Origin of the sequence: Stutzerimonas stutzeri, from assembly GCF_024448695.1 — a bacterium.
In the GTDB taxonomy this organism is placed as follows: Bacteria; Pseudomonadota; Gammaproteobacteria; order Pseudomonadales; family Pseudomonadaceae; genus Stutzerimonas; species Stutzerimonas stutzeri_T.
This window is the reverse complement of the sequence record NZ_JAMOHY010000004.1, coordinates 1-56721: the sequence shown is the minus strand read 5'-3', so window position 1 is coordinate 56721 and position 56721 is coordinate 1. Positions and strand designations below refer to the sequence as shown.

Here is a 56721-nt window from a genome sequence, read left to right as displayed (position 1 = left end):
TACACCATGCATGCCGAAGGTTCGGTGCTAGTGGAGTTTGGTGACACCCGGGTGATCTGCACCGCCAGTATCGAAGCCGGCGTACCACGCTTTCTCAAAGGGCAGGGCCAGGGCTGGCTGACCGCCGAGTACGGCATGCTGCCGCGCGCCACCGGCTCGCGTAACCAGCGCGAGGCCAGTCGCGGCAAGCAGGGTGGTCGTACCCTGGAAATCCAGCGGCTGATCGGGCGCTCGCTGCGTGCCGCGCTGGACATGAGCAAGCTGGGCGAGAACACCATCTACATCGATTGCGACGTGATACAGGCTGATGGCGGTACCCGCACTGCCTCTATCACGGGCGCCATGGTGGCGCTGGTGGATGCGCTGGCTGTATTGAAGAAGCGTGGCGCGCTCAAGGGTGGCAATCCGCTTAAACAAATGGTTGCAGCCGTGTCAGTAGGCATGTACCAGGGCGAACCGGTGCTTGATCTGGATTATCTGGAAGATTCGGCCGCCGAAACCGACCTCAACGTAGTGATGACCGACTCGGGTGGTTTCATCGAAGTGCAGGGTACTGCCGAAGGCGCGCCATTTCAGCCGGAAGAGCTCAATGCCATGCTCGCTCTGGCGCAGGCGGGTATGAAGGAACTGTTCACCTTGCAGCAGGCCGCACTGGCCGACTGAAGGGAGACGACATGACTGATCAGCTGCCGATTCCACAACCTTCGCCCCGTGCGCGACGCTGGGCAATGCTCTGCCATTACTCGGCGTTTTTCTGGTTTCTGGCGCCGATGATCGGCAACGTGCTTGGGCCGCTGATTGTCTGGCAGCTGAAGAAGGACATGGACCCCTTCGTCGATGAGCAGGGCAGGGAAGCGCTCAATTTCCAGCTCACCTTCAGCATCCTGCTGATGGTCTGTGGTGTGCTCGCCTGGATTCTCATCGGCTTTCCGCTGATGGTGCTGGTCAGCGTGGTGGCGCTGGTGTTGGTGGTGATCGCCGGCATTCGCGCCAACGAGGGCAAGCCCTATCGCTATCCGTTCTGCTGGCGGATCGTCAGATAGCGGTAAGCTGTCAGGGCCGTGGTGGACGTGAAAAGCGACGTCCACCCTACGCTGCCGGCACGCTTTCGTAGGGTGGATCACGCGTGTATCGATCCAGGGGGTGGCCATCCACCGAGCGGGGGTGTGGTGGATGTAAAGCGGCGTCTACTCTGCGTTTAGAGGCTCAGCGTCCAGTCATAGTCCACGATCAGTGCCGCATGCTGGGAGAAGCGGGGCTGGCGCGGCAGGCGGGCGTTGCGCACGAAGCGACGCATGCCCGAGGTGAGAATCTGGTAGTCGAAGCGCCAGCCGAGGTTGAGCAACTGCGCCTGTTCAGTGTCGGGCCACCAGCTGTACAGATCGCCCTCACGACTGACTTCACGCAGCGCATCGATATAGCCCATGTTGCCGAAAATCTCGTCGAGCCAGGCACGCTCCGCCGCCAGGAAGCCTACATCCTGCTGGCACTCTCGCCAGTTTTTTACATCCAGCTTCTGATGCGCCACATGCAGCGAGCCGCAGTACAGGTACTCGCGGCGTTTGCGGCGCTGCTTGTCGAGATAGTGGGCGAAATCGTCCATGAACTTGAATTTCTGGTTCAGCTCCTCGTCACCGCCGCGACCGGAAGGCAGCAGCAGGCTGGCAATACTGACCTTGTCGAAATCGGCCTGTAGATAACGGCCATAACGGTCGGCTGTTTCGAAGCCAAGGCCCATGATGATGGCTTTGGGCTGCAGTCGGGAATACAGCGCAACACCACCCTGCTCGGGAATTTCGGCATCGCAGGCATAGAGAAAGTAGCCGTCGAGCTGATAGGCAGGGTCGTCGAGTTCTACTACGGAGGCGCGGGTATCCTGCAGGCAGATGACATCGGCATTCTGTGCTTGCAACCAGCTGAGCAGACCCCGCTGTGCCGCCGCCTGAATGCCATTCACGTTGACGCTGATAATCCGCATAAATGGCCCCTGAAAACACGTGTGTGTATGATAACCCAAGCTCTTCGCAATTAGCGAAATCAGTGTCTTCCGGGAATATTTTCATGCAGGCGTATCAGCGCGAGTTCATTCGCTTCGCCATCGAGCGCGGAGTTTTGCGCTTTGGTGAATTCACTTTGAAGTCCGGGCGTACCAGCCCCTATTTTTTCAATGCCGGTCTGTTCAACAGTGGCTCGGCCCTGGCGCAGTTGGGCCGTTTCTATGCGGCGGCTATCGTTGACAGTGGCATCGACTTCGAGGTGATTTTCGGGCCGGCCTACAAGGGCATTCCGCTGGCGGCGGCCACAGCGATTTCGCTGGCCGAGCATCATCAGCGTGACCTGCCCTGGTGCTTCAACCGCAAGGAAGCCAAGGATCATGGCGAGGGCGGCACCCTGGTGGGGTCGCCGCTGACCGGGCGCGTTTTGATCGTCGATGACGTGATCACTGCCGGCACCGCGATTCGTGAAGTGATGCAGATCATCCAGGCTCAGAGCGCCGAGGCCGCCGGCGTGCTGATTGCACTCGACCGGCAGGAGCGAGGGCAGGGTGAGCTGTCGGCCATTCAGGAAGTGGAACGTGATTATCGAATGCCGGTGATCAGTATTGTGTCCCTGGCGCAAGTGCTGGAATATCTGGCGGATGACGCTCAGCTGAAGCAGCACTTGCCCGCAGTGCAGGCCTACCGCGAGCGATACGGGATCTGACCCTGGAGTTTCGGCATGCGCAAACCGCCAGTCATTCGCTCGTTATTGATGCTGGGCCTGCTGTTGCCTGTTTTGGCGACTGCCGCTGAACTCTATCGTTATGTGGATGATCGTGGCGTGGTCGTGCTCGACCGGCATGGTGTTCCACCGCAGCATATTGGTCGCGGCTATCAGGTGCTCAACGAGCAGGGGCGCGTTATCCGGGAGGTTCCCCCGGCGCCTACGGCTGAGGAGTTTCAGCGGTTGCAGGCCGACAGGGCGCGTGCCAGCGCAGATGCGCAGCTGTTGCGGCTGTATGCCAGTGTCGAGGATGTGGAGCGGGCCGAGGCGCGCCGGCTTGCCGAGCTGGACAGTATCATCGGCCTGACCCAGGGCAATCTGCAGGCGCTGCGCAGCCAGCAACGCAATCTGCAGAAGCAGGCAGCCGATCATGAGCGGGCTGGGCGTGGCGTCCCGGAAAATCTGCTGGCACAGATCGCCAACATGGAGCAGGAGCAGGCCAGTCTGCAACGGGATCTGAAGCGATACGAGACGGTCCGTGCCGAGGCGCAGATCAGTTTTGCCGGTGATCGCCAGCGGATTGCCGAGCTGCTGGGGAAAACCCCGTAAAGGCTAGGTTCTCTGCCTGTTCCCGCAGCGAAATCACGTCGGATCTTTCTTTCTGCAGTAAAAAAGCAAAGCGCGCAAAGCGTTGCTTGTGCAAATGCATAGCTTGCTTGCTATCACATCGACCGCTCTAGCTCAATTGTTTCAAGGTCGAGGTGAGTTGCCTTGAATCAGCCTGTACCGTTGCAGCCTTTTTTTGGTATGGCTGATCATCATGAATGATAGGAACCTAAGCAGTTACCAGGAGCTCCACAAGCCAAAGGAAAATTTTGCCACTCGCTCGGAATATCTCGAGCATGAGCTGGAGATCATGGCACCGAAACGGTGGGGGATTAACCTGCCGTTTCGCGATTACCGTTTCGAGTACGAGGACTGGGTCCCGGCGATGGCGGCAACCATCGGCAAGATCGTCATGGTCGCGGCGATTGTCGCGGCCTTTGCCGGTCCCTTGGGGCTGTCCAACGACTTCGTTATCGAAAACGTCCGTTTCGAGATGCTGATCGCCGCACTCCTGTTCGTGGTGGTGTTCTCCGGTTTTCTTAACCCGACGTCCAACCTGGCGGGTACCCACGGTCCTTTGATTCCCTTGATTCCGCTGATCGTCGCGTCGGGCGGACACCCGATGGCGCTGGGGATCATGGTCGGCGTGCTGGGCTTCACCCTCGGCGTGTTCAAAGGCGGCAGCCTGCTGGCGCGCCTGACCAGTGACGGGGTCTGTGGCGGCTTGCTGCTGTATCTGGGCTTTATCGGCATGACGTCGCAGATCAAGGTGCTGTTCAACTGGGCCAATGGCTTTGACATGGGTTACATCGCCTTCGTCGTGGTGTTCGCGACCATCGTGATGTATGCCTATCTGGAGCACATCCGCCTGCGCTGGCTGGCAATTCCCCTTGGCTGCACCCTGGCGGCGGTGATTGCATTGGCGCTGGGTGCGCCGTTTGAATTTCAGACCGAGCCGGGCATTCCCACGCTCAACCCTGCCTACTGGTGGGGCGAGGATACCGGCTGGCAGTTAGGTCTGCCGGAGCTGCACCACTTTGTCGCGGTATTTCCCTTTGCCGTGCTGGCTGTTGCCATGTGGTCACCGGACTTCCTTGGCCATCGGATATTTCAACAGCTCAACTACCCGCCGAAGGCGCAGAAAGTGCTGATGAACATCGATGACACCATGTGTGTAGCTGCCGCGCGGCAGGTGGTCGGGACTGCGCTCGGTGGCGGCAATCTGGCGTCTTCCTGGGGCACCTTTCTGGTGCCGGCAGCCATCGCCAAGCGACCGATCCCGGCGGGTGCGCTGCTGACGGGGCTGCTGTGTGTGGTTGCCGCGCTCTGGGGCTATCCGATGGACCTGGCGGTCTGGCCGCCGGTGCTCAGTGTGGCGCTGCTGGTAGGGGTGTTCCTGCCGCTGCTGGAGGCGGGCATGCAGATGACCCGTGAAGGCAAGACTTCGCAGTCGGCTGCCATTGTCGTGTTCTCATCGGCGCTGGTGAACCCGGTGTTCGGCTGGTCACTGACCGTGCTGCTGGACAACATGGGGCTGATTGGTGACAAGGAGCACAGTCAGTCGCTGAGCCGTCTGCACCGCTGGATCATTCCGCTGGTGGTATTCGTCGTGCTCTGCGGTGTGATGCTTGGGATCGGCATGTTTCCTGGTATTCCGGCGCTGTTCGAGTCGTTCCGTCTCGATCTGTGACATGCTGATTCGGCAATAAAGCTGCCAGGTCCTGTCAAGGTGTGAGCCTTGCAGGACCCGCCACAGGAGGCGTCCGCCTCGACAAGGCCCGGCAGTTCGCCTGCCTTGTGGATTCATTCTTACCGCGCTATCTGAACCTGGTTACGGCCATTGTGCTTGGCGACATAGAGCGCCTGGTCGGCGCGTTCGAGCAGGATTCCGGGTTGGGTCTCGTCGCTGGTTTCGCTGATGCCAGCGCTGAGCGAGACACTAAAGGTGCGCGGGCCGGCATGAAAGCTGAGTGCTGCAAAGCGCTGGCGAATTTCGTCGAAAATGACCTTGGCCTGCTTGGCGCTGCATTCAGGCAGTACGGCAACGAACTCTTCGCCACCATAACGGCCCAGGCTGTCGATACGTCGCAGGCGCTGGCGTAGCAGATTGGCCAGGGAACGGATGACGTTGTCGCCCGCCGCGTGGCCATACTGGTCGTTGACCTGTTTGAAGTGATCAAGGTCGAGCATCACCACGCTGGTCGGCTTGCCGCTGCGTTGCGCGCGCTGCGCTTCGAGAATCACCTGCTCCTTGATATCGGCATGCTTGAGCAGGCCGGTAAGGCTGTCGCGCGACAGCGCGGTGCTCAACGAGCGGGCGCGCTGGGCATGGGAAAATACTGCGGCGATCAGCGCGTTGTCGCTGATCGGCTTGGTGATGAAGTCGTCGCCGGCCTTGAGCAGTGCGGCCATCTGTCGGTTGATGTCGGTTTCGGCGGACAGATAGATGATGGTCAGGCGTAGCCATTCATCATTCAGACGGATCATCTGCGCCAGCTCGGGGCCGGAACAAAGCGGCATGTTGACATCCAGCAGCAGCACTTCGGGATTGAATGCATGCAGGGTGTCGAACAGCTGGCTGGGATCGGTAAGCGTCTGCACCAGCATCTGCGAATTGCGCAGCACCAGGCTGTAGCGCGCCGCGAGGTCGGCATCGTCATCGACGATAAGGATGCGGTAGGGCTCGCTCTGTTGCAGGTTCAGGCACTGCTCCAGGCTGTTTTCCAGCTGCGTGATATCCACGGGCCGGGTGAAATAGCCCTGCGCTCCGGCGCGCACCGCGGCCAGCTGGCTGTCAAAGTCGCTGCGCTGGCTGATCACCAGCAGTGGCAGCGGGGTATCCAGGCTTTGCTGCAGGTCGCTGATGGCGGCCAGTTCGTTATCGTGCTGGCTGACGATCAGGGCGTCGGGCAGTTGTCCCTGGATGGCGGTCTGCACCTGTTCCGGCTGGGTAAAGCGCAACACGTCGTAGCCGAAGTTTCCCAGCGTCTGGCACATTTCATGGCCGGCATCAGGGTCGCTTTCGAGCAGGAAGATACGGCAGCCGGCCTGGAGCTGTTCGTGGCTTTCGGGGAGCGTGTCGGGCAGGTTTTCGGGTGGGCGGGTCTGGGTTTCGGCAGTCCACAGGCGGATTGCTCGGACAAAGGCGGTAAGGGCCTGGCCGCTGGGTTTGGTGGCTTCCAGCCAGCGGTCGGCGCGCTGCTCAAGCAGGCGCGCCTGCTGGCCGAGGGTGGTGAAACCGAAAGTGCCGGCGGTGCCCGCGAGCCGGTGCAGGCGTTCGTGGATGACCAGCATCAGTTGTCGGCGCTGCTCGCCCTCACGGGTCTGCTGCAGGGCTTCGGCAAGCTGATCGAGCTCCGGCAGTTCCTGCTGCAGGCGCTCGGCAAACCTGTCGGTCAGTGCTTGCAGCTGGCTGTGCAGCGCTTCGGCGTTACTCATGTTCGGCTTCCCATATTGCGTTGAGCTGTGACGCCAGTTGCAGTGGATCGAAGGGTTTGAGCAGCAATTGGCGAACCCCTAGATGGCGCAGTTCGGCCAGCTCGGCAGGTTGCTTTTGCCCGGTGAGGAGCACCACTGGCGTGCGTTGCAGGTCGACCAGTTGCGAAAGTTGATGCAGCAGTTCAATACCGTCCATCTGCGGCAGTTCGACATCCAGCAGAATCATGTCCGGATCGAACTGGCGGACCTGCGCCAGTGCTTGGGCGGCACTGGCACAGCTGAGGATCTGGAAGCCACCGAGCTTCTCCAGGGCGATACGGGTCACTACCTGGATCGAGGGTACGTCTTCGACGTGCAGGATGCGCTGCAGAGGCTTCATGACGGCTGCTCACTGGCGGTCTGACAGGGCAGTTCGATCCAGAAGCAGGCGCCCGCACCGGGCGTGGAGTCGAACCCTATCTGTCCATCCATGTGTTCAGTCAGCTCCTTGCTGATGGCCAGGCCGAGGCCGGTTCCGCCCTGCTGGCGTGTATCGGATGAGTCCGCTTGGGCAAACTTGCTGAAGATCCGTTCGCGGAAATTGTCGGCGATGCCCGGTCCCCGGTCGCGGACGCTGATACGCACCCGGTCTATGGCAATGCTTTCAGCAAACAGGTCGATACGCTCTCCCGCCGGTGAGAACTTGGCCGCGTTGGATAGCAGATTGCTCAATATCTGTACCAGCCGCATCGTATCCACCCTGACCTGCACCGACGGGCATTCGCCAAGCCTGATGCTCACAGTGTAGCTACTGGCGTAGCCCTGGTTGTTGCGCATGGCTTGTTCCAGCAGGGGGCGCAGCGGCTGCCGCTCGAACCTGAAGCGCATCTTGCCGGCGTTCAGCTTGTCGATGTCCAGCAGGTCGTCGATCAGGGCACTCAGGTGTTTGCTGTTCTGGTGGGCGATATTGAGCAGTTCCTGCAGATGTTCGGGCACTTCGCCCATCACCTGGCCACAGATCAGTCCCAGCGAGGCGGTGATGGAGGTCAGTGGCGTACGCAGTTCGTGACTGACCATGGACACGAATTCGCGTTGCAGTTTCTCAATGTGCTTGCGTTCGGTGATGTCGTGCAGGACCACCACCGCGCCGTTTCGCTGACCGTTGCAGGCGTACATCGGGTCGGCATTGGCCAGCACGTGGCGTGCGTTGCCCTGGAGCACGATGGTCATCTCGACGTTGCGGATATGCTCGCCTCGCAAGGCGCGCATCAACGGTACTTCATCAGGGCTTAGCGGTGTCACACCATCGGCCTGGTAGAGATGGTAGTACTCGGACCATTTCTGCGGCGGTAGGTGCTGTGCCTCATTGAGGCCATGCCAGCGGCGTGCGGTGTTGTTGAACAGTGTCAGCCTGCCATCGCCATCGCAGGCAATTACGGCTTCGGAGAGCGCTTCGAGCAGGCGTCGATTCATTTCCTGCTGTTTATCCAGCTCCTGCTGCTCGGCCTTGCGCTCGGTGATGTCGGTCACCAAGCCATGCCAGAGTATCGAGCCGTCGGCCTGGCGCAGCGGTGTGGCGCGCGCTTCGACCCAGATCAGGCCCTTGCGCGGATGGTCGATGCGGTGCTCGAAATGCCAGGGGGTGAGGGTGCTGGCTGCCAGACGGATGCTGGTCAGCAGCCGTGCGCGGTCAGCGGGATGCACCATCGCGTAGATCGGTCCGATACTCGACTCCATCTCGGTGGCGCCCAGGCCGTAGATCGCCTCGACGCCTTCGCTGATGTAGGGAAACGAACTCCTGCCATCGGGACGCCAGCAGAACTGGAACAGCATGCCCGGCACCTGTGCCGCAATCTGCTGCAGACGCAACTGCAGATTTTCCTGATGAGCCAGGTCATAGGCGCTGACGATATAGCCGCGCAGCAATTCGCGTTCGTCATGGATTGCCGAGACGCTGACCAGCACTGGCACGGCTGTACCGTTGCGATGGCGCAGTTGCCATTCATGCATTTCACGCTGACCTTCGAGCAGCGGTGCAGTAAGGACGGCAAAATCCGGGGTGATGGTTTCACCCAGCGCCTCACTGAGCATGGTGGCACGGCGTGCCAGTGTCGCCTGGGGAAACAGAGCCGAAGTCAGGGGATGATCGATCAGCATTGATTCGGTGTAACCGAACAGGCGCTCGGCGGTCGGGTTGACACTCGAAATATATCCCTCGGGGGTGGTCACCAGCATGGCGCTGGCGGCGTTGTTGAGCAGCGCCTGCTGCAGCGCGGCCTGTTCTGCATGGCGTTGGGCCTGCAGGCGCTCCTCGAAAAGCCGCATGATCTGTCTGCTCAGGCGAGCCAGCGCGTCGCGCTGGGAGGCATCGAGCTGGCGTGGCTGGCGGTCGATCACACACAGCGTGCCGAGGTTGTAGCCGTCCGGCGAGGTCAGCGGCATGCCGGCGTAGAAGCGTATGTTCGGATCGTCTGTGACCAGCGGGTTGTGCTGGAAGCGAAAGTCCTGCTGCGCATCGCTGACCTCGAAGAGGCCCTGGCCATCGATGGTATGGGTGCAAAAGGAAATTTCGCGTGGGGTCTGGTTGACCTCCAGCCCCAGGCGGCTCTTGAACCACTGACGATGGTCGTCGACCAGCGAGATCAGCGCGATGGGCGTATTGCAGATATGTGCCGCCAGATGAGTGAAATCGTCGAAAGCGGATTCGTCCGGGGTGTCCAGAATCTCGTAGCGCAGCAGTGCGGCGAGTCGGGACAGTTCGCGAGAAGACGCCGGATTGGCTTTCGGTGACGCCATGTGTGTTCCGTCTCGCTGGACTGAAAAGAAGGCTTAAGGATGGCGGGCTTTCCAGATCGCCTGGATCTGGCTGGCCAGCCGCATCGGGTCGAACGGCTTGATGATCACCTCCTGTGCGCCCAGCTTGCGCAGGTGTTCGATCTCCCCCGGCTGGACCTTGGCGGTCATGAATGCGACCGGAATCCTGTTCAGGTCCACGCGCTGACTCAGCTTGAGCAGGGTTTCCGGGCCGTCCATGCCGGGCATCATCACATCGAGCAGGATGAACTGTGGCGCGAACTGCTCGATTTCCTCCATGGCCTGCTGTCCGGAGGCGCAGCTGAGCACCTCGTAACCGCCGATGACTTCCAGCGCTACCTTGGCCACGGCCTGAATGGACGGGTCGTCCTCCACGTGCAGAATCCGTTTCAGCTGGGTCATGCAATACCTCCGCGGAGCAGGGCCAGTGGGTCGTTCGAGTCAGGCCTGCACAGTTTGCCAAGATCGATTGCCATGCAGGAAAAATAATTCGTCATGACGGCTCGTGAATAGGCAGCTCAAACCAGAAACAGGTGCCCTGAGTACGCTCGGTGTCGAAGCCGATACGCCCGTGCATATGTTCGATCAGCTCCTTGCTGATGGCCAGACCCAGGCCGGTACCGCCTTTCTGACGCGTATCCGAGGAGTCGGCCTGTGAGAACTTCTGGAAGATGCGCGCCCTGAAGGTCTGCGGGATGCCTGGCCCGCGGTCGGTGACGCTGACGCGAATGTGGTTGCCCATACGCTCGCTGCTCAAGGTTACGACTTCACCTGCTGGTGAGAATTTCGCCGCATTGGAAAGGAAGTTCGCCAGCACCTGCTGCAGCCGATGTTCATCTACCGACACCTGCGCAGTCTCCAGTTCGCCCAGCTCGCAGCGCACGCCGTGCTGGTCGAAGTAGCCCTGATTGGCGCACAGCGATTCCTGCAGCAGGGGCGTCAATGGCTGGGTTCGCAGTTGCAGCTGCATTTTCCCGGCGATGAGTTTGTCCATGTCCAGCAGGTCGTCGATCAGCAATGCGAGCCTGATGCTGTTTTGCTGCGCGATGTCGAGCATCTGCCGGAGCGGCTCAGGTATTTCGCCCAGTGCGCCGCCGGTCATTAGCCCCAGTGCGCCGGAAATGGAGGTCAAAGGCGTGCGCAGTTCATGGCTGACGATGGAGACGAAATCGCTCTTCATGCGTTCGATGCGCTTGCGTTCGGTGATGTCGCGCACCAGGCCGATGAACTTGCGTTCGCCGCCATGGCTGATTTCCGATACCCGCAGTTCGATGGTGAAGGTTTCGCCATTGCGCCGAACGCCCACCAGTTCACGGTTCTGTTCCAGAACGCGGCCTTCACCACGCTTCTCGTAGTCGTTCAGATAACCGTCATGGGCGGCGCGGTGCGGCTCGGGCATCAGCATCGACAGGTTTTGGCCCAGCACTTCCTGCTCACCGTAGCCAAAGATGTGTTCGGCGGCGTGGTTGAAGGTTTCGATGATGCCGCGCGTATTGATGATGATGATGGCATCGACCACATTGGCGATCAGCAAGCGCAGATAGCGCTCGCGCTCATTGGCTTCACGCTCGGCCGTGACCCGCGCAGTGATGTCCTGAACAATGGACCAGACCAGCAGGCGGCCATCGGGCCCGGTGACCAGCGCACCATTGAGCAGTACCGGTACCAGCGCCCCGTCCTGCCGGTGCAGCTCCGTCTCGTGGGGGCCGTAGAAGCCCTTGCACAACAGCTGCTTGACGGTGGCATGGCCGTTGCGGGAGTCGGGCAGCAGGTTGCGCACGTTGTATCCGGTCAGTTGCCCCTCGGCGTAACCACTGACCCGCTGCAGCTCGGGGTTCCACTCCAGCAGTTCGCCGTCTTCCAGGCGGCTGAGCATGATGCCCACCGGGGCCAGGCGGTACAGCGAGGAGAGGTGTTCCTGGCTGGTACGCAGGGCTGTTTCCGTGATTACGCGCTGGGTCACATCCCAGATGAAGCCGTCGTACCAGAGCAGGTTGCCCTCGGCGTCATGCAGTGCGCGTCGGTTTTCCTGCACCCAGATAGTTTCGCCGCAGGCATTTATGAGTCGATAGGTGCGCTCGAAATCGCCGTCATCCTGCTCAATTCGGGAGCGGTCGTCCGGATGGACGAGGCTGAGGTAGCTGCGCTGGCCCGGCGTGATGAAATCTCGGGCGGGATAGCCGGTCAGGCGTTCAATGCCGGTGCTCAGGTAGTTGATGGTGCGGGCGGCATCGCTGCCGCGGCGGTAGACCACGCCAGGCAGGTTGCTGACCATGCTGCGGAACCGGCTTTCGCTATCGCGCAGGGCGATGTCGTGCTGGCGCTGGACGGTGGTGTGCCGGTAGAGCAGCCACACCAGCACCAGCAGCAGGACCTCGGTGGTCAGCCAGGCCAGCGCCCATTTTACCAGCAGCAGGCGCTCGGTCAGCCGATGCTCCTCGAATGTCGCTGTGATGTCTCGCCAGACCAGTGCTACGGCCATAGCCGGACGTGACGGATCGTTCAGTACACGGCTGTCGTGCAGGGGTATCTGGTTGAGCAGAAAGCGGCGTCCGTCAGACTCCAGTACTTGTAGCGTGTGGCCCGACTCCGGCGCCAGCAGTGCACGCCGCGCTGCCCAATGCAGAATCTGCGGCGTCGAGTGGGCCTGCAACAGCCAGCCCTTAAGGCCATCGAGGCGGATGCCGACAGGCTGCGTCCAGAACACCTCTTCCAGCTCGGCCTGATTGACCAGAAGACCCAGCCCTGCGTCGAGCTGGTTGCCCAGCGTGGAAAGCTCGGGGAGTATGCCGAAGCCGACTTCCAGCGCGCCGATGACCGGGCTGTCAGGGTCGTCGCTGGCGCGCAGCGGGACGATGGCCCGATTACCGATGCTGTGCCGGCCAATGTCCATGCCGGACATTGGCCGGCCCTGATGAAGCGCCGCATAGAGCAATGGCCGATGATCGGCGACGGCATCACCGAAGGCTTCGGGGTCCTGCATGCGCAGCAGGGCGATGCCGGACTTGCCCCAGTAAATCTGCAACTGCAGCGCCTGATGGTTGCGCAGTGCTTCCCAGGCCGGAGACAGCGCCTGTATCAGGTGCTCGCGAACAGGTTGCAAGTTTGCTCCATCCCACGAAGCTCCCTGGCGCAGTCGTCGATCGGCCTGGCGTACCAGACGCAGTATTTCAGGTTTTGTCGCCAGGGTCGCTGCAATCAGTTCGCCTTGCTGGCGCAGGTTCTGCTGCGCACTCTGGACCGCCAGTGCCTGCAGCTTGCCCTGGTTTTCGTTCTGCAGCTTCAGCACCGCATCGCGTGCAACGTAGTCGTTAAGCGCCAGGCCGCCGAAGAGCATGGCCAGCAACAAGCTGCCAAGACTGAGAAACCAGCGTGGATCGGTGGGGCGGGAAGTACGGGTGATGGGCATGGCACCGGCTGTAGGAATCTGAAAGAGCAAGGGTTTTACGCACTAATGGCTAAATGCTACCTGAGCGGATCATTCTCGCATGCCGTGCGTCGAAACGTCAGCTTCGGAGGTCGATGACCCGAACATCTGTATGGGCTTATGACTCCCGCTTTCCAGTGTGATGATCCCGTGAGGAAATCGCAGTACTCGGAACTTTGCATCTTCGCCACTCTCTGAACTGCGTAGCGTCGTAGCCGGGTGCATTTTCGCCGGTGCCGGACGCCTGTTTGGATGGCAGGTATGGATCCCTTGAAGCAGCAAAGCGGCCTGGCGACTGGAACCGAGCCACCGACCGAAACGCAAACCCTTCTGGGCTTGATGCATGCCCGTGCCGAGGTTGCCCGGCTGAGCGAGCGCGAGCAGTTGTTCAGCACGCTGATGGGCGCTGTCAATGCAGTGCTTTGGGCGTTCGACTGTCAGTCTCGGCAGATGGTTTATGTCAGCCCGGCGTATGAGCGGATATTCGGTCGCCCGGCAGCGTCTCTGCTAGCGGATTTCGATGAGTGGCGCAGCAGTGTCTATCCCGACGATCTGGAGTTTGCCGAAAAGGGCCTGCAGGATGTGCTTGAACTGGGCGCCATAGAAGGGCGTGAGTACCGCATCATTCGTGGCGACGGTCAGCTGCGCTGGATCAGTGATAAATGCTTTGTCGCACGAGGCATCGACAGCACACATGGGCCGATCATCGTCGGCATCGCTGAAGACATCACCGACAAGAAACAGCTCGAAGGTGAGTTGCAACGCCTGGCCACCACCGACGTATTGACCCAGAGCAGCAACCGTCGGCATTTCTTCGAGTGTGCCCAGCGCGAATTCGAGTTGGCCAGGCAGTACGCCACGCCGCTGGCATTCCAGCTGCTGGATATCGATGACTTCAAACGTATCAACGATACCTACGGGCATCAGATGGGTGATCAGGTGTTGCAGCGCGTTGCCCGGTGTGGCGCGGCGGTGCTGCGTCGTGGTGATCTGTTCGGGCGTATCGGCGGCGAAGAGTTTGCGCTGCTGCTGCCAGGTTGCCAGCCTGGTCTGGCCGAGCAGATCGCCGAGCGTCTGCAACGGGAAATCCAGCGTCTGCTGTTTACCACCGGCGACGGCAAGCGTTTTGCTGTAACCATCAGTCTGGGCGTGACCTATATCAGAGCTGGCGATCCCGATCTGGGCGCGCTGTTTGCCCGCGCCGATGCGGCGATGTACACCGCCAAGCGACTTGGCAAGAATCAGGTGATTGTCGGGTAGGGTGGATGTCGCTCTTTACATCCACCGTGGGTGCACCCAGTGAGGCGTGATCACTCTATGGCAGCGGCTGTTGCTGGGTGATGCAATGGATATTGCCGCCGCCCAGCAGAATTTCGCGGCCCGGTACCATCACCACTTCATGCGCGGGGAAAAGCCGGCGAAGGATGGCTTCGGCTTCGTTGTCCTGCGGATCGTCGAAGCTTGGAGCGATGATTCCGCCATTGACGACCAGAAAGTTCACGTAGCTGCCAGCCAGGCGGATCGACGGATCGCGCGGCTGGCTGCCGTCCAGGGCCAGTACGCCGGCACATTCATCGTCGCTGGCATGCAGCGGGCCGGGAATCGGCATCTTGTGTACGGTCAGCGCACGACCCTTGGCGTCTCGCTCGTTCTGCAGCACGGCCATCGCCGCCTGGCAGCGCTCGAAGTTGGGGTCTGTCGGATCATCGGTCCAGGCCAGCAGCACTTCGCCGGGGCGCACGTAGCAGCAGAAATTGTCCACGTGCCCGTCGGTTTCGTCGTTGTACAGACCCTGGGGCAGCCAGATGACCTTGTCGATGGCCAGGTGCTCGGCGAGTACGTTCTCGATCTGCTCGCGCGACAGGTGCGGGTTGCGATTGCGATTGAGCAGGCACTCCTCGGTGGTCAGCAGGGTGCCTTGGCCATCGACGTGAATCGCGCCGCCTTCCAGTACGAAGCCTTCGGTGCGATAGCGAGCGCAGCGCTCGATGTCGAGAATCTTTTGCGCGACCTCGTCGTCGCGCTGCCAGTTGGCATAAAGCCCGCCGTCCAGGCCGCCCCAGGCATTGAAGGTCCAGTCGACGCCGCGCAGGCCGCCCTTGCCGTCGACGACGAAGGTCGGCCCGGTGTCGCGGACCCAGGCATCATCGGTGCTCATTTCCACTACGCGGATGCGCGGGTCGTCCAGTGCTGCACGGGCGGCAAGGTACTGTTCGGCGCTGGCACAGACCGTCACCGGCTCGAAGCGGGCGATGGCCCTGGCTACTGCGGCGAATGCGGCTTGCGCCGGTACGCCCTGTTCGCGCCAGTTATCCGGTCGTTGCGGCCAGACCATCCAGGTCTGGCTGTGCGGCGCCCATTCGGCGGGCATGAAGTAACCGTCGGTGCGCGGGGTGCTGATCAAGGTGGTCATGGCTATTCCGAGGGCTGTGAACCGTCCAGGGTCCGGATGGGGCCGTAGAGGTTGGGCCGGCGATCACGGAACACGCCCCAGGCGCTGCGGATGTGCTCCAGCTGGTCCAGGTCGAACTGGTGTACCAGCACGCCTTCGCTGGTCTGGTCCATCTCCTCGACCTTGGCGCCAAACTGGTCGGCGATGAACGAGGAGCCGTAGAAGGTGATGTCGTAGCCGTCCTGCTCCTCGGTGCCGACCCGGTTGCTGGCGATCAGCGGCATCAGGTTGGCGCCGGCATGGCCCTGCTGCACACGCTGCCAGTGGTCGCGTGAGGTGATGTTCGGGTCGTGCGGTTCACTGCCGATGGCGGTGGGGTAGAACAGCAATTCGGCGCCCATCAGCGCCATGCTGCGCGCGGTTTCGGGGAACCACTGGTCCCAGCAGATGGCCACGCCGATCTTCGCGTAGCGGGTGTTCCAGACCTTGAAGCCGGTGTCGCCCGGGTTGAAGTAATACTTCTCGTGATAGCCGGGGCCGTCGGGGATGTGGCTCTTGCGGTAGACCCCGAGCACCTTGCCATCGGCATCGATGATGGCGATGGAGTTGAAGCGTGCGCGCCCGGCGAGCTCGAAGAAGCTGATCGGCAGCACCACCTGCAGCTCGGCAGCAATTTTCTGGAAATGCTGGATGGCCGGGTTCTGCTCCACTGGTGTGGCCAGCTGGAGGTACTCGGCATTGGGCTTCTGGCAAAAGTAGGGCGTCTCGAACAGCTCCTGAATGAGGATCACCTGCGCGCCCTTGGCGGCCGCTTCGCGGACCAGCTTCTCGGCTGTGGCGATGTTCGCCTGGCTATCCCAGGAACAGGCCATCTGGGTGGCGGCGACAGTAACGGTACGGGACATGGGGGCCTCGCTGAGTTCGGTGTTTCAGAATGGAGTGATTCTAGGCGATGGGGTTCAGGGAAGCAGCTGGAAGCCGTAAGCCTAAAGCGGCGACCGCTGGACGGGGTAATGGTGGATGTAAAAGACGACATCCACCTTACGTCAGCTGTCCAGCCTTCCTAGACCGTATGCAGATACCAGTTGTACTCGAGATCGGAGATCGAGTGTTCGAACTCGGCCAGTTCGCTTTCCTTGCAGGCAACGAAGATGTCGATGTAATCCGGATTGATGTAGCGCGCCATGATCTCGTTGTCGTCCAGTTGACGCAGGGCGTCGCGCAGGTTGGAAGGCAGGCTCGCTTCGACCTGTTCATAGGAGTTGCCCTCGATGGGCGCGTCCGGCTCGATCTTGTTCGTCAGCCCGTGGTGAATCCCGGCCAGCACACTGGCCAGCAGCAGATAAGGGTTGGCGTCGGCTCCGGCAACGCGGTGCTCGATACGTGCGGCCTCCGGGCTGTCGGTTGGTACGCGCAGGGCCACGGTGCGGTTGTCCAGGCCCCAGCAGGGGGCGTTCGGCACATAGAACTGCGCACCGAAGCGGCGGTAGGAATTGACGTTGGGGCAGAGGAAGGCCATCGATGCCGACATGGTTTCCTGTACACCGCCGATGGCGTGGCGCAGGGTTTCGCTCTCCAGCAGGTTTTCGGCGGCGAAAATGTTGTTGCCCTTCTTGTCCAGCAGCGAGATGTGCACGTGCAGCCCGTTGCCTGCCTGGCCTGGGTAAGGCTTGGCCATGAAGGTGGTGTCCATCTCGTGGTCGTAGGCGATGTTCTTGATCAGCCGTTTGAGCAGTACGGCATAGTCGCAGGCCTTGATCGGGTCGGCGACGTGGTGGAGGTTGACCTCGAACTGCGCCGGCGCACTTTCCTTGACGATGGCATCGGCGGGTATGCCCTGCTCCTTGGCACCTTCGAGGATGTCCTGGAGGCAGTCGACATACTCGTCGAGGTCATCGATCAGGTAGACCTGCGTTGAGTGTGGTCGCTTGCCGGAAATCGGTGAGCGAGGCGGCTGCGGGCGCCCATTGATGTTCTCCTGATCGATCAGATAGAACTCCAGTTCGAAGGCCGCACAGATGGTCAGACCCAGCTCGTCGAACTTGCTCACCACCTGGCGCAGCACTTCACGCGGGTCGGCGAAAAAGGGCACGCCGTCGCGTTCGTGCATGGTCATCAGCAGCTGCGCGGTAGGACGTTTCTGCCAGGGTTCGTTACTCAGGGTGTTGGGGATGGGGAAGCAGATGCGGTCCGAATCGCCGATATCCATACCCAGCCCGCTTCTTTCCACGGTGATGCCATTGATGTCGAGGGCAAACAGCGAGGCCGGCAGGTTGATGCCTTTCTCATACACCTTGTGCAGGCTGGCGCGTTCGATGCGCTTGCCGCGGACCACACCATTCATGTCTGCGATCAGCAGGTCGACGTACTGGACCTCCGGGTGTTCCTTGAGAAATGCGTTAGCTTCGTTGAGCTGAACGGCACGCGGCGGCGGTTGCATGATGTGACACCTTAATATTGTTAAAAATTTCAATCATCAAAACGGTTTGACTGGAGTCAATCGAAAAGCCCAGCAGCTGTCAATAGGAGCGCGTGGGTGCCTCATTATGGGCTGCAGCGGGCATTTATGGGGCACGGGAATCTTCTCTTGCCGCCCCTGACGAAGGCCGTCTTGCAATCTATTGTCTATAAAAATGAACAAGACTACTCTTCGGTGAGTTGCAGCTTCCAGGATGATATTCCATGTCTCGAGTGCCCCTGATCGGCGTTTGCGCCTGTACCCGGCAGATCGGTCACCACGGTTTTCATATCGCAGGTGACAAGTATCTGCGTGCTGCGGCGATTGCCGGCGTGCCGCTGGTGATACCGGCGCTGGGCGAGCTGATTGACCGGCAGTCACTGTTGGAAAGCCTTGATGGCCTGCTGTTTACCGGTTCGCCATCCAATGTCGAACCCCATCATTATCAAGGGCCGGCCAGCGAACCCGGGACGCCGCACGATCCTTCGCGTGATCAGCTGACGCTGCCGCTGATTCGCGAAGCGGTGGATGCCGGCATACCGGTGCTGGGTATCTGCCGTGGTTTTCAGGAAATGAACGTGGCCTTTGGCGGTAGCCTGTACCAGAAGGTGCATGAAGCCGGGCCTTATCAGGATCATCGTGAGCGTCCCGAGGACCCGGTCGAGGTGCAATACGGCCTGAGCCACGCGCTGCATGTGCAGCCGGGCGGCCTGCTGGCGCGTCTCGGGCTGCCAGCCGAGATCCGGGTCAATTCGGTGCACGGCCAGGGTGTCGAGCGGCTGGGGGCAGGGCTGCGCATCGAGGCGCTGGCGCCTGACGGGCTGATCGAAGCCTTCTCCGTCGAGGCAGCGCCGGGTTTCGCCCTTGGCGTGCAGTGGCACCCGGAATGGAAAGTACACGAACACCCGGCTTACCTGGCGCTGTTCCAGGGTTTCGCCGAGGCCTGCAAGGCACGTGCAGCACAGCGTTGAACGGACCCGTCGCGCACAAATCGCAATCAGAGGTCATCATGACTAGCAAGCTCGACCAGCTCACCGGCTGGCTGAAAGAACACAAGATCACCGAAGTGGAATGCCTGATCAGCGACCTGACCGGCATCGCCAGGGGCAAGATCTCGCCGACCAGCAAATTCCTCGGTGAAAAGGGCATGCGCCTGCCGGAGAGCGTGCTGCTGCAGACGGTCACTGGCGACTATGTCGAGGATGACATCTATTACGAGCTGCTGGATCCGGCGGACATCGACATGTTCTGTCGTCCCGATCCCGATGCGATGTTCCTGGTGCCCTGGGCCATCGAGCCGACCGCTCAGGTGATTCACGATACCTACGACAAGATGGGCAATCCCATCGAGATATCACCGCGCAATATCCTCAAGCGCGTGCTGAAGATGTATGCCGACCGCGGCTGGCAGCCCATTGTTGCACCGGAAATGGAGTTCTACCTGACCCAGCGTTGCGAAGACCCGGACCTGCCTTTCCAGCCACCCATTGGTCGCTCGGGCCGCCAGGAGACGGGCCGTCAGTCGTTCTCCATCGATGCCGCCAACGAGTTCGATCCGCTGTTCGAGGACATGTACGACTGGTGTGAGGCCCAAGGTCTTGATCTGGATACGTTGATCCACGAGGAAGGCACCGCGCAGATGGAAATCAACTTCCGTCACGGCGAGGCCCTGCACCTGGCCGACCAGATACTGGTGTTCAAGCGCACCATGCGTGAGGCGGCGCTCAAGCACAACGTGGCCGCGACCTTCATGGCCAAGCCGATGACCGGTGAGCCGGGCAGCGCCATGCACCTGCACCAGAGCGTGGTGGATATCGAAACCGGGAAGAACATCTTCTCCAATCCCGATGGTTCGATGAGCCAGTTATTCCTGCATCACGTCGGCGGGCTGCAGAAATACATTCCCGAGTTGTTGCCGATGTTCGCGCCCAACGTCAATTCGTTCCGCCGCTTCCTGCCGGATACCTCGGCGCCGGTGAACGTCGAATGGGGCGAGGAAAACCGCACCGTGGGGCTGCGCGTGCCGGATTCCGATCCGCAGAATCGCCGCGTGGAGAACCGCCTGCCGGGCGCCGACGCCAACCCGTATCTCGCCATCGCTGCCAGCCTTTTATGCGGCTACATCGGCATGGTCGAGGGGCTAAATCCTAGCCCGCCGGTCAAGGGGCGCGGCTACGAGCGCCGCAACCTGCGTCTGCCGCTGACGCTGGAAGCCGCACTGGAGCGCATGGAGAACTGCCGCGAACTGCGCAAATACCTGAGCCCGAAGTTCATCACCGGCTACGTGGCGGTCAAGCGCACGGAGCAGGAGAACTATCACCGGGTGATCAGCTCATGGGAGCGGGAGTTTCTGATGCTCTCGGTCTGAAAGCAAACGTAGGGTGGATGTCGCTTTTTACATCCACCGTGGCTTCGTGGGGTGGAGCGCCACGCGGAGCCCCGGTGGATCGATGAAGCGTGATCCACCCTACGTTTGGCCGAAGGTGTGGAGCTGCATCTACCAAACATCACGTATAAAAGAGGTGACTGATGAGCGATTCGCAAACCCTGCAATGGCAAGCCTTGAGCCGCGACCATCACCTGCCGCCGTTCACCGATTACAAGGCGCTCAATGCCAAGGGCACGCGGGTGATCACGCGTGCCGAAGGCGTTTATCTGCAGGACAGCGAAGGCCACAGGATTCTGGATGCCATGGCCGGGCTCTGGTGCGTCAACCTCGGTTACGGGCGTGAGGAGTTGGTCGAGGCGGCGACCCGGCAGATGCGCGAACTGCCCTACTACAACCTGTTCTTCCAGACCGCGCATCCGCCGGCAATCGCCCTGGCCAAGGCAATTGCCGATATCGCCCCGGAGGGAATGAACCACGTGTTCTTTACCGGTTCCGGCTCGGAGGCCAATGACACCGTACTGCGTATGGTGCGCCATTACTGGGCGATCAAGGGGCAGCCGGCGAAGAAGGTGGTCATCGGTCGCTGGAACGGCTATCACGGCTCGACCATCGCTGGCGCCAGCCTCGGCGGTATGAAGGCCATGCACGATCAGGGCGACGGGCCAATTCCAGGTATCGAGCATATCGACCAGCCGTACTGGTACGGCGAAGGCGGCGAGCTGGAGCCGGAGGAATTCGGCGTGCGGGTTGCCGAGCAACTGGAACAGAAGATTCGTGAAGTGGGTGAAGACCGGGTCGCCGCCTTCATCGCCGAGCCGATCCAGGGCGCCGGCGGCGTGATCATTCCGCCGGACAGTTACTGGCCGAAGATCAAGGAGATCCTTGCGCGTTACGACATCCTGCTGGTTGCGGATGAGGTGATCTGCGGCTTTGGCCGTACCGGCGAATGGTTCGGCAGCGATTATTACGGCCTCGAACCGGATCTGATGCCCATCGCCAAAGGCCTGACGTCGGGCTACATCCCCATGGGTGGCGTGGTGGTACGCGACAAAGTGGTGCAGACCCTCAACGAGGGTGGCGAGTTCTATCACGGCTTCACCTACTCGGGGCACCCGGTGGCGGCAGCGGTGGCGCTGGAGAACATCCGCATCCTGCGCGAGGAAAGAATCGTCGAGCAGGTCAAGGCGAAAACGGCACCCTATTTGCAATCTCGCTGGCGGGAGCTGGCCGAGCATCCGCTGGTGGGTGAGGCGCGTGGCGTTGGCATGCTCGGTGCGCTGGAGCTGGTGAAGAACAAGAAAACCCGTGAGCGCTTTGCCGCGTCGGGTGTCGGCATGCTCTGTCGTGAGCACTGCTTCCGCAACGGCCTGGTGATGCGCGCGGTGGGCGATACCATGATCATCTCGCCGCCGCTGGTGATAAATGAGGAGCAGATAGACGAACTGATCGACAAGGCCCGGCTTTGCCTGGATGCAACCGCCAGGGAAGCGCTTGGCTGAGGAGCTACTATCGTTACGAATGCATGAGAACTGCGCTCGGGTTATTGAAAAACCGTCATTGACCTTGCCAGACTGCGCGCGTGCTTTTGCCTGGCCTCCCGAGATTGTGTCGATGCCGGCACAGCCTGTTCACTGTTCGGGTATGCCGAGGCTAGCGATGCGCTTGGCCTTCTGCTGACCTGTGCCAAATTGGCAGCCAAACAACAAACGATTACAACAGGAGCAACACGGATGAAACCCTTTGCCAAGACCCTCTTAGCGATGACGCTGGCCGGCGCGGTAGCCGGTGCTGCACAGGCCCAGGAGAAGGTGCTGCACGTATTCAACTGGTCCGACTACATTGCCGAAGACACCCTGAGCAACTTCACTCAAGAAACCGGCATCAAGGTGGTCTACGACGTTTTCGACAGCAACGAAGTGCTGGAAGCCAAGCTGCTGGCCGGCAGCTCGGGCTATGACGTGGTAGTGCCATCCAACCCTTTCCTGGCCAAGCAGATCAAGGCTGGTGTGTTCCAGAAACTGGACCGCAGCAAGTTGTCGAACTGGGAAAACCTCGACAAGGATCTGCTCAAGGCATTGCAGCCGAGCGATCCGGACAACCAGTATTCGGTCCCCTACATGTGGGGCACCATCGGCATTGGTTACAACGCCGAGAAGGTCAAGGCTGCGTTGGGTGAGAACGCGCCAGTCAATTCCTGGGATCTGGTGTTCAAGCCGGAAAACATGGAAAAGCTTAAATCCTGCGGGGTCGCCTTCCTCGACTCGCCCACTGAAATGCTGCCGGCAGCCCTGCATTACCTGGGTTACGCCCCGGATAGCAGCAAGGCCGACGAGCTGAAAAAAGCCGAGGAGCTGTTCCTGCAGATTCGCCCGCACACAGCCTATTTCCATTCCTCCAAGTACATCTCCGACCTGGCCAACGGCAACATCTGTGTAGCCATCGGTTACTCGGGTGATATCTACCAGGCCAAGTCGCGCGCCGAGGACGCCCAGAACGGCGTCAACGTCAGCTACAACATTCCCAAGGAAGGTGCCGGCAGCTTCTTCGACATGCTGGCGATCCCGGCGGATGCCCGGAACGTTGAAAGTGCTCACGTATTCCTCGACTACCTGATGAAGCCGGAAGTCATGGCGCCGATCGTCAACTACGTGCAGTTCCCGAGCGCCAACGCCGCCGCCACGCCTCTGGTGGACGAGGCGATTCGCACCGATCCGGGCGTCTACCCAAGCCAGGATGTGCTGCAGAAGCTCTACACCTTCACCGATCTGGACGCGAAAACCCAGCGGACCATGACCCGCAGCTGGACCAAGATCAAGTCTGGTCGCTGATACCTCGCCCGGCTCGTGCAGGTCGGTGATCTGTGCGAGCCGGCAGACCGCTGCTTCTCTGCTGCTCAGGGGGAGCGCTCGTGGGTCGATGATGCATCGCTTTTTTGTGTCAGCCAGTTGATTTCCCGAGGTTTTTCCACTAAATAGCCCGCCTTTCGTCCGCTTTGCACGCGCGGCCTGTAACAAGAGGACAATTCCATGCGTTCCACGCTGAAGTCGTTTCTTATCGCCGCTGCTGCCATCAGCGGTGCCGCATCTGCACAGGCCGCCAGTGTGCACATCTACAACTGGTCGGATTACATTGGCGAAACCACGCTTGAGGCGTTCGAGAAAGAGACCGGCATCAAGCCCGTCTACGATGTCTTCGACGCCAATGAAACCCTCGAGGCCAAGCTGCTCGCAGGTCGCAGCGGTTATGACGTGGTGGTGCCGTCCAACCACTTCCTTGGCAAGCAGATCCGCGCCGGCGCCTTCCAGCAGCTGGACCGCAGCAAGCTGTCGAACTGGGACAACCTCGACCCGGCGCTGCTCAAGCAGTTACAAAAGAATGATCCCGGTAATGCCTATGCCGTGCCGTATCTGTGGGGCACCAATGGCATTGGCTACAACGTCGAGATGGTGACCACGGCGCTGGGTATCGAGAAGGTCGATTCCTGGGCGGTGATCTTCGAGCCGGAAAACGCCAAGAAGCTTGCCGGGTGTGGCATCGCCTTTCTCGATTCAGCCGATGAAATGATCCCGGCGGTACTCAACTACCTGGGGCTGGATCCCAATAGCGAAGACCCTGAGGACTACGCCAAGGCTGCAGCCAAACTGCAGGAAGTTCGCCCTTACGTGCGTTATTTTCATTCTTCCAAGTATGTATCCGACCTGGCCAACGGCAACATCTGCATTGCCGCTGGCTTTTCCGGCGACATCTTCCAGGCCGCGGCCCGTGCCGATGAAGCCGGCAAGGGCATCGATATCGCGTATGCCATTCCCAAGGAAGGTGGCAACCTCTGGTTCGACATGCTGGCCATTCCTGCCGATGCACGCAATGCCGATCAGGCTCACGCCTTTATCGATTTTCTGCTCCGGCCCGAGGTCATCGCCTCGGTCAGCGATTACGTCGGCTATGCCAACCCCAACCTGAAAGCCGGCGAGCTGATGGACCCAGACGTGCGCCAGGATCAGTCGATTTATCCCCCGCAGAACGTGCTCGATCGTCTGTTCGTCAACAACGAACTGTCGCCGAAAATACAGCGGTTGATGACACGCGCCTGGACCAAGCTCAAGTCCGGTCAGTGATGACAGTGGCCGGGCGCCGCCCGGTCTTTTCAAAACGATAGAACCGGCGCCGTCCGGGCTCATTTATTTTCAATCGGGAGTTCGCGCATGGCCGTTGCCTCCAGCGCCTACAAAAAGGCCCTCACCGGTGAGAGCCAGAACAAGCAGGTGCTGCTGAAGATCGACCGCGTCACGAAGAAATTCGACGAAACGGTAGCGGTCGATGATGTTTCGCTGAGTATTCACCAGGGCGAAATCTTCGCCCTGCTGGGTGGCTCGGGCTCGGGCAAGTCCACGCTGCTGCGCATGCTCGCCGGTTTTGAGCGGCCCAGCGAGGGGCGCATCTTCCTCGATGGCCAGGACATCACCGACATGCCGCCCTACGAGCGGCCTATCAACATGATGTTCCAGTCCTATGCGCTGTTCCCGCACATGAGCGTGGAGCAGAACATTGCTTTCGGTCTCAAGCAGGATCGTCTATCGAAGGCGGAGATCGACGAGCGCGTTAATGAAATGCTTGGGTTGGTGCAGATGACCCAGTACGCCAAGCGTAAACCGCATCAGCTGTCTGGTGGCCAGCGCCAGCGCGTGGCCCTGGCGCGTTCGCTGGCGAAAAGGCCCAAGTTGCTGCTGCTTGATGAGCCTATGGGTGCGCTGGACAAGAAGCTGCGCTCGCGGATGCAGTTGGAACTGGTACAGATCATCGAGCGCGTCGGCGTGACCTGCGTGATGGTCACCCATGACCAGGAAGAGGCCATGACCATGGCCGAGCGCATCGCCATCATGCATCTGGGCTGGATCGCCCAGGTCGGCAGCCCGATGGACATCTACGAAACCCCGGCCAGCCGGCTGGTTTGTGAATTCATCGGTAACGTCAACCTGTTCGACGGCGAGCTGGTCGAAGACCTTGAAGACCACGCGGTGATCGCCTGTCCGCAGCTGGAACGCCCGATCTACGTCGGGCACGGCATCAGCACCCGCGCCCAGGACAAGCGAGTGACCTTCGCCCTGCGTCCGGAAAAGCTGCTGATGAGCATCGACAAGCCTGAACTGGAACTGGCCGACTACAACTGGTGCGAAGGCGTCGTGCATGACATCGCCTACCTCGGCGGGCATTCGGTGTATTACATCAAGCTGGAGTCGGGGATGCTGCTGCAGGCCTTCGTCGCCAACGCCGAGCGTCACGTGAAATGGCCGACTTGGGAAGAGCGGGTGTACCTGCACTGGCTCAGTGACAGCGGCGTGGTGCTGCAGGCATGAACCGCGTGCGCCTGAGCCTGGGTCGCCGGCTGGTCATCGGTGTCCCTTTCGTGTGGCTAATGCTGTTTTTCCTGCTGCCGTTCGCCATCGTGCTGAAAATCAGCTTCGCCGAGGCGGACGTGGCGATTCCGCCTTACACAGACATCTTCGCCTATGCCGATCAGCAGCTGCAGGTGCTGATCAACCTCGGCAATTACATCTTCCTCAGTGAGGACGACCTTTACCTGGCCGCCTACGCCGGTTCGCTGAAGATTGCCTTCTTCAGCACCCTGCTGTGCCTGCTGGTCGGCTATCCCATGGCTTATGCGATAGCCCGCGCACGCAAGGACCTGCAAACGGTGCTGCTGCTGCTCATCATGATGCCGACCTGGACCGCTATCCTGATTCGCGTCTATGCCTGGATGGGCATCCTCAGCAGCAACGGCCTACTCAACAGCCTGCTGCTGGGCATGGGTCTGATCGATACACCGCTGCAGATTCTCAATACCGACCTGGCCGTGTATATCGGCGTGGTTTATTCCTACCTGCCGTTCATGATCCTGCCGCTCTACGCCAACCTGGTTAAGCATGACCTGAGCCTGCTGGAGGCTGCGTCCGACCTGGGTGCGCGGCGGTTGACCAGTTTCTGGAAGATCACCGTGCCGCTGTCGAAGAACGGCATCATTGCCGGCTGCATGCTGGTGTTCATCCCGGTGGTGGGCGAATTCGTGATTCCCGAGCTGCTGGGTGGCCCCGAGACACTGATGATCGGCAAGGTGCTTTGGCAGGAATTCTTCAACAACCGTGACTGGCCGGTGGCCTCGGCGCTGGCGGTGGTGATGCTCGCAATCCTGCTGGTGCCGATCATCCTGTTCAACCGGAACCAAGCCAAGGAACTGGAGGGCAAGCTATGACCTACCCAAGTCGCTGCCTGTCCTGTTCAACCGGCTTTTCACCCAGATGCATAGCCAGGGACCTGGAGGGTAAGCCATGAGGCGCTGGAGCTTTTCCAACCTGATCCTGGTGCTCGGGCTGCTGTTCATCTACCTGCCGATGGTGATTCTGGTCATCTACTCGTTCAACGCCTCGCGGCTGGTGACGGTGTGGGGCGGCTGGTCGCTGAAGTGGTACATCGGCCTGCTGGACAACAGCCAACTGATGGGCGCGGTGATGCGCTCGCTGGAAGTGGCCTTCTACACCGCCATCGCCGCGGTGGCGCTGGGCACCATGGCCGCCTTCGTACTCACGCGCATCCCGGTGTTTCGTGGGCGCACGCTATTCGGCGGACTGGTCACGGCGCCGCTGGTGATGCCCGAGGTGATTACCGGCCTGTCGTTGCTGCTGCTGTTCGTGGCCATGGCGCAACTGCTGGGCTGGCCGGCACAGCGCGGTCTGGTGACCATCTGGATTGCCCATACCACCTTCTGCTCGGCCTACGTGGCGGTGGTGGTGATGGCCCGTCTGCGTGAGCTGGACCTGTCCATCGAGGAAGCGGCGATGGACCTGGGTGCACGACCTTGGAAGGTGTTCTTCGTGATCACCATGCCAATGATCGCGCCCTCGCTGGCCGCCGGCGGCATGCTCTCGTTTGCGCTGTCGCTGGACGACCTGGTGCTGGCCAGCTTCGTCTCGGGGCCTGGCTCGACGACCCTGCCGATGGAGATCTTCTCCGCCGTGCGGCTGGGCGTGAAACCCGAGATCAACGCCGTCGCCAGCCTGATCCTGCTGGTCATTTCGCTGTTCACCTTCATCGCCTGGTACCTGAGCCGTCGTGCAGAGAAACGGCGGATCCGTGCGATGCAGCAGGCTATGGATGGCGACCTGGGCGCTGAGCGAAAAGTGATGATGCCGCCGCCAGCGCATAGCTGAGTAGAAGCAGAAAACAGAAAGTAGAAGGGCACATCGTTGTGTCCTTCTACTTTCAGGTCCGACAGCCAGACCCTGTGCTGTGCTCGCTCATCGGCTCTTCACAGCCCTGCCCGCCATCGGGTCGCGGGCTCAGCCAGATCGGCACCAGGTAGCGACAGGCGAGTGCGAAGGCGATCAGCCAGCCGAGGCCCGCCAGCAGGTTCATGGCCTGGGTCGGTAAACCCGGTAGTCCAGCGCCTGCCCTCAGCAATGCCGCCAGTACCAGCAGAGTGGTTGCCAATGGCACCCAGCGACGCTGATCCAGCGCGAAGCCGCTATGGGTACGACCGGCAATACACAGCACCGCGAGTACCGATATGCCCATCGCGCCCACTGTCAGCAGGTGGCGCCCGACGCTGGCGCCAAAATCCCCGGAAAGCTGTGCGATGCCAAGCAGTGCATAACCCAGCGCCATCAGCCCATAGACGCTATAGAGCATCAGCGACCAGCGCTCCAGCAGGGCACGTCCGACGTGCCAGTCATTGAGCAGGTTGAATACGGCAGCCGCTGCGGCCAGCGCCAGCCAGCCATTGAGCGCGCCAGGCAGTGCCAGCCATTCGCCAAGGCTGAACAGCGTGATGCAGAAGATCGCCAGATTGCGTCGGGGTGGGCGGGCACGATAATCCTCATCCACTTCGTGGCCGGCATCGCGACGGGCCTGGATGGCGTCGTTGACGATGCGCATGGAGATCCGGCTCATGGCCACAACGATCAGCACCATCATCACGCCGACTGTCGCATGCAGCCAGCGCATCGGATAGAGATCGCGCAGCACGTCGAACTGGAAGCCGATTAGCACCAGCGCCAGTGCGCTCAGACCACCAAAGAAGCCCCACTGGCGTCGCAGCGGATCGCCCAGCAGGCGGGGTGTCAGCAGCACCAGCAGGGCCAGGGCGAAGGCGACATTACACAGCGCCGCCGGCCAGGAGCCGAGCAGGCCGGACAGCCAGAAGCTCAGGCGCGCCAATAGCCAGAGCAGCACGAAGGCCAGCCCGACATGCCGGCCAAAGGGGGCGGTTGCGGTGAATTCCGGCACAGCGGTCAGGACGAAGCCGGCCACCGCCGCCAGCCCGAAGCCGAACAGTAGTTCATGGGCGTGCCACACCAGCGGCCCGCCCGGCACCGTCGGCAACGCCAGGCCGAAACCGAGAAAGCCCAGCCACAACACGATGCCGAGAATTGCCAGCAGCGTCGTCACCAGAAACAGTGGACGGAAGCTGCACAGCAACAGTGGCCAGGCGGCGAGGCGATTGGAGAGGGACGGAGTCAGCATCCTGAACGCACCTTGAAGGGGCTGGCGATAGCGGCCATCTCGTGGATGGACGATTGGCCGGGTATTGCTGTTGGGGCGTCTGCCCCGATTGATGTCCGTGTGCTCAGGCCGAAGCTCTGGCGCACGGCAGGTATTTGCAGCAACTCGGCGGTGTGCTGGTAGATCCAGGCATCGCTGCGTTGCAGCGCGGGCAGTTGCAACGCCAGATGACTGACGATACGCCCCGGCTCCGCGGCCATCACCAGGATGCGGTCGGCCAGGCGCACGGCCTCCATCAGATCGTGGGTAATCATCAGTACGCCCATGCCCCGCGCGGCCTGCTCGGTGATGAGCAGCGCGTAGAGTTCTTCCTTGAGGCCGATATCCAGCGCGGCGAAAGGTTCGTCGAGCAGCAGCAGATCCGGTTGTAACACCAGCGCTCGGGCCAGCGAGACCCGACTCTGCATGCCGCCGGACAGCTGGTGCGGAAATTTGCCCAGATCGCCACTGGCCAGACCGAGGCGCAAGGCCAGCGCTTCGGCCTGGCGCAGGCGTTCGCTGCCGCGCATGCCGCGTGCCTTGAGACCCAGGGCAATATTGTCGACGGTGGTTTTCCACGGTAGCAGGCGCGGTTGCTGGAACATGCAGGCGGGGTTCTGGAAGCTGTTGTCGATGCGGCCTTCCTGCACATCGAGCAAGCCTGCGCACAGGTGCAGCAAGGTGGTCTTGCCGCAGCCGGAAGGACCGACCAGGGCGACAACTTCACCGGCGTTCAGGTCGAGACGGATGCCTTGCAGGATCTCGTCGCGCCCGAAGGCGTGGTCCAGGCCGATGATCTCCAGGCGCTTCATGTCGAGACCTCGCGCCAGCGTTCCACTTCGCGCTTGATCGGCTCCAGCAGCAGATATTCCACCGCCAGCAGCAGGCCCACCACAGCGACGATCCAGGCCATGGTGGCGCTGGTATCCAGGTGTGAGCGCGACACTGCCAGGGCGGCGCCGACGCCGTCCTGGGTTGCCAGCAGCTCGGCCATCACCACCACCTTCCAGGACATGCCCAGCGCGGTGATCCACGCTGGGAACAGGTAGGACACCACGTGGGGCAGGTAAACGTCGAAGAACAGCATCCGCCGCGGCAGGCGAAAGGCCCTGGCCATGTCCTTGAGCTGGTTGTCCAGGGTACGTGTCCCCTGCAGGGCACCGACGAAGATCAGCGGGAAGCTGGCGATAAACACGGTGAACACCGGGGTGCCATCGCTGGCGCCAAACCAGAGCATTGCCAGCACCAGCCAGGCAATCGGCGGCATGCCCATGAGTACCGTGACCAGGGGCCGCGACATCATTGAAGCGGTCATCGACACGCCGGCAGCCAGGCCCAGCGTGCTACCAACCACCACTGAAAGTGCAAAGCCGAGCAGGGCGCGGCGGCCGGTGGTCAGCAGTTCCGGCCAGGCGCTGCCTTCGGCGATCAGCTGTTGCAGGCGGGCGAAGGTTTCCAGCGGTGAGGGCAATACCAGCGCGCCGTAGTAGAGGGCGCCGGCTTCCCACAGGGTGAGAAACAGGAACAGGCTGGCCAGCGCACCCCAGCCACTCCAGAGATAGGCCGGCAGGCCACGTAGCCAGCTGTGCAGCAGGTTCATGGCGTTGCCGGAGCGGTGTAGAAGTCTGCCGGGGGCAGTTTGCCGCCGATCAGCGCCGGGTTTCTCTGCAGCAGTTGGTCGAAGAAGAACTCGACTTCTGCCTGTGCCTGCTCGGCGGGGACGGCCTCCATCTGTGCCACGGCCAGCGAGTCGGTAATGGCCTCGGCGCTGAGCATGGTCAGGTGTTGGGCCACCATTTCTCCACAGGCCTGGGCTTGTTCGCCGCACCATTGCAGGGAGTCGGCATAAGCTGCGGCGATACGTGCAGCAACGACCGGGTTGTCCTTCACGCTGGCCATCAGGGCGATGCCGGCCTGGGGAATGCGTGCCTCACGTTGCAGCAGCCGACCCCATTCCTGTTGCAGGTCGATGCTGCGGTGCAGCTCCGGGGCGACCAGACTCAGTGGTCCCGAGTCGGCCTTGCGCAGCGCCATGGAAATGGCCGGTTCGGCCAGCAGGGCATGGTCGGTGCGGCGCATCAGCAGTAGCTGCATGGCGTCGATGGGCGTGGCGACGTAGCGCAGGCGCAGGTCCTTGCGCACATCCAGGCCCGCGCGCTCGGCCAGCAGGCCGAAGAGGATGTCCGGCATGTCGCCGCGAAACGGCATGGTGATTTCCTTGCCGCGCAGGTCGGCTATGGTCGTCAGGCCGGGATCGCGGGACACCAGCCAGAGCAAGCCCCAGGTGGAGACGTTGAGCAGGCGCAGCTTGGCGCCCCGGTTGTAGAGATTGGCGGCGACGTTGACCGGCATGGCCAGCACGTCGGCCTGGCCGTTGAGCGCCATCAGCCGCAACTGATCCGGATCGCGCCAGCTGACGAACTCGACCTTGTCGGCCAGATCATTCAATGCCCCGGACTCGACCATGTGGATCAGCGGGTTGGACACCGATGAGGACGGGCCGGCCAGGATCAGACGCGGCAGTTTCTCCGCCATGACCGGCCCGCTGGCGAGCAGCAGGACAGCCAACAGCAGGCGGATGGCGATATGCATGATTTAGAAACTCCCACTCAATGCCAGGGTGATGCCACGGCCTGGTGCTTCCAGTTCGTAGCCACTGACGCCGTCGGCCAGGTGCTCATGGTACGTCTTGTCGAAGAGGTTGCTCAGCTTGGCGTCAAGATTGGCTGTCTGCAGCACGCCAACCTTGCCGAAGCCCCAGCCGAGGCTGGCGTCGGCGGTGACAAAGCCGGACGTTTCGTCCTCGGTGCCGTTGGAGAAGCGTGTGGCGACACGGTCCTGCTCGGCTACGGCGCGCAGCTGGGCGTGCCAGTAGAAGCCGCGCTCGGAGGGTTGGCCAATGCCCAGTGTCAGCTCGTGGGCGGGCATCTGGTACAGCGCTTCGTCGTCCTGTTTGTTCTCGCCGCGCAGCCAGGTGAAGCTGCCATCCACCACGAAGGCGCCAACGGCCTTGCTGGCGCTGCCTTCGAGACCGTAGATCACCACCTCGTCAAGGTTCCCGGTACGTTTGACCGGCAGACCGCTTTGTGGCGGCTCGTTGGTCACACGGCCAGCGATATAGTCGTCGATGCGGGTGTGGAAGGCCGCCAGACGGTAATCGAAGTCGCTGCCGCGGCCCTTGAGACCGACTTCGAAACTGGTGGAGCGCTCGGGGTCGAGCTTTGGATTGCCGATGTGGTAGTAGCCGTCGCCGCGCGCCGCATCCTCGAAGCGTTCGCGCAGGTCGGGGGCACGGTAAGCCTGGCCGACGTTGGCGTAGAGGTTGAGGGTATCGGTCAGCGGATGGGTGGCGCCTAATGACCAGGACAGGCTGTTGTCGCTGCTGCTGAGGCCGCTGGTCTGGGTGGCGCCCTTCTGCTTGGCGTCGCCGCTGACGCGGTCCAGGCGGGCACCGGCGACGATGGCGGTGCGGCCCAGCTCGAACTCATCCTGCACGAACAGGCCGTAAGAGTTGACTTCACCATCCTTGAACGGGTCGTTGCGCTGGTCGTTGTTGAACAGCGGTGGGTTGTTGTGCATGTGCCGTTCCGGATCGCCGGTCATCTTCCAGCCTTCGCCGCCAACGGTTAGCAGATGCGAGCCGATCGGTACCAGATATGAAGTGCGCAGCCCGTGGGTGATAAAGCTGACATCGTTGCGTACCTGGTTGCGGTCGAGCGTTGAGGAGTAGGCGCGGATTTCCCGGTAGACCTCCTGGCGATAGACCTCGGTATTCAGCGTGCCTTCGCCGAGACGGTTCTCCAGCCCGAGCTGATAGAGCTCACGGCGTTGTTCCGGCGAATGGATGGTCGTTTGGCCGATCAGCGCCGAGGGGGCGGAACGCGTCGAGCCGGGATACCAGACGTCACGGTCGGTGTGGCGCTGGATATTGAGGCTGACATTGACGTCGTCGCTCAGGCGCTGCTTGTACTTGAGTAGCAGGCTGTCGGAGCTGTAGCCGGTACGCTCCTCGGTACCACTGGGGCTGTCATAGTCGTTGACCTTGCGTCCGGCGGCGCCCAGCACCAACGCGTGATCGCTGCTGGAGTCGCGCAGCAGCACCGCACCGTTGAAGCCTTCATCGACACTGCTGGCGGACAGACCGAAACGCCCGCCCTGCTGCGCCTGCTCGGTAAAGCGCGCCTCGGGTGTGATCAGGTTGACCACGCCGCCCATGGCGCCGCTGCCGTAGAGCACCGAGCTCGGCCCTTTGACCACCTCGGCGCGTTCCAGCAGGCCGAGATCGAGGAAGGAGGCCAGCGAGCCTTGTGGCTGTGCCGAGTTGACGCGCACGCCATCGACCATCAGCACGGTGCTTTCCTTTTTCATGCCGCGCAGCACCGGGTTCTGCCCCCAGGCGCCGTCGCTGTGCACGGCGAGCCCGGGCTTGCCGCGAAACAGGCTGCCAGCCGCTGCCGCTGTTTCGGTTGGCTGTGCCTGTAACACCTCGATGGCTTGCGGAATGTCCTGGGTTGCAGCCTGGTAGCCCTTTGCAGTGATGACGGTTTCCTGCAATTCCAGCGGAGCGGCGAGGGTGGATGCGCTGACGGCGAGGCAGGCCAGGGCCAGGGGATGAAGGCGGAAAATCATGGTACGACTCCCAGGATGAGTTCCGGCAGTGAGAGACCGGGTGCGTGGAGTCAACCTTATTCTAAATAGTAACAATTATCATTTGATGATAATCAAGTTTTCCCTGTTACGGCTGCCAGTCGCAAAAGCAGGCCACCGCGAGGGATTGGGTGGCGAGAACCTTGCGCCCGGCCAGCAGTGCTTCGAGGATGGGTTCGACGAAGCTGTTGTCCGAGCTGCACACCGCACCCTCGCTGTAGGGGCCGATATAGGCCAGTTCACCATTGCTGTCCCAGATGCCGACTGCGGGGCTGGCCGGTAGTTGTTCGGTGCCTGTCAGTCCGGCGAGGGGTTGCAGCGCCGCCAGTTGTGGTGGCAGACGACCCTTGCTGCCCGGTTTGCGGACTTCGAAGAATTCCACCGGTTGTTTGTCGAAATGCTCCAGCAGCTCCTGCAGATGCTGCTGGTTGCCGACGTTGCACGGGCAGCCGGGGTCCCAAAAATGTACGAAGCGTACGGGCCCCGGACCCTGAAGCTCGGCGGGCAGTTGCAAGGCCTCGCCATTGAAGAGCGCAGTGCGTTCGCCGTCGAAAGTCCGCAGGTAGCGCGACTCGAACCACTGATAGGCGGATAGCATCGCGCCGGCTCCAAGCAGCAGGCTCAGGCAGATGACAAGGTATTTGCTGCGCACGGACATGAAAGGTGCTCACCGGGGGGAAGACTTCTGCGTTTCGTCGCGGGTGTAGTGAAACGGTCACAGCTTGCCATGTTGCGTCGCAGAGCTGAATATTCCGTGCAATCCCCGTAAGAAAACCCTATGCCCTCGCGAATCGATCCCGACTCACTGCGTGCCCAACTGAGCCCCCTCGGCGAAGATGCCATCCTCACCCCGGACGCGCTTTTCTACCAGTCCTACTACGGCCTGGACATGCCTGGTCCGGGTAGCGTGCACCCCCGGCTGGGCCGCTTTGGCGTGCATGATTACGAGGTGGTGGCACAGCTCTGGCGTCCCGAGCAGCCGGTGGCCACCCTGCTGATTCTGCATGGCTACTACGACCACATGGGGCTGTACCGGCATGTGGTGGAGTGGGGGCTGCAGATGGGGTTTGCAGTGCTGGCCTGTGACTTGCCAGGGCACGGGCTGTCCAGTGGGTTGCGCGCCAGCATCAACGAATTCGATGAATACCAGGCAGTGTTGCAGGGCCTGTTGCATGAAGCCGCCGAACTGGATCTACCGCGTCCCTGGCATCTGCTGGGGCAGAGCACCGGGGCGGCAATCGTTCTCGATCATCTGCTGAGCCAGCCGCAGGATCAGAATCTGGGGCGCAGTATCCTGCTGGCTCCCCTGGTGCGACCGCGTGCCTGGGGCAGATCACGTCTGAGCTATGAAGTGATGCGCCGCTTCGTCAGGCAGATCCCGCGGACGTTTTCCGACAACTCCGGCGATCCGGTCTTTCTCGACTTCGTCCAGCGTCGCGACCCGTTACAGGCGAACATCCTGCCCACGGCCTGGGTGGGTGCGCTGTCGCGCTGGATACCACGCATCGAAGGTGCCGCGTCAAGCATGCACAGTCCGATCATTGTCCAGGGCGAAGCCGACATGACCGTCGACTGGAAACACAACCTGCCGGTGCTGGAAAGCAAGTTCGCTGCGCCGGAGGTCCTGCGCTTGCCCGCGGCGCGGCATCATCTGGTCAATGAAAGTGAAGCACTGCGCCGGCAGTATTTCGACTTCCTCAGCGAGCGTCTGAGATGACCCGCTCGTAAGGCCGAACGGGTTCGGCCTTACGGTGCTAAAGGCTCAGATACCCTGCTGCGTCTGGATATCGGCACCGCTGAGGCCGACGGCCAGACCTGCGCGCAGGGTTTCCAGCGCCGCCTGGTAGTAATTCTTGCCAGCGGGGGACTGGGCGAAGGTGACAAACTCGTCCAGCTCCACATCCGACAGGTTGCGATAGACATACAGGAGGGTGTTGTCCAGATCAGCCTCGATCTGCTGCTGCAGACGCTCGCGCTGGGTGTCCAGCAGTCCCTGGGCCTGAGTACCGCCGAGCAGGCCGGGGATCATCTGGCTGAGGCTGTCCGCTGCGACGCCGGCCAGCGCCAGGCTGACCTCGGCACCGGCTTGCGCGGCAGGCAGAGCCTGGGCCAGATGACGAATCAGCAGTTGCCGATTGCTGCCGGCTTCCATGCGTGGCAGGCCGCTTTCATAGCGGGCCAACTGTTCCTTGCGCGCGGCCAGGGTTTCGGCAGCGACGATCTTGTGGCCCAGAGGGGTCTGGAAGAACTCCAGCGCCGGCTGCGGGTCATCCAGAGACTGGCGCAGCGCCTGTTTGGCGCGCCGGTCCATGGCATCGGCGGCGAAGCGCTTATTGCTGTTGGTCACCAGTGCCTGATAAACCGCAGGTGGCAGGCTGCTCTTGTAGCGCTGCTGGGCGGCAGTCAGGGCATCATTGAAGTTGCTCCGCTGCTCGGTCCAGCCGGCGGTTTCGTAGAGTTCGTCGTGGATGTCGGCCAGGCTGTTCAGGCTGAAGGCGAGTAATACACAGGTAATAAGGGCGCGCATGGAAGCTCCTGTCTGGCGGGCGGTTTATTTTCGGCGCCCGAAGCATGCTTGTCGAGGCGCTGCTAGACTCTTTCGGTATCCCTTCGGAGTCACTTTCTTGCAGTTCTCAACCATCATCGATGACCTGGCCGAGCGTGGCTGGTCGCTGCAGAGTTCCTTTCTTTCCCATGCTGTGACCCACAAGTTGGCTGACGAGTGCCGCAGACGCGAGGCCGAGGGCGCGCTGGCTCCAGCCGGGGTCGGTCGTGGCGAGGCACAGGCGGTGCGCGAAGGCATTCGCGGTGACCAGATCCAGTGGCTGGAGCCGGGGCAGTCCGAAGTGTGCGATGCCTATCTTCAACTGATGGATGAATTGCGCCAGACGCTCAACCGCGAACTCTTCCTCGGCCTTGAGGAGTTCGAGTGCCATTTCGCCTTCTATCCGCCCGGCGCCTTCTACCAGACCCATCTGGATCGCTTTCGCGATGACGACAGCCGCTGCGTCACCGCCGTGCTCTATCTCAACCCGGGCTGGCAGCCCGAGCATGGCGGCGCCCTGCGCATTCACTTTGCCGATGATTCGTCGCGGGATATCGCGCCGCTGGCCGGCAATCTGGTGGTGTTCATGTCCGGCGACTTTCCCCATGAAGTACTGGTCACCGAAGCTGAGCGCCTGTCCCTGACCGGCTGGTTCCGCCGTCGCCCGGAGGATGTCCTGGGCCTTTGAGCCGGGCGAAAAAAAGCCCGGCGCAAGGGCCGGGCAAAAGGGAAGAGGGTAGGTGTATGTCGCTACATGCCCAACCAGTTCGGCAGTGCCAGGGAAATCGACGGCACGTAGGTGATGACCACCAGGAAGCTCAGCATCAGGGCCAGCCACGGCAGTACTGCGCGGACCACGGTAGTGACCGGCATGCCCGTCACTGCCGAGGCGACGAACAGGTTCAGGCCAACGGGTGGCGTTATCAGGCCGATCTCCATGTTGACCACCATGATGATGCCCAGGTGGATCGGGTCGATGCCCAGCTGTACGGCGATGGGGAAGAGGATCGGCGCCAGGATCAGGATGATCGCCGAGGGCTCCATGAAGGCACCGGCCACCAGCAGTACGATGTTCACCACCAGCAGGAACATCCAGGGCTGCAGGCCTGCCTCGATGACCCAGGCGGTGATCGCCTGCGGAATCTGCTCGGTGGTCAATACGTGGGCGAAGAGCATGGCGTTGGCGATGATGAACATCAGCATGATGCTCAGCTTGCCTGACTCCATGATCACCTTCGGGCATTCACGGAGGGTCATGTCCTTGTAGACGAACAGCGCGATGAAAGCCGAGTACACGGCAGCCACGGCAGCGGCTTCGGTTGGCGTGAACATGCCCGAGTAGATGCCGCCGAGGATGATCACCATCAGCAGCAGACCCCACATGGCCTTGCGTGCTGCCGAGAGCCACTCGCGGACGCTGGCGCGCGGCAGAGCGGGGAGGTTCTTCTTCACCGCGATGATGTAGATGGCCAGCATCAGAGCGCTGCCCAGCAGGATGCCCGGAACAACGCCGGCCATGAACAGCTTGCCCACTGATTGCTCGGTAGCGGCGGCGTAGACCACCATCACCACTGAGGGTGGAATCAGGATGCCCAGGGTGCCGGCGTTACACACGATGCCGGCACCGAACGCCTGCGGGTAACCGGAGCGCACCATGCCGGCAATGGCAATTGAACCTACTGCGGCAACGGTGGCGGGTGAGGAGCCGGACAGTGCGGCAAACAGCATGCACGCCAGTACCGCGCCAATGGCCAGGCCGCCACGGATGTGGCCGACGCAGGCGTTGGCGAAGTCGATCAGACGACGGGCCACGCCGCCGGTGGTCATGAAGGCGCCTGCCAGCAGGAAGAACGGAATCGCCAGCAGCGTGTAGTGCTCGGAGGTCTCGAACAGCTTGATCGCCAGCGAACGCACCGAGTCTTCGCTGAAGATCATGATGGTCAGCGAGCCGGCGAGGCCCAGAGAGACGGCAATCGGCACACCGATGAACATCAGCAGGAAGAGGACGACGAACAGGAACAGAATGGTCATTACTTGTGCTCCTCGTGCTCGGTCAGCTTGACCGCTTCTGCGGCTTCGTCAGCCAGCCCGAGGCCGGTCTGTTGGCCGCGCAGGATGCGCACGAATATTTCAGCGAAACGGATGAACATCATGGCGAAGCCGATGGGCACGATCATGCCGATATGCCATTGCTTGATGCCGACATGACCCAGATCCTCGGCGCCGATGTTGGCGACGAACAGGGCCTGGATCCACTCGAAGCTGGCGACGCTCAGTAGCCCGGAATAACCCAGGCAGATGAGACAGGCGATGATGCCAATGACCCGCTGGATATGCCGCGGAGCAAGCTTGACCAGGGCGTCCACGCCAATGTGACCGGCGGTGCGCACGCCATAGGACAAGCCAGTGAAGATCAGCCAGGCGAACAGGGCCTTGGTCAGCGCGGTGCTCCAGGTCATGGACTGGGCCAGTCCGATAATGAAGTCGCCGATGGCAAACCAGAAGTCGGCGCTGCCCTCGAACCGGTCGCCCAGATCGTAGAACAGCGTATAGAGATTGTTGAGGATCACGTAGACGAAGGTCACCAGGGTCATGGCGGCCAGCAAGAAGGCAATAAAACCTTCCTCGAAGTGGTCCCAGGCGCGCCGCAGGGCGTTCATGGATGACATCTCCCGTATGGATTGACAGTGTGTGCCGATGTGAGCGACTTGAGCGTTCGCCGTAACCAGCCGTGGCGACCGGTATGACAGAGCAGTAAAAAGCGCCTGTATTACCCGTGTAGCGGTTTGATGGTGCTTGCTGCATCAGCGCTGACCGGGATTGAGTCTGGCCTTCGCGAGTGCTCCGCTTTTCACTGGTCTGTCGGTGTTGCCTGTGCGAAAGGCGGGGAAGGCAGGTGTTACCTGCCCTCCCTGTAAGGCTTACTGGGCCTTGTTGGCAGCTTCGGCTGCCTGGATCAGGTCTGCACCGATCTCGCCTTCAAACTTCTTCCAGACCGGCTTCATGGCGTCGCGCCACAGTTCGCGCTGCTCTGGAGTCAGGTTGACGATTTCGGTGGTACCGGCATCGAGGATGCGCTGCTTGTCAGCCTTGTTCAGCTCGTCGGCCAGCTTGTTCACCTCGGCGGTGACTTCGACCACGATGTTTTCCAGTTCGCTGCGGACATCAGCCGGCAGGCCGTCCCAGAACTTGGTGTTGGTGATCAGCATGTAGTCCAGCAGGCCGTGGTTGGACTCGGTGATGTACTTCTGCACTTCGTGCATTTTCTGCGAGTAGATGTTCGAGTAGGGGTTCTCGGCACCGTTGACCACGCCGGTCTGCAGACCCTGGTAAACTTCGGCGAAGCTCATCTTGCGCGGGTTGGCGCGTACGGCCTTGAACTGCTCGTCCAGCACCGCGGAAGCCTGTACGCGGAACTTCAGGCCGCGGGCGTCCTTGGGCTCGACCAGCTTCTTGTTCGCCGACAGCTGCTTCATGCCGTTGTGCCAGTAGCCCAGGCCGGTAATGTTCTTGTCTTCCATGGAGCTCAACAGGCTCTGGCCGGCTTCGCCTTTCTGGAAGCGGTCTACCGCATCGATGTCATCGAACAGGAACGGCAGGTCGAATACCTGAACGCCCTTGGAGTAGTGCTCGAACTTGGCCAGCGAGGGTGCGATCAGTTGAACGTCGCCCAGCAGCAGCGCTTCCATTTCCTTGCCGTCACCGAACAGCGAGGAGTTCGGATAGACCTGGACCTCGACCTTGCCCGGCAGGCGCTCTTCGGCCAGCTTCTTGAACAGCAGTGCGCCCTGGCCCTTCGGCGTGTTTTCGGCAACTACGTGGGAGAATTTGATGGAGATCGGGTTGGCGTTCGCCAGGCCGGCAATACCCAGGGACAGAGCGCAGGCGAGCGCCGTGGCAGTCAACTTGAACATTGTTGTTTTCCTCTTGTTGTGAATTGAGCGGCTCCATGAAAGGAGGCCGCTCGGCTGTAGCCGGCAAAGGCAGGTCAGGCGCTTCGAAGAAGCCGTTGTGCCTACAGCGACCTTGCTTTGTCGGCTCATGGGGTTGGCAAGAGCAAGCACTGTGCCATAAGCCTGTAATGTTGGTTGGGAGCGTGCGAATCGGATCGCCGTGATGGCAAAAGGCTGACCAATGGTCCGTGTGAGCTTCTTGATCACACCGTTTGTAAAACTTTAGTCGAATAACGACACCGCTGCCGTACACGCCTCACGTCTCTGTGAAGGGCGGGGGAAGAGGCTCTTTTGCGCTGGAAAGAAATTTTTGCGTATCGCGCGGCGGGAATCCGCCAATTAATCCGCCTCTTCCGGCGAGCTTCCGCCAGTATCGGCAAAGCTCAGACCGTGTTTGCGCAGTTTGTCGTGCAGGGTCTTGCGTGGCAGGCCAAGCGCCTCGGCGACGCTGCGCAGCGAGCTGTGCAGGCGCGCCAGTTCTGCCGCGATCAGGGCGCGCTCGAAGGCATCGACCTGTTCGCCAAGGGCAAGGCCGATGGTCGGCACTGCTTCGGTGAGCTGGCCCGGCTCATCCAGCCCCAGTTCAAGCCCCAGCGCGAAACGCTCGGCGGTGTTCTGTAGCTCACGCACGTTGCCTGGCCAGGAATGACGCAGCAACTGCGCACGCTGCTGTGGGCGCAGCTCGCGAATGGGCAACCCGTGGCGCTCGGCGGCGGTTTCGCCGAAGTGCCGGAACAGCAGCAGGAGATCCTCGCTGCGTTCGCGCAGGGGTGGAATGCGCAACGGCGCGACATTCAATCGGTAATAAAGGTCGGCGCGGAAGCGGCCCTGATCGGAAGCCAGGCGCAAATCCTCCTTGGTGGCGGCGATCACGCGGATATCCAGGCTGATGGTCTGGTTGCCGCCCAGTCGCTCGACCACCCGTTCCTGCAGCATGCGCAGCAGTTTGACCTGCACGTCCAGGCTCATGCTCTCGATCTCGTCGAGGAACAGCGTGCCGCCGTTGGCGAACTCGAACTTGCCGATGCGGCGCTTTTGCGCGCCGGTGAAGGCTCCGGCCTCGTGGCCGAACAGCTCGCTTTCGACCACCGACTCGGCCAGCGCGCCGGCATTGATGGCGACGAAGGGGCCGTTGCGGCGGCTGGACAGATCGTGCAGCGCGCGGGCGACAACCTCCTTGCCTGCACCGGTTTCACCGAGTATCAGCACGTCGGCCTGGGTGCCGGCCAGCGCGCCAATCTGTTCGCGCAACCGCTGCATGGCGGGTGACTGGCCGAGCAGGCGCGCCGACAACTGCTGACGATCGGCCAGGGCCAGGCGCAGGCTGCGGTTGTCCAGCACCAACTGGCGCAGAGCGAGGGCGCGGCGCACGCTGTCAAGCAGCGCTTCGCTGGGGAAGGGTTTTTCCAGAAAGTCATAGGCGCCGGCACGCATGGCCTGCACGGCCAGCTGGATATCGCCGTGGCCGGTGATCAGCAGCACCGGCAACTCCGCGTCGTGGCTCTGCAGTTGTTGCAACAGCTGCAGGCCATCAATCCCCGGCATGCGGATATCGCTGACCACCACGCCCGGCCAGTCCGCCGGTAGCCTTGCCGTCAGGCTGCGTGCATCGTCCAGATCGACCACGCGCAGCCCGGCCAGGTCGAGCGTCTGGCTCAGCGCCTTGCGCAGATAGGGGTCGTCATCGACCAGCAGCACCTGGGTGCGGGAATCGATCTGGCTCATGGGGGTTCAGTCCTCGCTCGGAAAGGTCACGCCCGGATCGGCGCTGCGCAGGTAGAGGCAGATCTGGGCACCGCCTTCAGGATGGTTGGCCATGCTCAACTCGCCATCCAGGGCGCGCGCAAGGGTATCGCAAATGGCCAGGCCGAGGCCCAGACCCTGAGTGCTGGTCTTGGTGGTGAAAAAGGGCTCGCGGGCGCGTTGCAGAGCCTCGGCGCTGAAGCCGGGGCCGTTGTCACGCAGGGTCAGCAGTACACCGTCATCCTTGCGCTCGGCACGCAGCCAGATGCGTCGCCCCGGTGGTCGCTCGTTGAGGGCATCGAGGGAGTTGGCCAGCAGGTTGGAGAGTATCTGACGCAGCCGGGTCTCGCCGGCCTGGACCCAGAGAGTCGCCTCGGGAACATCGCGAATCAGCTCGACGCCCATCGCCTGCCTGCGTTTGGCCTGCAGTGCCAGGGCATCGTCCAGCGCCGGCTGCAGCGCCACCCGCTCGGGCGCATGCCGATCACGCCGGGCGAAGGCACGCAGGTGGGCGATGATCGAGGCCATCCGTGCGGTGAGTTCGCTGATCAGTTTGAGGTTGTCGCGCGCCTCGTCGTTGCGCTGCTGGTCGAGCAGCACACGCGCATTGTCGGCATAGCTGCGGATGGCGCCGAGCGGCTGGTTGAGCTCGTGGCTGATGCTGGCGCTCATGGTGCCCAGCGCCGAAAGCTTGCCGGCCTGTAGCAGTTCGTCCTGTGCGCGAACCAGTTCCTGCTGAGCCTGCTCGCGCTCCAGAACCTCTTGCCTGAGGCGGCTGTTGAGCGCCTCCAGATCCTGGGTGCGCTCCTGCACGCGCCGCTCCAATTGCTGACGCGCCCTGGCATCCAGTGCGATGCGCTCCAGATAATGCCGCCGTCGCTGCATCCACAGGCCGACCAGCAGCAACAGCGCAGCGAGGGTAGCGCCGCCAATGGCTACCACGGTGCGTACGGGCCGTTCGAGCAGGGTGATGGGCGCGAGGATGCGTACCGTCCAGCCGGTTTCCTTCAGCTCGCGGCTCTGGATCAGCCAGCGTTCGATATCCAGCGTGAGGTTCTGCGGTGTGATCGTTGGGTAAGGCTGGTCGAAGGCGATCTGTTCGCGCTCCTCGATATCCAGGGCACGGCTGGCGCGGAAGCGCCAGTCGGGGCGGGAGGTGAGGATCACCACGCCGAAACTGTCGGTAACCAGCAGTTGTTCGGGGGTGTTGCCCCAGAGCGTTTCGGTGTGGTCCAGATCGACCTTGACCACCAGTACACCGAGGATGCCCTGATCGTCTTCTACCGCCGCACCGAAATAGTAGCCGCGCTTGCCAGAAGTGTTGCCCAGCCCGTAAAAGCGCCCGAGCTGGCCTTCCATTGCCTGCCGGAAATAGGGGCGGAAGGCGAAGTTGCGGCCAATGAAGCTGTCTTCGGCATCCCAATTCGAGGCTGCCAGGGTCAGCCCATCGGTATCCATCAGATAGATGACGTCAGCGCCGGTCTGGTTGCGCAGGCGCTTGAGCAGGCGATTGGCCTGGTCGGTCACGGCGGGGCTCGAACTGTCGCGCAACAGGCTGCGCAGGTCCGGCAGGTCACCGAGAATGCGTGGCAACACTTCGTATTGACGCAGGGTGCCGAGCAGGTTGGCGACGTAGAGGTCCAGCGTCTGGCGGTTCTGTTCGATCCGTTCGTTGCGGTAGTAACGCTCGGCGAGCTGTTGCAGCGGCCAGAGTAGCGGCACAAGCAGCAGCGCCAGCAGCGCCAGGTTACGCCAGCGTGGACGACGGGGGGATTCGGGTGGAGTCATGCGGATGCGCCTGGGATTCGCGCACATTATGCACAGTCAGGGCGTCTGCAGGGGCGTCCGCAGGGGCTGCATCAAAGCCATGAGTGCTGATGAACCGTCAGGCGTTCTGGGGGGCCTTCATGCCGTGTGCGGCAGTCTGAGGGCAGCGCGGAGTGGACAGGCAATCCTCCAGCGCCGCTTCCCAGTCGGGCAGCTGGAGATTCCAGTTGTGCTGCAGCCGAGAGCAGTCCAGGCGTGAGTTGAGTGGGCGTTGGGCAGCGGTTGGATAGTCCCTGGAGGCGATCGGCTCGAGTCTGGCGCGTAACAGGCCCTGTTGCTGCAGGTGTTCGGCAATGCTGCAGGCGAAGCCGTACCAGGAGGTTTCACCGGTTGCGGACAGATGATACAGGCCGCTGAGGTTGCCCTTGCCAGTGCGCCACTGCTGCACGATCTCTGCGGTAACCGAGGCGATGGTGCCGGCCCAGGTCGGTGCGCCGATTTCGTCGTCGACGATCGACAGCGTGTCACGCTCCTGCATGAGGCGTTGCATGGTCAGCAGGAAGTTGCGCCCGTGCAACGAATAGACCCAGCTGGTGCGCAGGATCAGATGCTCGCCTGCAACGGCCTGGATTGCCTGTTCGCCGGCCAGCTTGCTTTCGCCATAGACACTCAGCGGCGCCGCCTGGTCATGCTCCTGGTAAGGCGCGGGCTTGCGTCCGTCAAAGACGTAATCACTGGAGTAGTGAATCAGCGGAATATCGAGGCGTGCTGCTTCTTCGGCCAGCACGCCGGGGCCTGTGGCATTGACGGCGAAAGCCTGTTGCCGGTCGTCCTGCGCGGGATCGACCGCGGTATAGGCCGCCGCGTTGATGATCAGGTCGGGACGCAGCAAGCGAACCTGCTGGCGAATCTGCTCCGGTTCGGCCAGGTTCAGGGTTTGATGACCGAGTGCGAGCACCTTTCCTTCACCGGCGAGCGCCAGCTGCAGCTCTTGCGACAGTTGCCCCTTGTTGCCGGTGATCAGGATTTTCATGGAAAGAGTTCAACCTCGCTCAGGCGTTTACCCGCGCTGTCCTTGGCGGACAGCTGCGGCGGTTCGGCGATGGGCCATTCGATGCCCACCTCCGGGTCATTCCACAACAGACTGCGCTCGTGTTCCGGGGCGTAGTAGTCGGTGGTCTTGTAGAGAAACTCGGCGCTTTCGCTGAGCACCACGAAACCGTGGGCAAAGCCTTCGGGAATCCACAGCTGGCGCTGGTTCTGCGCACTCAGATGGGTGCCGACCCAGCGGCCGAAGCTCGGTGAGCTCTTGCGCAGGTCAACGGCGACATCGAACACCTCGCCGGCCACGACGCGCACCAGTTTCCCCTGCGGCTGCCGGATCTGGTAATGCAGCCCGCGCAACACGCCGCGCTGGGATTTGGAGTGGTTGTCCTGAACGAAGTTTCGCCTGAGCCCCGTCGCCGCTTCGAAAGCGGCTGCATTGAAGCTTTCGTAGAAGAAGCCGCGCTCGTCACCGAACACTCTGGGCTCGATGATCAGTACGTCGGGAATGTCGGTTTCGATGATCTTCATGCGTCCTCGCCTGCCAGTTTGAACAGGTACTGGCCGTAGCCGGTCTTGCCCAGCGCGTCGGCGCGGCGCAGCAGCTGCTCGCGATCGATCCATTTGTTCTGGTAGGCGATTTCTTCCAGGCAGGCGACTTTCAGGCCCTGACGATGTTCGATGGTCTGCACGTACTGCGAGGCTTCCAGCAAGCTGTCGTGGGTGCCGGTGTCGAGCCAGGCGAAGCCGCGACCGAAGCGCTCGACATTAAGGTCGCCACGCTTGAGGTAGGCCATGTTGACGTCGGTGATTTCCAGTTCGCCGCGTGGCGATGGCTTGATCGACTTGGCGATCTCGATCACATCGTTGTCGTAGAAATACAGCCCCGTTACCGCATAGCTGGACTTGGGCTTCTTCGGTTTTTCCTCGATGGACAGCGCCTTGCCGGTCTCGTCGAAGTCAATCACGCCGAAGCGCTCGGGGTCCTTGACCCAGTAGCCGAATACCGTCGCGCCGCTCTTCTGTGCCGAGGCACGCTGCAGCATCTCGGTGAAGTGCTGGCCGTGGAAGATGTTGTCGCCGAGGATCAGGCACACCGAGTCATCACCGATGAACGCTTCACCGATCAGAAACGCCTGCGCCAGGCCATCCGGCGAAGGCTGCTCGGCATAGCTGAAGTTGACGCCGAGCTGGCTGCCATCGCCCAGCAGGTTCTTGTACTGCGGCAGATCCTGTGGGGTGGAAATCAGCAGGATGTCGCGGATGCCAGCGAGCATCAGTACCGAAATCGGGTAATAGGCCATCGGCTTGTCGTAGATCGGCAGCAGCTGCTTGGATACGCCAAGGGTGATGGGGTGCAGACGAGTGCCGGAGCCTCCGGCGAGGATGATTCCTTTCATGCGTTCTCCAGCGCGCCAAGGCGCTCACGTTGATAGCTGCCGTCTTGGACGCGACGGCACCATTCGAGGTTGTTCAGATACCACTGCACGGTCTTGCGCAGGCCGGTCTGGAAGGTCTCTTCCGGTACCCAGCCCAGTTCACGCTCGATCTTGCTGGCATCGATGGCATAGCGCAGGTCGTGGCCCGGGCGATCCTTGACGAAGGTGATCAGGTCTTCATAGCGCGCAAGCCCGGCAGGCTTGCCCGGCGCCAGTTCTTCCAGCAGCGCGCAGATGCCGCGCACCACTTCGATGTTCTTCTGCTCGTTGTGCCCGCCGATGTTGTAGGTCTCGCCGACCTTGCCTTCGCTGACCACCTTGAACAACGCACGGGCATGGTCTTCGACGAACAGCCAGTCGCGAATCTGCGAGCCATCGCCATACACCGGCAGCGGCTTGCCATCGAGGGCGTTGAGGATCACCAGCGGGATCAGCTTCTCGGGGAAGTGATACGGGCCGTAGTTGTTCGAGCAGTTGGTGATCAGCACCGGCAGCCCGTAAGTACGCTGCCAGGCACGAACCAGGTGGTCCGAGGAGGCCTTGCTGGCCGAGTAGGGCGAGCTGGGCGCGTACGGCGTGGTTTCGGTGAACAGGTCGTCGACGCCGTGCAGGTCGCCGTACACCTCATCGGTCGAGATGTGGTGGAAGCGGAATGCGTCGCGTCGTTCAGTCGGCAGGCTCTGCCAGTAGGCGCGGGCGGCTTCGAGCAGCTGGTAGGTGCCGACGATGTTGGTCTGGATGAATTCCGCCGGGCCGTCGATGGAGCGATCAACGTGGGACTCGGCGGCCAGATGCATGATGGCGTCCGGCTGGAATTCCAGCAGTGCTTCGGCCACGCGGTCGCGGTCGGCGATGTCGGCCTGCAGGAAGCGGTAGCGATCGCTACTGTCCACCTCTGTCAGCGATTCGAGGTTGCCGGCATAGGTCAGCTTGTCGAGATTGAGCACGTGATGCCCGGTGTCGCGAATAAGATGGCGGATCAGCGCCGAACCGATAAAACCGGCTCCGCCGGTAACGAGAATACGCATGATGGGTGAGCTTCCTTGACGTGTTGCAGAGCGGCGTGTCGGCTGATAGACCCGGTGGGTAGATAAAAATTCCCGTGACGGGTGCAGGTGGTCTGCTTGCAGCCGGCGGCATCATAACAGGGCGAAAAACGCTGATGGCGGCAACCTTGCATCATGACGCCGACGTCGGCAAGCTGTGCCGTTTCCGGGCGAAAGCAGTGCTCGATCTACCGCCCATAAAATGCAGGAGCAGGCGCCTTGCCTCTCGATTCCAATGTCCCCTCGGGGGGTGATCCGTCAGTCGACAAGGGACGTGGCGAGGTTGGGCTGGCGACCATTCTCGACAGCCTGGACGCACTGGTCTATGTGGCGGATATGGACACCTACGAGCTGCTGTTCGTGAACGCCTACGGTCGCCAGAAATGGGGTGAATTCCAGGGGCGCAGATGCTGGCAGATCTTGCAGGACGAGCAACCCGGCCCTTGTGGCTTCTGCAGTAATTCGCGGTTGCTGGATGCCGATGGCAAGCCGTCCGGTGTGCATGTCTGGGAATTCCAGAACACTCGCAATGGCCACTGGTATCAGTGCCGCGACCAGGCCATCGAATGGACTGACGGGCGCATCGTGCGGCTGGAAATCGCCACCGACATCACTGATCGAAAGCGTATGGAGCAGGCCCTGGAAAAGGCGGTTGACCGTGCCGAGGCGCTGGCGCGCACCGATGAGCTGACCGGGCTGAACAACCGCCGCGCCTTTTTCGATCTGGGCGAGCGCTTCTGCCGGCGTGCGCGTGTCGGCTATCCGGTTGCCGTGCTGATGTTCGATGTCGATCACTTCAAACGCATCAATGACACCTACGGCCATGCTGCCGGTGACGCCGTGCTGCGTGCCATTGGCCAGCGGCTGCCACCGTTGCTGAGACCCGCGGATGTGCTGGGCCGCATGGGCGGCGAGGAATTCGCGGTGATGCTGCCCGATACTGATGCGCAACAGGCGTGGTTGATTGCCGAGCGGCTACGGATGAGTATCGAAGCGCTGGCGGTCGAGTGCGAGGGCCGAGCCATTGGTTGCACTGCCAGCTTCGGCGTAGCGGTGCACGAGCACGAAGCGGTCTGCCTCGATACGCTGCTGGGCGAGGCCGACCAGGCCCTGCTGCAGGCCAAGCGCGAAGGGCGCAATCGCACCCTCACGGCCTAGCGCAGGGATTTACGCAGCCGCGACAGCGCTCCGATGAAGAAGGTACTGCCAATGGCCGCCAGTGCCAGCAGTTGCGGCCAGACGATATCGGCTCCAGCACCCCGGAACAGGATTGCCTGGGCCAGTTCGACGAAATGCGTAGTCGGGGCCAGCAGCATGATGTGCTGCACCATTGCGGGCATGCTTTCGCGTGGGGTCATGCCGCCCGAGAGAATCTGCAGCGGAATCAGCACCAGAATGATCAGCAGGCCCAGCTGCGGCATCGAGCGCGCGAGGGTGCCGAAGAAGATGCCGATGGAGGTGGTGGCGAACAGGTGCAGCGCTGCGCCGGCCATGAACAGCAGGATCGACCCCTGGATCGGCACCTGCAGCCAGCCTTCGACGACGAAGCGCAGGGCGAACGCCGAGGCCAGCAGCACCACCAGCCCCATCGACCAGACCTTGGCCGACATGATCTCGAAGGGCGTCACCGGCATCACCAGCAGATGCTCGATGGTGCCGTGTTCGCGCTCGCGGATCAGGGCCGCGCCGGTAAGGATGATCGAGAGCATGGTGATCTGGTTGATCACTTCGTTTACCGCACCGAACCAGGCACGCAGCAGGTTCGGATTGAACGCCGTGTGTATCACCGCCTGGATCGGATAGGCATCGATCTTGCGGTAACGGCTGATGAATTCGGCGACTTCCGCATTGATGATCTGCTGTATGTGCCCGGCGCCGGTGAAGGCCTGGCTGACCTGGGTGGCATCGACGTTGAGCTGAATGATTGGCTGCCGCCCGGCGAGCAGGTCCTGCTGAAAATTCGGCGGAATGTTCAGGGTGAAGGTATAGAGCGCCGCATCCATGCCGCTGTCCATTTCAGCCAGGTCGATGGCTTTCGGCGGCAGGAAGTAGGGCAACTGGAAGGCATTGACGATGCGTGTCGAGGCTTGTGACTGGTCCTCGTCGATGATGCCGATGGTGGCACGGTGTGGTGCTTCCGGTACGCCGGTGGCGCTTGAGTAGATGCCCAGCGTGAAAGCGTAGACGATCAGCAGCAGCAGTGCCGGATCGCGATACAGGCTGCGCAGTTCCTTGATGCCCAGTTGCAGGATATTGGAGAGCTTTCTCATCTCATTTCTCCTGCTTCTTCAGGCCGGCGACGCTGAGCAGGGTCAGCAGCGGAATCGCCAGCAGCAGGGGAATGAAATAGGGATACAGCTCCACCAGCCCCAGCGACTTGGAGAACACGCCACGGCTGATGATCAGGAAATGGCTGGTGGGGTAGATATTGCCGATGAAGGCGCTGGCTCCCTCCATGGCCGAGATGGGGTGCATCAGGCCGGAGAACTGTACTGCGGGCACCAGGGTTGCGATGGCCGTGCCGAAGATGGCGGCGATCTGGCTGTTGAGAATCGACGACATCAGCAGGCCCAGCGCGGTGGCACAGATCACATAGAGCAGCGCGCCGAGTGTCAGCGTCAGCAGGCTGCCCTTGACCGGCACGCCGAAGACCAGCACCGCCAGCGCCACCAGCATGAAGAAGTTGATCATGCCCAGGGCGATATAGGGCAGTTGCTTGCCGAGCAGGAATTCCAGGCGGGTCACCGGTGTGACGTAGAGGTTGGTGATCGAGCCCAGCTCTTTTTCGCGCACCACGCCCAGGGCGGTGAGCATCGCCGGGATCAGCATCAGCAGCAGCGGAATCACCGCCGGCACCATGGCTGGCAGGCTTTGCACGTCCGGGTTGTAGCGGTAGCGCAGGGCGATATCCACCTGGCTGGTGGCGGCGTTCTGGCTGGCTTCGCGCGCCAGCTGCTGCAGGTAGCTGACGTGGATGCCCTGCACATAGCCCTTGATGGTGTCGGCGCGCATGGGCATGGCGCCGTCGATCCAGAAGCCCACCTCGGGTTGGCTGCCGCGTTTGAGGTCACGACCGAAATTGGGCGGAATTTCCACCGCCAGACTGATCTCGCCGCTGCGCATGCGTCGTTCCAGCTCGTCGTAATCGTGCAGCGGCGCTTGTTCGCTGAAGTAGCGCGAGCCGGCGATGTTCTGCGTATAGGCCTGGCTGGTGGTGGTCTGGTCGCGGTCGAGCACCGCGTAGGTGAGGTTTTCCACATCCAGGTTGATCCCGTAGCCCATGATGAACATCAGCATCAGGGTGCCCAGCAGGGCCAGGGTGGCGCGGATCGGATCACGGCGCAGTTCCATCGCCTCGCGTCCGCTGTAGCTGAGCAGGCGTTGCAGGCTGAAGCGCGATTGCAGAGCGGCATTGCCAGCCGGCGGCCCGCTGCGGGGTGTTTGCGGTGCGGCTTCGGTGGGGGTCTGTTCGGCAGTGGCGTCCTGCAGATAGGCGATAAAGGTCTGTTCCAGCGTTGGCAGGCCGCGCCTGGCCATGAGCGCGCGTGGCGAGTCGCTGTCCAGTACCCGACCGGCGTGCATCATCGACATGCGGTCGCAGCGCAGCGCTTCGTTCATGAAGTGGGTGGAGATGAAGATGGTCACGCCATCCTCGCGTGACAGCTCCACCAGCAGTTTCCAGAAGCCGTCGCGGGCAACCGGGTCGACGCCCGAAGTCGGTTCGTCGAGGATCAGGATTTCCGGTTTGTGGATCACCGCCACCGCCAGTGACAGGCGCTGGCGCACCCCCAGCGGCAGGTCGGCGGGCAGGCTGCCGGCGAGCGATTCCAGGCCGAAGCGCGTCAGCATCTCGCGCACCCGACCGGCGCGCTGGTCAGCGGGAATGTGGAACAGCCGGGCATGCAGTTCCAGGTTCTGCACGACGCTCAGCTCGCCATACAGCGAGAAGGCCTGGGACATGTAGCCCACCCGCCGACGGGTATCGATATCCCGCGGGTCCACCGGCTGGCCGAACAGGAAGGCTTCACCCTCGCTGGCCGGCAGCAGGCCGGTGAGCATCTTCATGGTGGTGGTCTTGCCGCAACCGTTGGAGCCGAGGAAGCCGAAGATTTCCCCGCGCTCGATGCGAAAGCTCACCTTGTCCACCGCGACGAAATCGCCGAAGCGCAGGGTCAGGTCGTGGGCTTCGATGGCTATATCAGGTTGGCCTTCGCTCTGCTGGCGCGGGGGGATCACCAGCGCGCGGTGATCGCGACGCTTTTCTTCGGGCAGCAGGGCGATAAAGGCGGCTTCCAGATCATCACTGGCGGTGCTGGTCAGCAGTTCGGTCGGTGTGCCGGTGGCCAGTACACGGCCTTCGTCCATGGCTACCAGCCAGTCGAAACGCTGGGCTTCATCCATGTAGGCGGTGGCTACCAGCACGCTCATCTGCGGGCGATTGGCCCGAATGCGTGCGATCAGTTCCCAGAACTGGTTGCGTGCCAGCGGGTCGACGCCTGTGGTGGGTTCATCGAGGATCAGCAGATCAGGGTCGTGGATCAGCGCGCAGCACAGGCCGAGCTTCTGCTTCATGCCGCCGGAGAGCTTGCCTGCCGGGCGCTCGATGAAGGTGGCCAGGCCGGTGCTGCGCGTCAGGTCGGTGATGCGCTGCTGGCGCTCCTCGGCATCCTGGCCGAATAGCCGACCGAAGAAATCCAGGTTCTCGAACACGGTGAGGGTGGGGTAGAGGTTCTTGCCAAGACCCTGAGGCATATAGGCGATGCGCGGACACACCTGGCGGCGATGCGCAGCATCGGCCATGTCGCCGTCCAGCACCAGTACCCGGCCCTGTTGCAGGCGGCGCGCTCCGGCAATCAGCGCCAGCAGGCTGGATTTGCCGACACCATCCGGGCCGATCAGACCGACCATGCAGCCTGCCGGCAACTCCAGGCTCAGATCGTCCAGAGCAAGGGTCTGGCCGTAGCGCAGGGTCAGCTTCTCGACCCGTGCCACCGGCGGTGCACTCGGGCTCATGGCGATACGTTGATGCGCAGGTGCTCAGGCCATTCGGCCTCGGCGTCGAGCTTCAGATAGGCCATGCCGGGCAGGCCGGTCTTGACCTGCTCCATGTGCTTGCTCAGCAGCGCCGGATCGAGCCGCGCCTTGACCCGAAACATCAGTTTCTCGCGCTCGCTTTCGGTCTCGACGCTCTTGGGTGTGAACTGCGCAACACTGGCCACGTAGCTGACCTTGGCCGGGATCACGTACTGCGGCGCCGCATCGATCACCAGATGCACGTCGGCACCAATGGCCACGCGCCCTGCCTGGCGTTCGGGCAGGAAGAAGGTCATGTAGACATCGGCCAGGTCCACCAGGTTGAGCAGCTTGCCTCCGGCACCCAGCACTTCGCCCGGCTGGGTCACGCGGTATTGCACGCGTGCGATGCGGTCGCTTTTCAACTCGCTGTCACGGATGTCCGCCTGCAGCCGGGCGACGCTGGCCTGTGCGGCCTCGACCGCCGATTGCGCTTCGATGACCTGGGATTTCGCCGCGGCAATTCCCGCTGTCGCCGACAGCACCTGCGAGCGTGCCGCAGCCAGTGCCGCCTGAGCGCTCTGCATGGTCGCCAGGTCATCGTCCAGCTGCTGCCGTGCCATGGCGTTGCGCGCCACCAGGGTTTCGGTGCGCTGATGGCGCTTCTGCGCCGCAGTCAACTCGGCGCGGCGCTGGTGTACTACGGCCTCGGCCGTGGTCTTTTCGCTTTCGCGCATGGCGACCATGGCTTGGGCGGTGAGGATGGCATTCTCGGCCTGACGCACCTGGGCGCGGGCCTGATTGAGCTGTGCCTGCAGCACCTCGGTATCCATCCGCGCGAGAATTTGGCCTGGCTGAACGAAGTCGCCCTCATCGACGTTGATTTCCAGCACCCGTCCGCCCAGCTTGGTGGCTACGTCGATCTCGGTGGCCTCGATGCGTCCATTGCCGCTGGCGAAGCCGTCACCCAGGCCACTGGGGCGCAGCTCGTTCCAGAGCAGTGCGGCGATGACGGCGACAACGCCAACGATGGCCAGGGTTCTGAGGGTTCGAGCCTTGTTCATGGAGCACTCCGCTGGCCTGATGGTCCGGGCCAGTATGTAGCAGGCCCGTCCGAGACGTGTTCATTCAGATCAATATCGCTGAAACTCATGAACATTGTTCATGTTCTGGTCACGCTGGGAGACATGTCCGACGGATGCTGCCCGTCATCTGGGTATCTTGCGTGCCTGCTCGAAGGTCCAGTCAAGCAGTTCGCGGCTCAGGCGGTCGCTGGCCTGGCCGAAGGCCTCGACCACGCTTTCCACGCCGGGATCGGTGCTGGCCTGGTGAATCTCGAAACGGCGATTGGCCAGGGTGCGATGGTCGTGCTGGTTCACCAGGCGCGCATCCAGACGAATCACCACCTGCGGTGAGCCATCGACGTAAACGCTCTGAAAGGCGCGCAGGTCGCTGTGCAGGGCCAGGTCGGCGGGTAGGTTGTCGTCTTCGTTGCTCACCGAGGGCATGCGGCCATCGCGCTGGAAGGCTTCGATCAGGCGATCGCGCAGCAGCACGGGCGCGGCATCGCTCCAGCGTGCGCCCTGATAGGCGCTGATCTCGTTGCCGCGAGGGACTACGGCGATGCGCGGGCTGGAGAGGATGCGGCTGGCCTGCGGGGTATTGATACGCAGCGCGTAGTGCGGCGACTGTTCGGCGAGTGGCGCTGATGAGGTGGCGCTGGTCGGCAGCAGGAAGATGCGCAGAGGCTCGGGTGAAGGAAGGATCGAGCAGGCCGAGAGCAGCGTCAGCAGCCCACCCAGCAAGGCAAGGCGGGAAAACGAGTGAAGTCGAATGCTCATGGGGTGAACTCCTGCAGTTTTTCGCGTCCGAGCAGAAAGCCGCTCGGGTTGTCTTCCAGACGCTGGGTGACGCGACGCAGTGCGCCGAGGGTGCTGCGCAATTCGTTGATCGCCGGCCCCAGCTCGTTGAAGCCCTGCAGGCCGTTGTTCAGCGCACCTTCGTTTTCTTCCAGCAGGGTATCCAGCCGGGAGGTGCTGCGGTTCAGGGCGTTCATCGATTGCGCGGCGCTGTCGAGGACGCTGCGGCCCTGGTCGTCGAGCAGGCCGTTGGCATTGTGCGCCAGGCTGGAAAGTTCGGTCATGAGGGTGTTGGCCTGCTCGCTGAGCTGGCCGAATTGCTGAAGAGCGCGACCGATGTCGCCACGCTGTTCGGACAGCACGCTGGTGGCCTGTTCCAGATGTTCCAGGGTGCGCGACAGGCGCGTGGTGTTCTCTTCGGAGAAGATCTGGTTGGCGCTGAGCAGCAGGTTGTTGATGTTGCTCAGCAGGTCTTCGCCGTTTTCCAGCAGCGCACTGAGCGGTGAAGGATCAGCGATGATCAGCGGTGGATCGTCGCGTGAGCCTTCCAGCCGTGGGCTGCTTGGCGTACCGCCGTGCAGCTGGATGACCATGCTGCCGGTGATATTGGCCAGGGCCAGACGCGCCTGGGTGTTCTGCTTGATCGGCGTGTCGCCATAGACGCGAATGCGGGCGACAACCTTGCGCGGGTCTTCGGGATCGAGCCACAGGTCGGTTACGTCGCCGACCTTGATGCCGCTGTATTCCACCGAGTTACCGGTAGACAGCCCGCTGACCGCCTGCCGGAAGCCGACATCGTAGTAGCTGTATTCGCGGTCCATGCTCGACTTGCCGAGCCAGAGGGCGAAGAGCAGCGCGCAACCGACCGCGATCACGGTGAAGAGTCCGATCAGGACATGATGGGCACGGGTTTCCATTAGGGTGTCTCCAGCATTTGTGCAGCATCCTGCGCGGCGCGGCCACGTGGGCCATGGAAGTATTCACGAATCCAGTCGTCATCGGTGGCGGCGACGGCTTCCAGGGTGTCGACCGCCAGCACGCGCTTTTGCGCCAGCACGGCAACACGGTCGCAGATGGTGTAGAGCGTATCCAGATCGTGGGTCACGAGGAACACGCTGAAACCCAGGGCGTCGCGCAGGGTCAGGATCAGCTGATCAAAGGCCGCCGCGCCAATGGGGTCGAGGCCGGCGGTGGGTTCGTCGAGAAACAGCACCTCGGGGTCCAGGGCCAGGGCGCGGGCCAGAGCGGCGCGCTTGACCATGCCGCCGGACAGTTCGTCGGGATACTTGCAGGCGGCATCGGGCGGCAGGCCGGCCAGGGCGAGCTTCTGTCGGGCCAGGAATTCGGCGTCGGAGCGCGTGAGGCCGGCATGCTCGATCAGCGGCAGGGCCACATTCTCCTGCAGGTTCAGCGAAGTGAACAGGGCGCCGCGCTGAAACAGCACACCGAAGCGTCGTTCGATTTCCGAGCGGCGCTGGGGGGGCAGTTTCAGCAGGTTTTCACCGAATACCATGACACTGCCGGCGTTGGGCTGACGCAAACCGACGATGCTGCGCAGCAGCACCGATTTGCCAGTACCGGAGCCGCCGACCACGCCGAGGATTTCCCCGCGGCGGATATCCAGATCGAGATTGACGTGTACCGCCTGGCTGCCGAAACGATTGACCAGGCCACGGACCTGGATGACGGGTTCATCTGATTTCACCAGCCCATCTCCATGAAGAACAGCGCTGCAACCGCATCGATGAGGATCACCATGAAGATCGACTGCACCACGCTGGAGGTGGTGTGCTCGCCCACCGACTGTGCGCTGCCGCTGGCCTTGAAGCCTTCCAGGCAGCCGATCACGGCGATCAGAAAGGCAAACACCGGCGCCTTGGCCAGCCCGACCAGAAAGTGACTGATGGAAATGTCACGCTGCAGGATGTTGAAGAACATTGCCGGTGAGATATCCAGCGCCAGGGCGCAGACCACCAGGCCGCCAATGATGCCGCTGAGCATGCCGATAAAGGTCAGGATGGGCAGGGTGATCAGCATCGCCAGCACCCTGGGCAGCACCAGCAGCTCGATGGGGCTCAGGCCGATGGCGCGGATGGCGTCGATTTCCTCATTCGCCTTCATCGCGCCGATCTGCGCGGCGAAGGCGCTGGCGGTGCGTCCGGCGAGCAGGATCGCCGCGAGCAGCACGCCGAATTCTCGAAGAAAGGAAAACGCCACCAGATTGACCGTATAGATAGTCGCACCGAAGTCGGCGAGCACCGTGGCACCAAGGAAGGCCACCACTGCGCCGACCAGGAAGGTCAGCAGAGCGACGATGGGAATGGCGTCCAGGCCGGTCTGCTCGATATGCGCGGCCAGCGAGGTGATACGCCAGCGGCGAGGGTTGAAGAGAACAAGCAGGAGGGTCTGCAGGGTCAGGCCGATAAAGCCGAGCAGGGTGCGCTGCTGGTTCCAGAGCCCGGCCAGGGTGCCGCCGATATGGGCCAGAACATCCGCCAGGCCATTGGTTTGCGGCGGCAGGCTGGCTGGCGGCTGGTCCATGGCGCTGGCCAGGGTGTGCAGCAGGGCCTGGCGCTCGGGGGGCAGTTGCGGCGCCCACTCATTCAGGCGAGCGATACGGGCCGGGCCAAGCAGCTCCACCAGCAGCCCGGCGCCCGCAGTATCCAGTTCGCCGAGGGTGTGCAGCTCAATATGTTCTTCGTCGCTGATCTGCCGCCGTGCCTGCTCGACTTCGCTGCGCAGCGCCGCGTAGTGCAACAGGGTCCAGTCGCCGCCGATGACAAGGGTCGCGGCCTGACTGTCTGAGGCCGGTTGCCGCTGCAGGTGTCCGGGTCGCGAAGTGGATTGGCTCAAGGTGTTAGTCCGTGTTCCCTGGGTAAATGACGCATAGGCATGGCCCCGTTTCTGTAGGCAGGATTAGCGGATGG

49 protein-coding genes (1 of these 49 only partly in view) are annotated in these 56721 nt (G+C 62.1%); 17 read left to right on the top strand and 32 right to left on the bottom strand.

Features of this window, described 5'->3' with window-relative positions:
- Together rph and NAV32_RS05425 are read left to right on the top strand one after the other, a co-directional pair.
- Positions 1 to 663, top strand: partial view of a ribonuclease PH gene (rph, locus tag NAV32_RS05430; protein WP_256051782.1) — the 3' portion only. It extends 60 nt beyond the left edge of the window; only the last 663 of its 723 coding nucleotides appear in the window; its start codon lies beyond the left edge, outside the window; its stop codon occupies positions 661 to 663.
- An 11-nt stretch (positions 664 to 674) separates the two neighbouring features.
- Positions 675 to 1043 carry a DUF4870 domain-containing protein gene (locus tag NAV32_RS05425; protein WP_256051781.1) on the top strand — a complete coding sequence of 123 codons (369 nt, stop codon included), beginning with the start codon at positions 675 to 677 and terminating at the stop codon, positions 1041 to 1043.
- A gap of 155 nt (positions 1044 to 1198) precedes the next feature.
- On the opposite strand, the gene NAV32_RS05420 is transcribed toward NAV32_RS05425, so the two are convergent.
- On the bottom strand, positions 1199 to 1978 hold the full coding sequence (locus tag NAV32_RS05420; protein WP_256051780.1) for an exodeoxyribonuclease III: 780 nt from the start codon (positions 1976 to 1978) through the stop codon (positions 1199 to 1201).
- An 83-nt stretch (positions 1979 to 2061) separates the two neighbouring features.
- Here NAV32_RS05420 and pyrE point away from each other — a divergent pair, with 83 nt between their 5' ends.
- The 3 genes from pyrE (at position 2062) to NAV32_RS05405 (ending at position 4999) form a co-directional block, all read left to right on the top strand.
- Positions 2062 to 2703: an orotate phosphoribosyltransferase gene (gene pyrE / locus NAV32_RS05415; RefSeq protein ID WP_256051779.1), complete on the top strand. Its 642-nt coding sequence runs from the start codon at positions 2062 to 2064 to the stop codon at positions 2701 to 2703.
- 15 nt (positions 2704 to 2718) lie between these two features.
- Positions 2719 to 3312, top strand: coding sequence for a DUF4124 domain-containing protein (locus NAV32_RS05410; protein WP_256051778.1), 594 nt, complete (start codon positions 2719 to 2721; stop codon positions 3310 to 3312).
- Between the two features lie 211 nt (positions 3313 to 3523).
- The gene (locus tag NAV32_RS05405) at positions 3524 to 4999 is read left to right on the top strand and encodes a DUF3360 family protein (RefSeq protein ID WP_256051777.1); all 1476 of its coding nucleotides are present in this window, start codon (positions 3524 to 3526) and stop codon (positions 4997 to 4999) included.
- 119 nt (positions 5000 to 5118) lie between these two features.
- On the opposite strand, the gene NAV32_RS05400 is transcribed toward NAV32_RS05405, so the two are convergent.
- The 5 genes from NAV32_RS05400 to NAV32_RS05380 form a co-directional block, all read right to left on the bottom strand.
- Positions 5119 to 6747 carry a diguanylate cyclase gene (locus NAV32_RS05400; RefSeq protein ID WP_256051776.1) on the bottom strand — a complete coding sequence of 543 codons (1629 nt, stop codon included), beginning with the start codon at positions 6745 to 6747 and terminating at the stop codon, positions 5119 to 5121.
- Positions 6740 to 7126 (bottom strand): response regulator, encoded by a 387-nt coding sequence (locus NAV32_RS05395; RefSeq protein WP_256051775.1) that lies wholly within the window; start codon positions 7124 to 7126, stop codon positions 6740 to 6742. Before NAV32_RS05395 ends, NAV32_RS05400 begins: the two co-directional genes overlap by 8 nt.
- On the bottom strand, positions 7123 to 9522 hold the full coding sequence (locus tag NAV32_RS05390) for a PAS domain S-box protein (protein ID WP_256051774.1): 2400 nt from the start codon (positions 9520 to 9522) through the stop codon (positions 7123 to 7125). The genes NAV32_RS05395 and NAV32_RS05390 overlap by 4 nt, the downstream gene beginning before the upstream one ends.
- 33 nt (positions 9523 to 9555) lie before the next feature.
- The gene (locus tag NAV32_RS05385; RefSeq protein WP_256051773.1) at positions 9556 to 9942 is read right to left on the bottom strand and encodes a response regulator; all 387 of its coding nucleotides are present in this window, start codon (positions 9940 to 9942) and stop codon (positions 9556 to 9558) included.
- Positions 9943 to 10033: 91 nt separating this feature from the next.
- Positions 10034 to 12949 carry a PAS domain S-box protein gene (locus NAV32_RS05380; RefSeq protein ID WP_256051772.1) on the bottom strand — a complete coding sequence of 972 codons (2916 nt, stop codon included), beginning with the start codon at positions 12947 to 12949 and terminating at the stop codon, positions 10034 to 10036.
- A 279-nt stretch (positions 12950 to 13228) separates the two neighbouring features.
- Here NAV32_RS05380 and NAV32_RS05375 point away from each other — a divergent pair, with 279 nt between their 5' ends.
- Positions 13229 to 14227, top strand: a complete 999-nt coding sequence (locus NAV32_RS05375; RefSeq protein WP_256051771.1) for a GGDEF domain-containing protein — start codon at positions 13229 to 13231, stop codon at positions 14225 to 14227.
- 55 nt (positions 14228 to 14282) lie between these two features.
- Here the strand turns inward: NAV32_RS05375 and aguA are convergent, their stop codons facing one another.
- The 3 genes from aguA to NAV32_RS05360 all read right to left on the bottom strand — a co-directional run bounded on the left by aguA (position 14283) and on the right by NAV32_RS05360 (position 17799).
- On the bottom strand, positions 14283 to 15380 hold the full coding sequence (gene aguA, locus NAV32_RS05370; protein ID WP_256051770.1) for an agmatine deiminase: 1098 nt from the start codon (positions 15378 to 15380) through the stop codon (positions 14283 to 14285).
- 2 nt (positions 15381 to 15382) lie between these two features.
- Positions 15383 to 16264: an N-carbamoylputrescine amidase gene (gene aguB, locus NAV32_RS05365; RefSeq protein ID WP_256051769.1), complete on the bottom strand. Its 882-nt coding sequence runs from the start codon at positions 16262 to 16264 to the stop codon at positions 15383 to 15385.
- A gap of 158 nt (positions 16265 to 16422) precedes the next feature.
- Complete coding sequence (locus tag NAV32_RS05360; RefSeq protein WP_256051768.1) at positions 16423 to 17799, bottom strand: glutamine synthetase family protein; 1377 nt, start codon at positions 17797 to 17799, stop codon at positions 16423 to 16425.
- Positions 17800 to 18041: 242 nt separating this feature from the next.
- Here NAV32_RS05360 and NAV32_RS05355 point away from each other — a divergent pair, with 242 nt between their 5' ends.
- The 8 genes from NAV32_RS05355 to NAV32_RS05320 all read left to right on the top strand — a co-directional run bounded on the left by NAV32_RS05355 (position 18042) and on the right by NAV32_RS05320 (position 27408).
- Positions 18042 to 18788, top strand: a complete 747-nt coding sequence (locus NAV32_RS05355) for a gamma-glutamyl-gamma-aminobutyrate hydrolase family protein (RefSeq protein ID WP_256051767.1) — start codon at positions 18042 to 18044, stop codon at positions 18786 to 18788.
- A gap of 38 nt (positions 18789 to 18826) precedes the next feature.
- The gene (locus NAV32_RS05350) at positions 18827 to 20185 is read left to right on the top strand and encodes a glutamine synthetase family protein (protein ID WP_256051766.1); all 1359 of its coding nucleotides are present in this window, start codon (positions 18827 to 18829) and stop codon (positions 20183 to 20185) included.
- 161 nt (positions 20186 to 20346) lie between these two features.
- A complete protein-coding gene (locus NAV32_RS05345; protein ID WP_256051765.1) occupies positions 20347 to 21705 on the top strand; it encodes an aspartate aminotransferase family protein in 1359 nt (452 codons plus the stop codon).
- Between the two features lie 231 nt (positions 21706 to 21936).
- Positions 21937 to 23034, top strand: a complete 1098-nt coding sequence (locus tag NAV32_RS05340) for a polyamine ABC transporter substrate-binding protein (protein ID WP_256051764.1) — start codon at positions 21937 to 21939, stop codon at positions 23032 to 23034.
- Positions 23035 to 23232: 198 nt separating this feature from the next.
- Positions 23233 to 24321 carry a polyamine ABC transporter substrate-binding protein gene (locus NAV32_RS05335; RefSeq protein ID WP_256051763.1) on the top strand — a complete coding sequence of 363 codons (1089 nt, stop codon included), beginning with the start codon at positions 23233 to 23235 and terminating at the stop codon, positions 24319 to 24321.
- 87 nt (positions 24322 to 24408) lie between these two features.
- Positions 24409 to 25560, top strand: coding sequence for a polyamine ABC transporter ATP-binding protein (gene potA, locus NAV32_RS05330; RefSeq protein WP_256051762.1), 1152 nt, complete (start codon positions 24409 to 24411; stop codon positions 25558 to 25560).
- Entirely contained in the window at positions 25557 to 26453 is an 897-nt protein-coding gene (locus tag NAV32_RS05325) for an ABC transporter permease subunit (protein ID WP_256051761.1), read from the top strand. Before potA ends, NAV32_RS05325 begins: the two co-directional genes overlap by 4 nt.
- A 76-nt stretch (positions 26454 to 26529) precedes the next feature.
- Positions 26530 to 27408 carry an ABC transporter permease subunit gene (locus NAV32_RS05320; protein ID WP_256051760.1) on the top strand — a complete coding sequence of 293 codons (879 nt, stop codon included), beginning with the start codon at positions 26530 to 26532 and terminating at the stop codon, positions 27406 to 27408.
- 52 nt (positions 27409 to 27460) lie between these two features.
- Here NAV32_RS05320 and NAV32_RS05315 read toward each other — a convergent pair whose 3' ends face one another.
- The 6 genes from NAV32_RS05315 to NAV32_RS05290 all read right to left on the bottom strand — a co-directional run bounded on the left by NAV32_RS05315 (position 27461) and on the right by NAV32_RS05290 (position 34043).
- Positions 27461 to 28720 (bottom strand): NnrS family protein, encoded by a 1260-nt coding sequence (locus NAV32_RS05315; RefSeq protein WP_423836415.1) that lies wholly within the window; start codon positions 28718 to 28720, stop codon positions 27461 to 27463.
- On the bottom strand, positions 28714 to 29550 hold the full coding sequence (locus NAV32_RS05310) for an ABC transporter ATP-binding protein (RefSeq protein WP_256051759.1): 837 nt from the start codon (positions 29548 to 29550) through the stop codon (positions 28714 to 28716). Before NAV32_RS05310 ends, NAV32_RS05315 begins: the two co-directional genes overlap by 7 nt.
- A complete protein-coding gene (locus NAV32_RS05305; protein WP_256051758.1) occupies positions 29547 to 30338 on the bottom strand; it encodes an ABC transporter permease in 792 nt (263 codons plus the stop codon). The genes NAV32_RS05310 and NAV32_RS05305 overlap by 4 nt, the downstream gene beginning before the upstream one ends.
- Positions 30335 to 31330: an ABC transporter substrate-binding protein gene (locus NAV32_RS05300; RefSeq protein ID WP_272890171.1), complete on the bottom strand. Its 996-nt coding sequence runs from the start codon at positions 31328 to 31330 to the stop codon at positions 30335 to 30337. Before NAV32_RS05300 ends, NAV32_RS05305 begins: the two co-directional genes overlap by 4 nt.
- Before the next feature lie 3 nt (positions 31331 to 31333).
- Complete coding sequence (locus NAV32_RS05295; protein WP_256051757.1) at positions 31334 to 33367, bottom strand: TonB-dependent receptor plug domain-containing protein; 2034 nt, start codon at positions 33365 to 33367, stop codon at positions 31334 to 31336.
- 106 nt (positions 33368 to 33473) lie between these two features.
- A complete protein-coding gene (locus NAV32_RS05290; RefSeq protein ID WP_256051756.1) occupies positions 33474 to 34043 on the bottom strand; it encodes a DUF6436 domain-containing protein in 570 nt (189 codons plus the stop codon).
- Between the two features lie 120 nt (positions 34044 to 34163).
- Between NAV32_RS05290 and NAV32_RS05285 the strand changes: the two genes are divergently transcribed.
- Complete coding sequence (locus NAV32_RS05285) at positions 34164 to 35102, top strand: alpha/beta hydrolase (RefSeq protein ID WP_256051755.1); 939 nt, start codon at positions 34164 to 34166, stop codon at positions 35100 to 35102.
- Between the two features lie 45 nt (positions 35103 to 35147).
- Here the strand turns inward: NAV32_RS05285 and NAV32_RS05280 are convergent, their stop codons facing one another.
- Positions 35148 to 35912, bottom strand: coding sequence for a DUF2059 domain-containing protein (locus tag NAV32_RS05280; protein WP_256051754.1), 765 nt, complete (start codon positions 35910 to 35912; stop codon positions 35148 to 35150).
- A 97-nt stretch (positions 35913 to 36009) separates the two neighbouring features.
- Between NAV32_RS05280 and NAV32_RS05275 the strand changes: the two genes are divergently transcribed.
- A complete protein-coding gene (locus NAV32_RS05275; RefSeq protein WP_256051753.1) occupies positions 36010 to 36618 on the top strand; it encodes a 2OG-Fe(II) oxygenase in 609 nt (202 codons plus the stop codon).
- Positions 36619 to 36680: 62 nt separating this feature from the next.
- Here the strand turns inward: NAV32_RS05275 and dctM are convergent, their stop codons facing one another.
- The 9 genes from dctM to rfbB form a co-directional block, all read right to left on the bottom strand.
- Complete coding sequence (gene dctM / locus NAV32_RS05270) at positions 36681 to 37961, bottom strand: C4-dicarboxylate TRAP transporter large permease protein DctM (protein ID WP_256051752.1); 1281 nt, start codon at positions 37959 to 37961, stop codon at positions 36681 to 36683.
- Positions 37961 to 38590: a TRAP transporter small permease gene (locus NAV32_RS05265; protein ID WP_256051751.1), complete on the bottom strand. Its 630-nt coding sequence runs from the start codon at positions 38588 to 38590 to the stop codon at positions 37961 to 37963. The genes dctM and NAV32_RS05265 overlap by 1 nt, the downstream gene beginning before the upstream one ends.
- 261 nt (positions 38591 to 38851) lie before the next feature.
- Entirely contained in the window at positions 38852 to 39844 is a 993-nt protein-coding gene (locus NAV32_RS05260) for a TRAP transporter substrate-binding protein (RefSeq protein WP_256051750.1), read from the bottom strand.
- Between the two features lie 378 nt (positions 39845 to 40222).
- Complete coding sequence (locus NAV32_RS05255; protein WP_256051749.1) at positions 40223 to 41608, bottom strand: sigma-54-dependent transcriptional regulator; 1386 nt, start codon at positions 41606 to 41608, stop codon at positions 40223 to 40225.
- A gap of 6 nt (positions 41609 to 41614) precedes the next feature.
- Positions 41615 to 43414, bottom strand: coding sequence for a sensor histidine kinase (locus NAV32_RS05250; RefSeq protein WP_256051748.1), 1800 nt, complete (start codon positions 43412 to 43414; stop codon positions 41615 to 41617).
- A 97-nt stretch (positions 43415 to 43511) separates the two neighbouring features.
- The gene (gene rfbD / locus NAV32_RS05245; RefSeq protein WP_256051747.1) at positions 43512 to 44426 is read right to left on the bottom strand and encodes a dTDP-4-dehydrorhamnose reductase; all 915 of its coding nucleotides are present in this window, start codon (positions 44424 to 44426) and stop codon (positions 43512 to 43514) included.
- The gene (gene rfbC, locus NAV32_RS05240) at positions 44423 to 44968 is read right to left on the bottom strand and encodes a dTDP-4-dehydrorhamnose 3,5-epimerase (RefSeq protein ID WP_256051746.1); all 546 of its coding nucleotides are present in this window, start codon (positions 44966 to 44968) and stop codon (positions 44423 to 44425) included. Before rfbC ends, rfbD begins: the two co-directional genes overlap by 4 nt.
- Positions 44965 to 45837, bottom strand: coding sequence for a glucose-1-phosphate thymidylyltransferase RfbA (gene rfbA / locus NAV32_RS05235; RefSeq protein WP_256051745.1), 873 nt, complete (start codon positions 45835 to 45837; stop codon positions 44965 to 44967). The genes rfbC and rfbA overlap by 4 nt, the downstream gene beginning before the upstream one ends.
- A complete protein-coding gene (rfbB, locus tag NAV32_RS05230; RefSeq protein ID WP_256051744.1) occupies positions 45834 to 46904 on the bottom strand; it encodes a dTDP-glucose 4,6-dehydratase in 1071 nt (356 codons plus the stop codon). The genes rfbA and rfbB overlap by 4 nt, the downstream gene beginning before the upstream one ends.
- Positions 46905 to 47141: 237 nt before the next feature.
- Between rfbB and NAV32_RS05225 the strand changes: the two genes are divergently transcribed.
- Positions 47142 to 48080, top strand: coding sequence for a sensor domain-containing diguanylate cyclase (locus tag NAV32_RS05225; RefSeq protein WP_256051743.1), 939 nt, complete (start codon positions 47142 to 47144; stop codon positions 48078 to 48080).
- Here the strand turns inward: NAV32_RS05225 and NAV32_RS05220 are convergent.
- The 7 genes from NAV32_RS05220 to NAV32_RS05190 all read right to left on the bottom strand — a co-directional run bounded on the left by NAV32_RS05220 (position 48077) and on the right by NAV32_RS05190 (position 56617).
- Positions 48077 to 49192: an ABC transporter permease gene (locus NAV32_RS05220; RefSeq protein ID WP_256051742.1), complete on the bottom strand. Its 1116-nt coding sequence runs from the start codon at positions 49190 to 49192 to the stop codon at positions 48077 to 48079. The two genes, NAV32_RS05225 and NAV32_RS05220, sit on opposite strands and share 4 nt — an antisense overlap.
- A gap of 1 nt (position 49193) precedes the next feature.
- Positions 49194 to 51935: a ribosome-associated ATPase/putative transporter RbbA gene (gene rbbA, locus NAV32_RS05215; RefSeq protein WP_256051741.1), complete on the bottom strand. Its 2742-nt coding sequence runs from the start codon at positions 51933 to 51935 to the stop codon at positions 49194 to 49196.
- Positions 51932 to 52999, bottom strand: a complete 1068-nt coding sequence (locus NAV32_RS05210) for an HlyD family secretion protein (protein ID WP_256051740.1) — start codon at positions 52997 to 52999, stop codon at positions 51932 to 51934. The genes rbbA and NAV32_RS05210 overlap by 4 nt, the downstream gene beginning before the upstream one ends.
- 144 nt (positions 53000 to 53143) lie before the next feature.
- Positions 53144 to 53776 (bottom strand): ABC-type transport auxiliary lipoprotein family protein, encoded by a 633-nt coding sequence (locus NAV32_RS05205; protein WP_256051739.1) that lies wholly within the window; start codon positions 53774 to 53776, stop codon positions 53144 to 53146.
- Positions 53773 to 54711 carry an MlaD family protein gene (locus NAV32_RS05200; RefSeq protein ID WP_256051738.1) on the bottom strand — a complete coding sequence of 313 codons (939 nt, stop codon included), beginning with the start codon at positions 54709 to 54711 and terminating at the stop codon, positions 53773 to 53775. The genes NAV32_RS05205 and NAV32_RS05200 overlap by 4 nt, the downstream gene beginning before the upstream one ends.
- A complete protein-coding gene (locus tag NAV32_RS05195; protein ID WP_256051737.1) occupies positions 54711 to 55499 on the bottom strand; it encodes an ABC transporter ATP-binding protein in 789 nt (262 codons plus the stop codon). Before NAV32_RS05195 ends, NAV32_RS05200 begins: the two co-directional genes overlap by 1 nt.
- On the bottom strand, positions 55496 to 56617 hold the full coding sequence (locus NAV32_RS05190) for an MlaE family ABC transporter permease (protein ID WP_256051964.1): 1122 nt from the start codon (positions 56615 to 56617) through the stop codon (positions 55496 to 55498). The genes NAV32_RS05195 and NAV32_RS05190 overlap by 4 nt, the downstream gene beginning before the upstream one ends.
- Positions 56618 to 56721 lie beyond the last annotated feature (104 nt).

Excerpts from the sequence above, each read along its gene's own strand:
- NAV32_RS05425 (WP_256051781.1), top strand. The coding sequence starts at position 675 with ATGACTGATCAGCTGCCGATTCCACAACCTTCGCCCCGTGCGCGACGC.
- NAV32_RS05420 (WP_256051780.1), bottom strand. The coding sequence starts at position 1,978 with ATGCGGATTATCAGCGTCAACGTGAATGGCATTCAGGCGGCGGCACAG.
- pyrE (WP_256051779.1), top strand. The coding sequence starts at position 2,062 with ATGCAGGCGTATCAGCGCGAGTTCATTCGCTTCGCCATCGAGCGCGGA.
- NAV32_RS05410 (WP_256051778.1), top strand. The coding sequence starts at position 2,719 with ATGCGCAAACCGCCAGTCATTCGCTCGTTATTGATGCTGGGCCTGCTG.
- NAV32_RS05405 (WP_256051777.1), top strand. The coding sequence starts at position 3,524 with ATGAATGATAGGAACCTAAGCAGTTACCAGGAGCTCCACAAGCCAAAG.
- NAV32_RS05400 (WP_256051776.1), bottom strand. The coding sequence starts at position 6,747 with ATGAGTAACGCCGAAGCGCTGCACAGCCAGCTGCAAGCACTGACCGAC.
- NAV32_RS05395 (WP_256051775.1), bottom strand. The coding sequence starts at position 7,126 with ATGAAGCCTCTGCAGCGCATCCTGCACGTCGAAGACGTACCCTCGATC.
- NAV32_RS05390 (WP_256051774.1), bottom strand. The coding sequence starts at position 9,522 with ATGGCGTCACCGAAAGCCAATCCGGCGTCTTCTCGCGAACTGTCCCGA.
- NAV32_RS05385 (WP_256051773.1), bottom strand. The coding sequence starts at position 9,942 with ATGACCCAGCTGAAACGGATTCTGCACGTGGAGGACGACCCGTCCATT.
- NAV32_RS05380 (WP_256051772.1), bottom strand. The coding sequence starts at position 12,949 with ATGCCCATCACCCGTACTTCCCGCCCCACCGATCCACGCTGGTTTCTC.
- NAV32_RS05375 (WP_256051771.1), top strand. The coding sequence starts at position 13,229 with ATGGATCCCTTGAAGCAGCAAAGCGGCCTGGCGACTGGAACCGAGCCA.
- aguA (WP_256051770.1), bottom strand. The coding sequence starts at position 15,380 with ATGACCACCTTGATCAGCACCCCGCGCACCGACGGTTACTTCATGCCC.
- aguB (WP_256051769.1), bottom strand. The coding sequence starts at position 16,264 with ATGTCCCGTACCGTTACTGTCGCCGCCACCCAGATGGCCTGTTCCTGG.
- NAV32_RS05360 (WP_256051768.1), bottom strand. The coding sequence starts at position 17,799 with ATGCAACCGCCGCCGCGTGCCGTTCAGCTCAACGAAGCTAACGCATTT.
- NAV32_RS05355 (WP_256051767.1), top strand. The coding sequence starts at position 18,042 with ATGTCTCGAGTGCCCCTGATCGGCGTTTGCGCCTGTACCCGGCAGATC.
- NAV32_RS05350 (WP_256051766.1), top strand. The coding sequence starts at position 18,827 with ATGACTAGCAAGCTCGACCAGCTCACCGGCTGGCTGAAAGAACACAAG.
- NAV32_RS05345 (WP_256051765.1), top strand. The coding sequence starts at position 20,347 with ATGAGCGATTCGCAAACCCTGCAATGGCAAGCCTTGAGCCGCGACCAT.
- NAV32_RS05340 (WP_256051764.1), top strand. The coding sequence starts at position 21,937 with ATGAAACCCTTTGCCAAGACCCTCTTAGCGATGACGCTGGCCGGCGCG.
- NAV32_RS05335 (WP_256051763.1), top strand. The coding sequence starts at position 23,233 with ATGCGTTCCACGCTGAAGTCGTTTCTTATCGCCGCTGCTGCCATCAGC.
- potA (WP_256051762.1), top strand. The coding sequence starts at position 24,409 with ATGGCCGTTGCCTCCAGCGCCTACAAAAAGGCCCTCACCGGTGAGAGC.
- NAV32_RS05325 (WP_256051761.1), top strand. The coding sequence starts at position 25,557 with ATGAACCGCGTGCGCCTGAGCCTGGGTCGCCGGCTGGTCATCGGTGTC.
- NAV32_RS05320 (WP_256051760.1), top strand. The coding sequence starts at position 26,530 with ATGAGGCGCTGGAGCTTTTCCAACCTGATCCTGGTGCTCGGGCTGCTG.
- NAV32_RS05315 (WP_423836415.1), bottom strand. The coding sequence starts at position 28,720 with ATGCTGACTCCGTCCCTCTCCAATCGCCTCGCCGCCTGGCCACTGTTG.
- NAV32_RS05310 (WP_256051759.1), bottom strand. The coding sequence starts at position 29,550 with ATGAAGCGCCTGGAGATCATCGGCCTGGACCACGCCTTCGGGCGCGAC.
- NAV32_RS05305 (WP_256051758.1), bottom strand. The coding sequence starts at position 30,338 with ATGAACCTGCTGCACAGCTGGCTACGTGGCCTGCCGGCCTATCTCTGG.
- NAV32_RS05300 (WP_272890171.1), bottom strand. The coding sequence starts at position 31,330 with ATGCATATCGCCATCCGCCTGCTGTTGGCTGTCCTGCTGCTCGCCAGC.
- NAV32_RS05295 (WP_256051757.1), bottom strand. The coding sequence starts at position 33,367 with ATGATTTTCCGCCTTCATCCCCTGGCCCTGGCCTGCCTCGCCGTCAGC.
- NAV32_RS05290 (WP_256051756.1), bottom strand. The coding sequence starts at position 34,043 with ATGTCCGTGCGCAGCAAATACCTTGTCATCTGCCTGAGCCTGCTGCTT.
- NAV32_RS05285 (WP_256051755.1), top strand. The coding sequence starts at position 34,164 with ATGCCCTCGCGAATCGATCCCGACTCACTGCGTGCCCAACTGAGCCCC.
- NAV32_RS05280 (WP_256051754.1), bottom strand. The coding sequence starts at position 35,912 with ATGCGCGCCCTTATTACCTGTGTATTACTCGCCTTCAGCCTGAACAGC.
- dctM (WP_256051752.1), bottom strand. The coding sequence starts at position 37,961 with ATGACCATTCTGTTCCTGTTCGTCGTCCTCTTCCTGCTGATGTTCATC.
- NAV32_RS05265 (WP_256051751.1), bottom strand. The coding sequence starts at position 38,590 with ATGAACGCCCTGCGGCGCGCCTGGGACCACTTCGAGGAAGGTTTTATT.
- NAV32_RS05260 (WP_256051750.1), bottom strand. The coding sequence starts at position 39,844 with ATGTTCAAGTTGACTGCCACGGCGCTCGCCTGCGCTCTGTCCCTGGGT.
- NAV32_RS05255 (WP_256051749.1), bottom strand. The coding sequence starts at position 41,608 with ATGAGCCAGATCGATTCCCGCACCCAGGTGCTGCTGGTCGATGACGAC.
- NAV32_RS05250 (WP_256051748.1), bottom strand. The coding sequence starts at position 43,414 with ATGACTCCACCCGAATCCCCCCGTCGTCCACGCTGGCGTAACCTGGCG.
- rfbD (WP_256051747.1), bottom strand. The coding sequence starts at position 44,426 with ATGAAAATCCTGATCACCGGCAACAAGGGGCAACTGTCGCAAGAGCTG.
- rfbC (WP_256051746.1), bottom strand. The coding sequence starts at position 44,968 with ATGAAGATCATCGAAACCGACATTCCCGACGTACTGATCATCGAGCCC.
- rfbA (WP_256051745.1), bottom strand. The coding sequence starts at position 45,837 with ATGAAAGGAATCATCCTCGCCGGAGGCTCCGGCACTCGTCTGCACCCC.
- rfbB (WP_256051744.1), bottom strand. The coding sequence starts at position 46,904 with ATGCGTATTCTCGTTACCGGCGGAGCCGGTTTTATCGGTTCGGCGCTG.
- NAV32_RS05220 (WP_256051742.1), bottom strand. The coding sequence starts at position 49,192 with ATGAGAAAGCTCTCCAATATCCTGCAACTGGGCATCAAGGAACTGCGC.
- rbbA (WP_256051741.1), bottom strand. The coding sequence starts at position 51,935 with ATGAGCCCGAGTGCACCGCCGGTGGCACGGGTCGAGAAGCTGACCCTG.
- NAV32_RS05210 (WP_256051740.1), bottom strand. The coding sequence starts at position 52,999 with ATGAACAAGGCTCGAACCCTCAGAACCCTGGCCATCGTTGGCGTTGTC.
- NAV32_RS05205 (WP_256051739.1), bottom strand. The coding sequence starts at position 53,776 with ATGAGCATTCGACTTCACTCGTTTTCCCGCCTTGCCTTGCTGGGTGGG.
- NAV32_RS05200 (WP_256051738.1), bottom strand. The coding sequence starts at position 54,711 with ATGGAAACCCGTGCCCATCATGTCCTGATCGGACTCTTCACCGTGATC.